The sequence below is a fragment of the Granulicella sp. WH15 genome, from assembly GCF_009914315.1.
In the GTDB taxonomy this organism is placed as follows: Bacteria; Acidobacteriota; Terriglobia; order Terriglobales; family Acidobacteriaceae; genus Edaphobacter.
Genome location: NZ_CP042596.1, coordinates 402,306 through 459,818, shown reverse-complemented (window position 1 = coordinate 459,818; position 57,513 = coordinate 402,306). Strand labels below are relative to the sequence as shown.

At 61.6% G+C, this 57,513-nt stretch carries 49 protein-coding genes, 1 tRNA gene and 1 pseudogene (2 of these 51 running past the window's edge); 26 read left to right on the top strand and 25 right to left on the bottom strand.

The window, feature by feature from the left end; translation table 11 throughout:
* On the bottom strand, positions 1-214 hold the 5' portion of the coding sequence (locus tag FTO74_RS02010) for an IPT/TIG domain-containing protein (protein ID WP_162536644.1). The gene continues 5,231 nt to the left of window position 1, outside the view; only the first 214 of its 5,445 coding nucleotides appear in the window; it begins with the start codon at positions 212-214; its stop codon lies beyond the left edge, outside the window.
* Entirely contained in the window at positions 201-983 is a 783-nt protein-coding gene (locus FTO74_RS02005; RefSeq protein ID WP_162536643.1) for a hypothetical protein, read from the bottom strand. The genes FTO74_RS02010 and FTO74_RS02005 overlap by 14 nt, the downstream gene beginning before the upstream one ends.
* A 270-nt stretch (positions 984-1,253) precedes the next feature.
* Here FTO74_RS02005 and FTO74_RS02000 point away from each other — a divergent pair, with 270 nt between their 5' ends.
* The 5 genes from FTO74_RS02000 to FTO74_RS01980 all read left to right on the top strand — a co-directional run bounded on the left by FTO74_RS02000 (position 1,254) and on the right by FTO74_RS01980 (position 7,658).
* The gene (locus FTO74_RS02000) at positions 1,254-3,074 is read left to right on the top strand and encodes a hypothetical protein (protein ID WP_181955719.1); all 1,821 of its coding nucleotides are present in this window, start codon (positions 1,254-1,256) and stop codon (positions 3,072-3,074) included.
* A gap of 136 nt (positions 3,075-3,210) precedes the next feature.
* Positions 3,211-4,050: a ribonuclease III gene (gene rnc / locus FTO74_RS01995; RefSeq protein ID WP_162536642.1), complete on the top strand. Its 840-nt coding sequence runs from the start codon at positions 3,211-3,213 to the stop codon at positions 4,048-4,050.
* Positions 4,047-4,790 (top strand): signal peptidase I, encoded by a 744-nt coding sequence (gene lepB / locus FTO74_RS01990; protein ID WP_162536641.1) that lies wholly within the window; start codon positions 4,047-4,049, stop codon positions 4,788-4,790. Before rnc ends, lepB (FTO74_RS01990) begins: the two co-directional genes overlap by 4 nt.
* Before the next feature lie 426 nt (positions 4,791-5,216).
* Positions 5,217-6,008 carry a signal peptidase I gene (gene lepB / locus FTO74_RS01985; protein WP_255462605.1) on the top strand — a complete coding sequence of 264 codons (792 nt, stop codon included), beginning with the start codon at positions 5,217-5,219 and terminating at the stop codon, positions 6,006-6,008.
* A 21-nt stretch (positions 6,009-6,029) separates the two neighbouring features.
* On the top strand, positions 6,030-7,658 hold the full coding sequence (locus FTO74_RS01980; RefSeq protein WP_162536639.1) for an AsmA family protein: 1,629 nt from the start codon (positions 6,030-6,032) through the stop codon (positions 7,656-7,658).
* A 52-nt stretch (positions 7,659-7,710) separates the two neighbouring features.
* On the opposite strand, the gene FTO74_RS01975 is transcribed toward FTO74_RS01980, so the two are convergent.
* Positions 7,711-9,669 (bottom strand): M1 family aminopeptidase, encoded by a 1,959-nt coding sequence (locus FTO74_RS01975; RefSeq protein ID WP_162536638.1) that lies wholly within the window; start codon positions 9,667-9,669, stop codon positions 7,711-7,713.
* Positions 9,666-10,466, bottom strand: coding sequence for a 23S rRNA (guanosine(2251)-2'-O)-methyltransferase RlmB (gene rlmB / locus FTO74_RS01970; RefSeq protein ID WP_162536637.1), 801 nt, complete (start codon positions 10,464-10,466; stop codon positions 9,666-9,668). The genes FTO74_RS01975 and rlmB overlap by 4 nt, the downstream gene beginning before the upstream one ends.
* A 143-nt stretch (positions 10,467-10,609) precedes the next feature.
* On the opposite strand from rlmB, the gene FTO74_RS01965 reads away from it, so the two are divergent.
* Genes FTO74_RS01965 through FTO74_RS01955 form a run of 3 tightly spaced genes read left to right on the top strand, consistent with a single transcriptional unit; the run spans position 10,610 to position 12,251 of the window.
* Positions 10,610-11,245 carry an RNA polymerase sigma factor gene (locus tag FTO74_RS01965; RefSeq protein WP_162539644.1) on the top strand — a complete coding sequence of 212 codons (636 nt, stop codon included), beginning with the start codon at positions 10,610-10,612 and terminating at the stop codon, positions 11,243-11,245.
* A complete protein-coding gene (locus FTO74_RS01960) occupies positions 11,242-11,691 on the top strand; it encodes a hypothetical protein (protein WP_162536636.1) in 450 nt (149 codons plus the stop codon). Before FTO74_RS01965 ends, FTO74_RS01960 begins: the two co-directional genes overlap by 4 nt.
* Complete coding sequence (locus FTO74_RS01955) at positions 11,688-12,251, top strand: zinc ribbon domain-containing protein (RefSeq protein ID WP_162536635.1); 564 nt, start codon at positions 11,688-11,690, stop codon at positions 12,249-12,251. The genes FTO74_RS01960 and FTO74_RS01955 overlap by 4 nt, the downstream gene beginning before the upstream one ends.
* Positions 12,252-12,370: 119 nt before the next feature.
* On the opposite strand, the gene FTO74_RS01950 is transcribed toward FTO74_RS01955, so the two are convergent.
* Positions 12,371-13,213: a LytTR family DNA-binding domain-containing protein gene (locus tag FTO74_RS01950; RefSeq protein WP_162536634.1), complete on the bottom strand. Its 843-nt coding sequence runs from the start codon at positions 13,211-13,213 to the stop codon at positions 12,371-12,373.
* Between the two features lie 151 nt (positions 13,214-13,364).
* Positions 13,365-14,459, bottom strand: coding sequence for a DUF481 domain-containing protein (locus FTO74_RS01945; RefSeq protein WP_162536633.1), 1,095 nt, complete (start codon positions 14,457-14,459; stop codon positions 13,365-13,367).
* A gap of 286 nt (positions 14,460-14,745) precedes the next feature.
* Here FTO74_RS01945 and FTO74_RS01940 point away from each other — a divergent pair, with 286 nt between their 5' ends.
* Positions 14,746-15,030, top strand: a complete 285-nt coding sequence (locus FTO74_RS01940; RefSeq protein ID WP_255462448.1) for a hypothetical protein — start codon at positions 14,746-14,748, stop codon at positions 15,028-15,030.
* Between the two features lie 37 nt (positions 15,031-15,067).
* Here FTO74_RS01940 and FTO74_RS01935 read toward each other — a convergent pair whose 3' ends face one another.
* Positions 15,068-15,334 carry a hypothetical protein gene (locus FTO74_RS01935; RefSeq protein WP_181955718.1) on the bottom strand — a complete coding sequence of 89 codons (267 nt, stop codon included), beginning with the start codon at positions 15,332-15,334 and terminating at the stop codon, positions 15,068-15,070.
* Positions 15,335-15,538: 204 nt separating this feature from the next.
* Complete coding sequence (locus FTO74_RS01930) at positions 15,539-16,426, bottom strand: Type 1 glutamine amidotransferase-like domain-containing protein (protein WP_162536632.1); 888 nt, start codon at positions 16,424-16,426, stop codon at positions 15,539-15,541.
* Positions 16,427-16,653: 227 nt separating this feature from the next.
* On the opposite strand from FTO74_RS01930, the gene FTO74_RS01925 reads away from it, so the two are divergent.
* Complete coding sequence (locus FTO74_RS01925) at positions 16,654-18,174, top strand: hypothetical protein (protein ID WP_162536631.1); 1,521 nt, start codon at positions 16,654-16,656, stop codon at positions 18,172-18,174.
* A 5-nt stretch (positions 18,175-18,179) separates the two neighbouring features.
* Here FTO74_RS01925 and glmS read toward each other — a convergent pair whose 3' ends face one another.
* The 4 genes from glmS to FTO74_RS01905 all read right to left on the bottom strand — a co-directional run bounded on the left by glmS (position 18,180) and on the right by FTO74_RS01905 (position 22,954).
* Positions 18,180-20,138, bottom strand: a complete 1,959-nt coding sequence (gene glmS / locus FTO74_RS01920) for a glutamine--fructose-6-phosphate transaminase (isomerizing) (RefSeq protein WP_162536630.1) — start codon at positions 20,136-20,138, stop codon at positions 18,180-18,182.
* A gap of 136 nt (positions 20,139-20,274) precedes the next feature.
* On the bottom strand, positions 20,275-21,111 hold the full coding sequence (locus FTO74_RS01915) for a glycosyltransferase family 2 protein (RefSeq protein WP_162536629.1): 837 nt from the start codon (positions 21,109-21,111) through the stop codon (positions 20,275-20,277).
* A 227-nt stretch (positions 21,112-21,338) separates the two neighbouring features.
* On the bottom strand, positions 21,339-22,601 hold the full coding sequence (locus FTO74_RS01910) for a beta-ketoacyl-[acyl-carrier-protein] synthase family protein (RefSeq protein ID WP_162536628.1): 1,263 nt from the start codon (positions 22,599-22,601) through the stop codon (positions 21,339-21,341).
* A 98-nt stretch (positions 22,602-22,699) separates the two neighbouring features.
* Positions 22,700-22,954: an acyl carrier protein gene (locus FTO74_RS01905; protein ID WP_162536627.1), complete on the bottom strand. Its 255-nt coding sequence runs from the start codon at positions 22,952-22,954 to the stop codon at positions 22,700-22,702.
* Positions 22,955-23,075: 121 nt separating this feature from the next.
* Between FTO74_RS01905 and FTO74_RS01900 the strand changes: the two genes are divergently transcribed.
* Positions 23,076-23,936, top strand: a complete 861-nt coding sequence (locus FTO74_RS01900) for an alpha/beta fold hydrolase (RefSeq protein WP_162536626.1) — start codon at positions 23,076-23,078, stop codon at positions 23,934-23,936.
* Positions 23,937-24,260: 324 nt separating this feature from the next.
* Here FTO74_RS01900 and FTO74_RS01895 read toward each other — a convergent pair whose 3' ends face one another.
* On the bottom strand, positions 24,261-25,331 hold the full coding sequence (locus FTO74_RS01895) for a 3-oxoacyl-[acyl-carrier-protein] synthase III C-terminal domain-containing protein (RefSeq protein ID WP_162536625.1): 1,071 nt from the start codon (positions 25,329-25,331) through the stop codon (positions 24,261-24,263).
* Between the two features lie 289 nt (positions 25,332-25,620).
* Here FTO74_RS01895 and FTO74_RS01890 point away from each other — a divergent pair, with 289 nt between their 5' ends.
* The 4 genes from FTO74_RS01890 (at position 25,621) to FTO74_RS01875 (ending at position 31,888) form a co-directional block, all read left to right on the top strand.
* Positions 25,621-25,965 carry an L-rhamnose mutarotase gene (locus FTO74_RS01890; RefSeq protein WP_162536624.1) on the top strand — a complete coding sequence of 115 codons (345 nt, stop codon included), beginning with the start codon at positions 25,621-25,623 and terminating at the stop codon, positions 25,963-25,965.
* 312 nt (positions 25,966-26,277) lie between these two features.
* Entirely contained in the window at positions 26,278-27,417 is a 1,140-nt protein-coding gene (locus tag FTO74_RS01885; protein WP_162536623.1) for an efflux RND transporter periplasmic adaptor subunit, read from the top strand.
* On the top strand, positions 27,417-30,554 hold the full coding sequence (locus FTO74_RS01880) for a CusA/CzcA family heavy metal efflux RND transporter (protein ID WP_162536622.1): 3,138 nt from the start codon (positions 27,417-27,419) through the stop codon (positions 30,552-30,554). The genes FTO74_RS01885 and FTO74_RS01880 overlap by 1 nt, the downstream gene beginning before the upstream one ends.
* Positions 30,554-31,888: a TolC family protein gene (locus FTO74_RS01875; RefSeq protein ID WP_162536621.1), complete on the top strand. Its 1,335-nt coding sequence runs from the start codon at positions 30,554-30,556 to the stop codon at positions 31,886-31,888. The genes FTO74_RS01880 and FTO74_RS01875 overlap by 1 nt, the downstream gene beginning before the upstream one ends.
* Before the next feature lie 258 nt (positions 31,889-32,146).
* On the opposite strand, the gene FTO74_RS01870 is transcribed toward FTO74_RS01875, so the two are convergent.
* From FTO74_RS01870 to FTO74_RS01845, 7 genes are all read right to left on the bottom strand, one after another.
* A complete protein-coding gene (locus tag FTO74_RS01870) occupies positions 32,147-33,469 on the bottom strand; it encodes a DUF4147 domain-containing protein (RefSeq protein WP_162536620.1) in 1,323 nt (440 codons plus the stop codon).
* A gap of 101 nt (positions 33,470-33,570) precedes the next feature.
* Positions 33,571-33,789: a hypothetical protein gene (locus FTO74_RS19460; protein WP_220399060.1), complete on the bottom strand. Its 219-nt coding sequence runs from the start codon at positions 33,787-33,789 to the stop codon at positions 33,571-33,573.
* Positions 33,790-33,994: 205 nt separating this feature from the next.
* Entirely contained in the window at positions 33,995-34,918 is a 924-nt protein-coding gene (locus FTO74_RS01865) for a hypothetical protein (RefSeq protein WP_162536619.1), read from the bottom strand.
* A gap of 493 nt (positions 34,919-35,411) precedes the next feature.
* Complete coding sequence (locus FTO74_RS01860; protein WP_162536618.1) at positions 35,412-36,536, bottom strand: alpha/beta fold hydrolase; 1,125 nt, start codon at positions 36,534-36,536, stop codon at positions 35,412-35,414.
* 226 nt (positions 36,537-36,762) lie between these two features.
* Positions 36,763-36,854: transfer RNA gene (locus FTO74_RS01855), tRNA-Ser, on the bottom strand.
* Between the two features lie 27 nt (positions 36,855-36,881).
* Entirely contained in the window at positions 36,882-37,982 is a 1,101-nt protein-coding gene (locus FTO74_RS01850; RefSeq protein WP_162536617.1) for an LLM class flavin-dependent oxidoreductase, read from the bottom strand.
* Positions 37,982-38,998 (bottom strand): hypothetical protein, encoded by a 1,017-nt coding sequence (locus FTO74_RS01845; RefSeq protein ID WP_162536616.1) that lies wholly within the window; start codon positions 38,996-38,998, stop codon positions 37,982-37,984. The genes FTO74_RS01850 and FTO74_RS01845 overlap by 1 nt, the downstream gene beginning before the upstream one ends.
* 135 nt (positions 38,999-39,133) lie before the next feature.
* Here FTO74_RS01845 and FTO74_RS01840 point away from each other — a divergent pair, with 135 nt between their 5' ends.
* Positions 39,134-40,447 (top strand): APC family permease, encoded by a 1,314-nt coding sequence (locus FTO74_RS01840; protein ID WP_255462447.1) that lies wholly within the window; start codon positions 39,134-39,136, stop codon positions 40,445-40,447.
* Positions 40,448-40,495: 48 nt separating this feature from the next.
* On the opposite strand, the gene FTO74_RS01835 is transcribed toward FTO74_RS01840, so the two are convergent.
* From FTO74_RS01835 to FTO74_RS19620, 3 genes and pseudogenes are all read right to left on the bottom strand, one after another.
* Entirely contained in the window at positions 40,496-41,053 is a 558-nt protein-coding gene (locus FTO74_RS01835; RefSeq protein WP_162539641.1) for an inorganic diphosphatase, read from the bottom strand.
* 260 nt (positions 41,054-41,313) lie between these two features.
* Positions 41,314-42,204: an ATP-binding protein gene (locus tag FTO74_RS19625; RefSeq protein WP_255462604.1), complete on the bottom strand. Its 891-nt coding sequence runs from the start codon at positions 42,202-42,204 to the stop codon at positions 41,314-41,316.
* Positions 42,205-42,411: 207 nt separating this feature from the next.
* Positions 42,412-42,750 (bottom strand): annotated as a pseudogene (locus FTO74_RS19620) (DUF4118 domain-containing protein); the annotation flags it as partial.
* 11 nt (positions 42,751-42,761) lie between these two features.
* Between FTO74_RS19620 and FTO74_RS01825 the strand changes: the two are divergent.
* The 6 genes from FTO74_RS01825 (at position 42,762) to kdpC (ending at position 51,081) form a co-directional block, all read left to right on the top strand.
* A complete protein-coding gene (locus FTO74_RS01825; RefSeq protein ID WP_162536614.1) occupies positions 42,762-43,913 on the top strand; it encodes a histidine kinase in 1,152 nt (383 codons plus the stop codon).
* Positions 43,873-45,573 (top strand): ATP-binding protein, encoded by a 1,701-nt coding sequence (locus tag FTO74_RS01820; RefSeq protein WP_162536613.1) that lies wholly within the window; start codon positions 43,873-43,875, stop codon positions 45,571-45,573. The genes FTO74_RS01825 and FTO74_RS01820 overlap by 41 nt, the downstream gene beginning before the upstream one ends.
* Positions 45,566-46,288, top strand: a complete 723-nt coding sequence (locus FTO74_RS01815; protein ID WP_162536612.1) for a response regulator transcription factor — start codon at positions 45,566-45,568, stop codon at positions 46,286-46,288. Before FTO74_RS01820 ends, FTO74_RS01815 begins: the two co-directional genes overlap by 8 nt.
* Positions 46,289-46,667: 379 nt before the next feature.
* Complete coding sequence (gene kdpA, locus FTO74_RS01805) at positions 46,668-48,455, top strand: potassium-transporting ATPase subunit KdpA (protein WP_162536611.1); 1,788 nt, start codon at positions 46,668-46,670, stop codon at positions 48,453-48,455.
* A gap of 10 nt (positions 48,456-48,465) precedes the next feature.
* On the top strand, positions 48,466-50,505 hold the full coding sequence (kdpB, locus tag FTO74_RS01800) for a potassium-transporting ATPase subunit KdpB (protein WP_162536610.1): 2,040 nt from the start codon (positions 48,466-48,468) through the stop codon (positions 50,503-50,505).
* Positions 50,506-50,514: 9 nt separating this feature from the next.
* The gene (gene kdpC, locus FTO74_RS01795) at positions 50,515-51,081 is read left to right on the top strand and encodes a potassium-transporting ATPase subunit KdpC (RefSeq protein ID WP_162536609.1); all 567 of its coding nucleotides are present in this window, start codon (positions 50,515-50,517) and stop codon (positions 51,079-51,081) included.
* A 5-nt stretch (positions 51,082-51,086) separates the two neighbouring features.
* Here kdpC and FTO74_RS01790 read toward each other — a convergent pair whose 3' ends face one another.
* Both FTO74_RS01790 and aqpZ read right to left on the bottom strand, forming a co-directional pair.
* Entirely contained in the window at positions 51,087-52,529 is a 1,443-nt protein-coding gene (locus FTO74_RS01790) for a M20/M25/M40 family metallo-hydrolase (RefSeq protein ID WP_162536608.1), read from the bottom strand.
* A gap of 218 nt (positions 52,530-52,747) precedes the next feature.
* Positions 52,748-53,512 carry an aquaporin Z gene (gene aqpZ, locus FTO74_RS01785; RefSeq protein WP_162536607.1) on the bottom strand — a complete coding sequence of 255 codons (765 nt, stop codon included), beginning with the start codon at positions 53,510-53,512 and terminating at the stop codon, positions 52,748-52,750.
* Between the two features lie 302 nt (positions 53,513-53,814).
* Between aqpZ and FTO74_RS01780 the strand changes: the two genes are divergently transcribed.
* The 4 genes in view from FTO74_RS01780 to FTO74_RS01765 are tightly spaced (at most 9 nt apart) and all read left to right on the top strand, a layout consistent with a single transcriptional unit that may run on beyond the window.
* The gene (locus tag FTO74_RS01780; protein WP_255462446.1) at positions 53,815-54,435 is read left to right on the top strand and encodes a sigma-70 family RNA polymerase sigma factor; all 621 of its coding nucleotides are present in this window, start codon (positions 53,815-53,817) and stop codon (positions 54,433-54,435) included.
* A 9-nt stretch (positions 54,436-54,444) separates the two neighbouring features.
* A complete protein-coding gene (locus FTO74_RS01775; protein WP_162536605.1) occupies positions 54,445-55,347 on the top strand; it encodes a zf-HC2 domain-containing protein in 903 nt (300 codons plus the stop codon).
* A 2-nt stretch (positions 55,348-55,349) separates the two neighbouring features.
* Entirely contained in the window at positions 55,350-56,600 is a 1,251-nt protein-coding gene (locus tag FTO74_RS01770) for a hypothetical protein (RefSeq protein WP_162536604.1), read from the top strand.
* A protein-coding gene (locus FTO74_RS01765) for a DUF4097 family beta strand repeat-containing protein (protein WP_162536603.1) crosses the window boundary here: on the top strand, positions 56,601-57,513 show its 5' portion. The gene runs 728 nt beyond the window's last position; only the first 913 of its 1,641 coding nucleotides appear in the window; the start codon lies at positions 56,601-56,603; its stop codon lies beyond the right edge, outside the window.

Below are 57,513 nucleotides of genomic sequence, written 5' to 3'. Positions count from 1 at the left end.
CGGGGTCGGTGTAGTAGAGCGGCGTCATGGTGGACCACACGACGGCCACCCCAGCGGCCCCGGTAAAGTACGGCGGGCCGGTGACGTAGCGAGGGCCGCTCGCAGAGGCCAGCGCACTATAGATCAGCAACGCGAGTCCGCAGAGCAGGCGCAGGACCAGCCGCGCCCGGCCAGCGCCTGCGCTCCGTGAGGAACTTTGGCTAACGATTCTCAAGGGGCTTCCCACTGGGGCGCACCGGCGGCTTCAGCACCGGCCCACCGCCCCCTCCGGCGTTCAGCAGACTCATTACGGACGAGTAGCTGACCGCGTCCGGAGCCGCTCCCGTTCCAACTGCCAGCGACGACCTCGCAATGGGCTTGACCGGGCCGACCCACGCTTTATCCACCGCGTTTTCCACAACTGTGGACGACCTCGCCTGCACCGTCTCCGCCGCGCCGATAGGTTCGAAAGGCTGCAAACCTCCGCCGGTATTCACTGTCGCCCGTAGGGTCCTGGCGCTCACCCAGCGCAGATCGACCAGCGGCTCCGGGGTCTGGGTAGCGGTATCGGCCGGAGCCTTGCCGGTGCCGCGCGCCAGCGGAGCGACACCGCCCGGCAGCAGCGCGATAGCCCCGTCAAGACCGTTCACCGGCGAGCTAAGACCGCTGGGACCACGGGCGTGGAGCAGCATCAGCAGGCGCTGGCCGACCTTGTACCGCTCCACGCCGCCGGTCCACAGCCCCGCCCACTCGCGCAGGATGTAGAAGCCCGTCCGGGGGCAGCCGCGCACGGCCTCGTCGATGCGGAACTGCACGTCGACGTACCCTGCCGCGTCGGCCCGGTCGATGGAGATGACGTGTCCCGCGAAGATCACGGCGGCCTGCGCCGCCATCGAGAGCAGCACCTCGTCGGTGGTCGCCGGGGGCAGGGGCTGGAGAGAAGTCTGGGCGCGCGTCGTCAGACAGGCCAGCAGCAGGGCCAATAGCCACCATCCCCCCTTCATCGCTCGATTCGCCTCTGCCATACCCCGTTAACTTCGTCGCGGAGCCGCGTGGAGGCCGCCTGTGCCCGCCCGCAAACACTCTGCCGGGGTTAGCTTCGGCAGCGCCGTTTAATCGGTCGAGACGCGAGAAGCATGAGCAATCGGGCGACAAATCTGCCCGATTCCGAGATTCCCTTGAGCCAAATTGGGAATCGCCAGGTTGCAGGGGGCCAGACGCTCTCTTATGCTGGAGGTTGTGCGTCGAACGAGTGGCGTGGCTCCCATGGGTTGATGATGCAGCGATGGTTCTGGAAGTGGTCCGGTTTTGGCGTATTGGTGCTGGCAGCGGTCTCCGTGGCCGGGGCGCAGAGTTCTTCTTCCTCTTCGGGCAGCGCGCCGGAACAGGCTCCAGCCTCCACCAGCAAGGGCGCGGTTCCCGCCGGTAAGGCTCCGGGCCGAATCGCCCAGCCCGAGGCCTCGGGCGCAGCCGTAACGCTCGAGACCAGCGAGCCGCTCTTCGACGTAGCCGCCACCCTGAACGCCTGCGGCTACGACTCCGACCTGATTGGCTCGAACCCCGTCCGGCAGGCGGTGCGGGAGGAGATTAAGGCAACTATCGCCGCGTCTCCCGAGGCCCAGGCCAGCCGCAAGGCTCTGTGCCTGTACATTCAAGACCATCAACTGAACGACCACTCCCGCGACCTGGCGCAGTACGTCTCGCTGGCGCTCTACCTGAACGCACCCCCGGCGCTCGAGACCACCGCCGACGAGCTGGATATGTCGCCCGACGCCTTGCAGGTCGTCAACATCCTGCCGTTGCTGCGCACCTTTGTAAAGGACGTCGGCCTGATCGGCATCTGGCAGCGGCACCGGCCGGAGTACAACGCGATCGTGGACCAGGTGCACGATCCGGTGACCCGCATGATCCTGGGCACCAATATCTACCTGCGGGTTCCGCCCAGCGGCTACGACGGGCGGCGCTTCATGGTGCTGATCGAGCCGATGCTCTCGCCCAACGCCCCTAACGCCCGCATCTACGCCAGCGACTACGCCATCGTCAGCTCGCCGAACTCGGCGGGCACGCTACGCATGGACGAGATCCGGCACCTGTACCTGCACTACGTGATCGAGCCGCTGGTCTACGCCCGCACCGCCTCCATGGAGCGGCTGGTGCCGCTGCTTAAGCCCGTGCAGCAGGCTCCGCTGGACTTTACCTACAAGTCGGACGTGGTGGCGCTGGTGACCGAGTGCCTCATCAAGGCCATCGAGGCCCGGACGATGGACGTGGGCGAGGCCAAGCCGGTGCGCCCTGCTGGACCGAAGGGGCGCGTGGACGCGGCCTTCGACGAGTCGGTCTCCGCCTACGAGCGCCGGGCCGAACAGACCCGGCAGCGGCAGATCGACCTGGACATGCGGCAGGGTTGGATCCTGGTCGAGTACTTCTACAACAAGCTGGTCGCGATGGAGCACGACTCCGTGGGCCTGAAGGAAGATATCGGCGACATGGTCTACGGCATGGACGTGGGCCGCGAGGCGCACCATGCGTCGCAGATCGCCTTCCTGCCCGAGACCTCGCACGAGGTGGTGCGGCGGGCTCCGCGTGTGCCTACCGGCCTGATGCTGGCCGAGAAGAAGATGCTCGACGGCGACGTGGACGGAGCTAAGGATATCGCCATGAAGGCGCTGGACGACCCCCGCCAGGACCATGCGGAGGCCAAGTATGTGCTGGCTCGGGTGCAGTTGATGCAGGGCGAGCCGGAGGATTCGCTGAAGACCTTCGGGGAGGTGCTGGCCAGCTCGAAGAATCCGCACACGGTCGCCTGGGCGCACATCTATATTGGCCGCCTGTACGATACGCAGCCGGATCGGCCCAAGGCTGTCCGTGAGTATCGCGCGGCCATCGCCGCCGTGGAGGGCCAGCCGGTCGCTCCGGATGCGAAGGAGGCCGCCGAGCACGGGCTGAAGTCGCCCTTTGTGCTGCCCAAGACGGAGCATGTGGAAGAGGAGCCGATCGACCCCAGCGGCAAGGCGGAGAAAGAAGAGTACAGCCGGGAGCATCCGGAGCTGGATAAGCCTGTTCCGGCACTGCCGCCTACAACGCCGAAGCAGTAGCGTTGTTGCTTCTAGGGGTAGGTCGAGGCTTTAGCCCCGACATTAAAACTTGCCACAGATGCGGGCTTTAGCCCGGACCTACCCCAGAAACAACGGCAAAAGCGCCCTGACAAAGTGCATCCGGTAAAGTAAAACGATGACGAAGCGCCGGACGAAATCGTCCACGAAAGTATCTGCTCCTGCGTTGGCCGAGGTGGAATCGGTGCTGGGGCACCATTTCGCACGCCCCGAGCTGCTGGAGCTGGCGCTGACGCACCGATCCTATGTCTATGATTTAGAAGGGCATGATCCACGAAACCCCGAAGCCACCGATCCCGGCACACTGGCCAGCCTGGCCGATCCCGGCCGGGATAACGAGCAGCTCGAGTTCGTCGGCGACGCCGTGCTGGGCCTGCTGGTGGCTGAGTCGCTCTGCCGCCGGTTTCCCGGCTCGCGCGAGGGTGAGCTGACCCGGATGCGAGCCTCGGTCGTCAGCCGCAAGCACCTGGGCGAGGTAGGCAAACGCCTTGAAATTGGCAACTGGCTACGGCTGGGACGGACCCTCGAGGCCAATGACGGACGCAACAATGCAGTGATCTTCTCGAACGCCGTCGAAGCGGTGATCGCGGCTTTGTATCTTGATGGCGGGATTGAGGTTGCGCGGCGCTTCGTGGAAGAGGCCGTCGTCGAGAACGCCGCGCCCCGGCTGGCGGAATCGCTGGTGCGGGGCGACCGTTTCAGCGGCGCGGTGGGCGATCACAAGTCCGCGTTGCAGGAGTATCTGCAGGGTGCGGGGATGGGTCAGCCGCGCTATCGCCTGCTGAAGGAGTCCGGCCCGGCGCACCGGCTGGTCTTCCGGGTAGAGGTGAGGGCGGACGGCATGGACGAGGCGCTGGCCGAGGCCGAGGGGCCCAGCAAAAAAGAGGCGCAGAAGGAAGCCGCGCGGCTGGCGTTTGAGAAGCTGCAAAAGAAAGACGCGGCCGGAGCCGGTCGATGATGGAGGCTCCCATTGCAGGGGAGGGCCAGCCGGTCCAGCATGGGGCGACGCATCACCGTCATCAGCAGCCGGAGGGCGTGCTGCCCGTCGTGCAGTCGCTGCTGTACATCCTCATCGTCGCGCTGTTTGTGATGACGTTCACGGTGCAGCCCTTCCGCATCCCCTCCGAGAGCATGGAGCCGACGCTGCTGGTGGGGGATTTCCTGCTGGTGGACCGCGAGGCCATCGGCGGCTCTGCCGGGTGGCTGCTGCCGCCGAACACCATCTCGCGGCGAGACGTGGTGGTCTTCCACTTCCCGCTGGATGCGAATGTGCATCTGGTGAAGCGGGTGATCGGGATGCCGGGCGACCGGCTGCACCTGCGCGATGGGCAGGTTTACATCAACGGCAAGCCACTCGCAGAGAGCTACGCGGTCTACCGGGAGACCGGGCCGGATGCCTACCGAGATAACTTTCCGAGGCTCCAGAACGCCAACCCGGCGGTCAACTCGGACTGGTGGATACGGATGCGGACGCTGGTGCGGGACGGCGAGCTGACGGTGCCTCCCGATAGCTACTTTGTGATGGGCGACAACCGCAACAACAGCGAGGACAGCCGCTACTGGGGGCTGGTGCCGCGCTCGGCTGTGGTGGGTAAGCCGATCGTTATTTATTTCTCCCTGCGGGAGCGGAGCCGCGACCAGCCGGATAAGAGCCGGGGTGTCGCTCGCTGGGATCGGATGTTTCGGATCGTGCGTTGAGTCTGTTCAGGGCGCGGCTTTAGCCGTGCCTAAATGTTCGGGGTGAAGAGAAGAAAGCATACCTCGGGGGCTAAAGCCCTAATTGCGTCCGGGTTAAAACCCGGACCTATCAGCCCGAACCTACCCCAGAAGCAACGGCAAGAACAACTGCAAAAACAGAAGCAGATTCCTCCGCTTCGCTCCTGAATGACAACCAAAAGAACAGGCAACGGCAACTGCGCCCTCGCGCCGGGCGGGCGGCATTTCGTGCGGTCCTGGACGCTTCGCGTAACAGCAAAAATCTCCAAGCTCCGCTCTTATCCCCTTTTTCCTTTTTATCCTCGTTACGCTTTGTTCTTCGGCCTGGATTTTGCAACATCCCCGGGAAGGGTACACTTGGACGAGCAACAGAGTGGAGACAGGCGCGTGGATGGTTTAGAGACAAAGTTGCCGGTAAACGAGCCGGAGGAGACCGCAGCCGAGCAACCGGCAGAGACCGAAACCCTGCTGGAGTCGATCGCGTCCATCTGCACCATCCTGGCGATGGGCCTCTTCGCCATGTCGTTCGTCTTCCAGAACTTCGAGATCCCCTCCGGGTCGATGATGGATACGCTGCTCATCGGCGACCACGTGCTGGTCGACCGGGTGACCCTGGCCCCCGAGACCAAGTGGGCCAAGTTCATGCACTACCGCGACATCAAGCGCGGCGACATCATCGTCTTTCTGAAGCCGGGTGAGCCGGACCTCTTCCTGGTCAAGCGCGCCATCGGGATTCCCGGCGATCACATCCACCTGCGCCACGGCGTCGTGTACCTGAACGGCGTCGCCCAGAACGAGCCGCAGGCCCGGCAGGTGCAGGACGACTCCGACCCGCAGGACGCCTACACGCCCTTCCGCGACGACTTCCCCTCCATCCCCGCCTCGCCCGACCAGGGCGCGACCGAGAGCTGGTCGGTGGACATGCCGAACTATGTGCAGGGCGACGATATCGTGGTGCCGCCGGGGCGCGTCTTCGCCATGGGCGACAACCGCACCCACAGCCTCGACGGGCGCTACTGGGGCTTCGTGCCGCGTGAAAATATCGTGGGACGGCCGCTCTTCGTGTACTGGTCGTTCGAGACTCCGGCGGACCAGATCGACAAACAGACGGTTGGGGAGCGGGTCGGATTCTTCGGGCACACGATGCTGCATATCTTCGACGAGACGCGGTGGAAGCGAACACTGCATCTGATCCGGTAAGGTGTGTGAGCAATGCAGGAGATGAATCGCCACGAAGTAGCGGCGGAGCCGACCCCGGCTGAACCGTACGCATATGCGGAGCAGCACGAGGCCCAGGTTCCCGAGGACCTGCTGGGCGACGGCACTTGGCTGCGCCGGATCATCGTCGTGCTCTCCATCCTGGTGGCGCTGGGTCTGATGGTGGTGCTGCCCCCGCTGGTGAACGTGAGCCGCTACCGGCGGCAGATCTCGACCAGCATCAGCGCCAGCCTGGGGCGGCCTGTGCACCTCGATTCGGTGACGCTGAACGTGCTGCCGCTGCCCGGCTTTACCCTGAATAATTTTGTAGTGACGGAAGACCCAGCCTTCGGCACCGAGCCGGTCATCCGCGCCAACACCGTGCGGGCGACGCTGCGCATCAGCTCGCTGTGGCGGCGGCATGTGGAGTTCTCGACCATCTCGCTGACCGAGCCGAGCGTCAACCTGGTCCACCTGCCGGATGGCCGCTGGAACCTCGAGAGCATCCTGTTGCAGGCGTCGCGGATGCCCGTGGCCCCCACCGCCCAGAAGGGTGCCGGGCAGACGCAACGGTTTCCGTACATCGAGGCGACTGACGCCCGTGTGAACCTGAAGCAGGGCGACGAGAAGGTGCCCTTTGCCCTGACCGAGGCGGAGTTCGCGCTGTGGCTCTCGGAGCCGGAGCACTGGCAACTGCGGCTGGAGGCTCACCCGGCGCGCACGGATACCAGCGTCTCCGACACCGGCGTGTTGCGGGTGGAGGGCACGCTGGGACGCGCGGCCACCAGGGCGGGCGTGCCGGTAAACCTGACGGCGGAGTGGAGCGCGGTGCCGCTGGGGTCGGTGAGCCTGATCGCGCTGGGACGCGACCTGGGAATGCGTGGCGAGATGACCTTGACGGCCAGCGCTCGCGGAACGGTGGGCGAGCACGTGGCTAGCACCCGGGTGCAGTTGACCGGGCTGCGGCGGTCGGACTTTGTGCCGGACCACTCGCTGGACGTGGATGTGCGCTGCTCGGCGACGGCAACAAAGATGATGCACTCGTTGCAAGGGATACGTTGCAATTGGCCGACCGCGGATAAGACCGGCGGGGTGGTTTTAACCGGCGACCTGCCGGATCTGCGGCAGGTCGCCACTGCCTCCGGGGAGCTGAAGGTGAAGGCTGTACCGGCCTCGACCCTGCTGGCCGGGCTGCATGTGGCAAGCACGCGGGTACCGCGGGATCTGACGCTCAGCGGAGTGCTGGACGGCTCGGCGACCATGCCTCAGGCGGGCGAGCTGGCTGGATCGTTTGTCGTGAAGGACGCCAAACTGGCTTTGGGCAAAACGATCTATGTGAAGAGTGACCTGGTGGCCAAGATCGCGGGCGAGCACGCGGAGCTGCAACCTGTTGCCATCGACCTGGGGGGGCGGGAACCGGCCACGCTGACCGGGGCGGCGGATAGACAGGGGTTTGAGATCGGCCTTCGCGGGACGGCGTCGCCCACTGCCCTGGAGGTGTTTGGAGCGGTGCTTCCGCAGGCGGGCACGCTGCCTGTGGGCGGCACGGCGACGATTGACGACCGGGTGCGCCGGGGTTGGAGGCAGGGTAGCCCCTGGACTCTGGTGACGCCGGTCAAGCCAAAGGCCAAGGGCCATCGGCACCGCCGTTAGACAGAACCTCTACCGCAAATGCTGTCTGGGGCGTTGCCCGTACCGAAGCACCTTATGGCCGCGTGATCTTTACCTGCACTTCGCGGGTGTGGATGCTGTTTCTCAGCTCCGGAACCGTGCCGTCGTTCACCTGCACCTGGTCCGGCGCGCCCTCGAAGACGATGCGGGTGGAGGCCGTGCCGCCGCCGGGAATACGCAGCCGCTCGGTGGCCGTAAAGGTGCCGTTGCGCACCGTCACCGGCACCTCGGCGACGGCGTCACCCTCGTTGTGTACCTCCACCGCGACCAGGTAGCCCGCGTTCTTGCCCGGCCTGTCGGGCAGAGGGCGCGGGGCCACGCTCAGGATGGTGAGGTCGGGCAGGCTGCGGTCGCGGTAGACCCAGTCGTCGAAGAACCAGTTCAGATCGCGCTTGGCTAGGCGCTCGAGCGTGTGCTGAAAGGCTTTGGGATCGGTGTCGAAAGCGGGGTTGAGCTGCTCGCTATGACGATAAGCCTGCAAGGCGCGTTTGAGGGTGTCGTCGCCGACGATATCGCGCAATTGCCAGAAGACGGCGGCGGCCTTGTTGCGGAAGAAGACCTCGGAGCTGCTGTGGACGAGCGGCTGTCCCAACTCCGTGGACTGGGAGCTGGATTCGGTGGCCGAGGCTTTAGGGGTGGTGAGATCCGGCTCGGCGAGCGCGACCAGCGTGGCCTGGTGCTGAAGCTCGGCGACCACCGCCGGGCGTCCGAGTTTGCGCTCGATCCAGAGCAGGTTCATAAATTGGGCGACTCCCTCGTTGATCCACGGCTGCGACGAGCGCAGCCATGAGTGAGCCAGCCCGTGGACCGCCTGCGCGGAGAGATCGTCCGCCGTGGCGTTGGGGTCGAGCGGCGTGACCAGCAGGGCATCGTCCTCGAAGGACTGGCCGGGGTGGTCGAGCACCGTCAGCGGCTGCGTGGGCGTCGGTCCAAGCCAGTCTTGCAGCAGCGGCTGCACCTCTGCGGCGGCAGCGGCCAGCGGTTCGATGGACTCGGAGATTGGCGTAACCACTGCCAGCAGCTCGCCGCCGGTGACGACCGCAGGCTGCGGCGGCACGAAGAGGCTGGGGCTGCGGAAGCCGGTGGGATGCGTGCCAAAGTCGGCGGTGGCGACGCCGTGGGTCTCGGCGACCGGGGCGTCCTGGGTATCGTCGAGCTTGTCGAGCGGCTGCGTACGGCCGTTGAAGATGGCTACGCTGGGGGCTTCGCCCGCGTACTCTACCGTGAGCCGGAGGTGGAAGGTCGCGGACTCCTGCTGGAGGCGCTGCTGGCCGACGACCTCGAAGAGCCGGTTGGCATCGCCGAGCAGCGCCGTGGGTGCCGCGACCGGATACCAAAGGACGTTGCCGAAGCCGCGCAGGCCGATCCAATCCGCTGCGGCCTGGTCCCAGTCGGCGAAGGCGGCGCGGTCTGCGGGGGAGCCGAGAAGCTCCAGCCGAGCGGCTGACTGGCGCAGGTCGCCAGCGTAAAAGATGGTGAGGGTGAGGGTTGCGTCGGGCGCGAGCGGCTCGACGGGGGTGAGCACCGCCTCCTGCGCGTAGCCGGTGTGGTCGGTGTCCGTCGCGATGGGCGACTGCGTGAACGGCACGGGGCGCAGGCCGCTCGCGGAGCCAGCAGCGATGCTCTGCCAGCGCAACGCGCTCGAGAGCTGCAACGGAATCCGGACCAGCGGCGCGGAGCCGATGTTGCGGATCGTCAGCGTGGCCTGGGCCTCGGCGTGCGGAGCCGCCAGATGCAGGTCGAGGTCGGTCGCGGTGATCGCAACGGAGCTGCGCTCGGCGTCGGTGACAGGCGTGTCGGGAGCTTTGTCCGGCGCGGTCGTGGAGGCTGGTGCTGCCTTGACGGCGTCGGTCGAGAAAAGCACCTGACCGGGAGGCGGCGCCGGCTCGGCCGGTACGGCCTCCGGAGACTGAGCACGCAGCCCGGTGCTTGCAAGAGCGGCGAAAAGAGCAACGGGAAAGGCGTGCTGCCGGAGGGTTTTGTTTCGGATCACGAGCCGAGGCCTTTGCGGGGTTTTACGGGTTTGGCCACGACAGCGGGCGGAGCGAGTGGAGATCGGCGCTGGCGCAGCGCCTCGTACATCACGACCGCGCCCGCCACCGAGACGTTCAGCGAGGAGACGCTGCCCGCCATCGGAATTCGCAGCAGGTGGTCGCAGGTCTTCTTGACGAGGTCGTGCAGGCCCGTGCCCTCGGAACCCAATACCAGCACGCAGTCGGTGTTGAAGTCGAAGTCGGTGTAGTCGGGCGTGCCGCGCTCATCGAGCCCCAGCACCCAGGTGTTGGCCTTCTTGAGCTGCTCGAGCGAACGCACCAGGTTGGTGACGCGGGCGATGGGCACATGTTCGGACGCACCGGCCGAGGTCTTGGCCACCACGCCGCTGATAGGCGCGGATCGCCGATCCGGCAACAGGACGCCGTCCACGCCCGCGCCATCGGCCGAGCGCAGCAACGCGCCCAGGTTGTGCGGGTCTTCCACGCCGTCGAGCGCCAGGTAGAACTTGCGATTGAAGCGCGGCGGCGCGGCGATCAGGTCTTCAATGGCCAGAAACTGGCGCTCACGCACCGCGGCCACCGCGCCCTGGTGGGCGTCGGTGCGGGCGATGCGGGTAAGCTGATCCTTCGATTCGACCGAGCAGCGCACACCGGCTGCCTTGCACAGATCGATGATGCGCTGGAGCCGGTCGTCGCCCTTGTCGCGGCGGTCGCGAGAGACGAGCACGTAGTCGAGACGGCGGCTGCCTGAGCGGATAGCCTCCTCGACAGGGTGGAGGCCGTAGAGAACTTCCATAAACTCTAGTTTACCCCTTTATATCCGCCGTTTTTCTTCCGTCCGTTCCGCCATATGGGCTTAGAATTGCGGTGACGCCAGCTTTAAATGCGAAAATACCCCCAATTAGAGACTTTCCGGAGAAACATCTCGTCTTGAAGAACATGATCACGGCACGGCAGATTCTGACTGCGGAGATGGTCGCGACGACTGAGCGCGAAAATCTTGCCATCGCCCGTGGACTGAAGCGCAACGATCCGGAGCTGCTCGATCAACTGATCGAGCTGTACCAGCACCGGCTGCTGCGCTATCTGCTCTTCCTGACCGGCAAGCGCGAGGTGGCCGAAGACCTCTTCCAGGAGACCTGGATGCGGGTGCTGCTGCGCGGCGCGCAGTACAACGGCAAGGCCCGCTTCGACACCTGGCTGTTCACCATCGCGCGCAATTTGGTTATCGACCTCTCGCGCAAGCGTACGATGGTCAGCCTGGACGAGATGAGCGAGGCCGGGGACGACGAGCGGCCGTTCGAAGTCGCGCTCGACGCGCCCTCTCCGCTTGAGCAGTTTGCCACGCGCGAGAGCCGGGCCGAGGTGGCAGAGGTGCTGTTGCGGCTGGAGCCGAACTATCGCGAAGTGTTGGTGCTGCGGTTTCACGAAGAGATGTCGCTCGAAGAGATCGCGGGCGTGACCCAGGCTCCTCTATCGACGGTGAAGTCCAGGCTGTACCGTGGCCTGGCGGCGCTGAAACCGGAGATGGAGCAGATGCGGCGTGTGCGCGCAACCGGAAGCGGGGGGCTATGAGCATCGAATACGACTCTTTCGAATCGGCCTCGCGTATCGGGAACCCGATCGAAGGCCAGGCAGAAGGACGGGACGACAGCAACACCATTCGCAGCGCCATCAACGCCAGCCGAATGATGAACGGAGCAGCCATCTCGGCCACCGTGGCCAACCGGACGCACCGCATTGTGCGCGAGCGGGCCAACATCCTGCGGGCTCGGCGCAGCAAGGTGCGCAGCCTGTGGATTCCCTCTCTGGTGTGCGCCAGCCTGCTGATGGCTGTGTGCGTTGCGGTATGGACGGTGCTCGATGAGTATGAGATCGCGCCCAGCGGCATTCCCGACGCCAGCCAGCAGTTGCTGGTGCAAATGATGTGGTCGCTGCCGCTCTCGGCAGCCCTGCTGGCCTGGGTGTGGTTCCGGCGCAGCAACGGACAGGCCGGTGATGAGGGCAGGAACCCGCGATGACGACGCCTTGGAGTAGTGGGAAGCGAGAATCCGGCAGCGGAGACGAGAAGGCCGAGTGGAACAACGCCGGCGACGATCTGGGCATGATTCCCCGGTGGTCGATCGTGCTGGCCGTTATCGGCTTCGGCTTGATGCAGTACCTGTTCCACTACATCATGCCGCACCATAAGCACGAGCTGCTGCCGATGCGTCTGCTGATGGGCTACTCGTGGGGAACGCTGGTCGCGAGCTATGTGCTGCTGGTGGGCTATGTGAGCCGCGACGTGAAGCTGCGCAAGATGCCCGCCGGGCTGTGGCTGCTGATCGTGATCGTGATGCCGGGCGGAATCGGCGCGGTGGTCTACTTCCTGCTGCGTCAGCCTCTGCTGACGCGCTGCCCGCACTGCTCCACCGAGATATCGTCCAACTGCCACTTCTGTCCTCAGTGCCAGTTTCAGGTGTCGGCGGTTTGCGGGCGATGCTATCGCGGAGTTCAGATTACGGATATCTACTGCGAGCTGTGTGGGCACGACCTGGCCGAAGATCACACACCAGCAAGGTTACGCGCCTTCCACGACTGACGAGAATCTCTCTTCCCGACCAGCGGGAGGACCACGCGAAGCCAAGTACAGCACGAAGTGCCGCCCGCCGCTCAAGAGGCCCGTCCGGCGGGACAGCTTTCAATCTGTAACTCTATAAGTTACAGATTGAAAAGCTCTCGCAGCCTCTTTGTCTGGGACCGGCTTACCGGAATTTCGGTGCGTTTGGCGTCGTCCATGCGTAGCTGGTAGCTGGACTTGAACCACGGCACCACCTCGCGTATGTGCTGGATGTTGACCACATACGAGCGGTGCGCTCGCCAGAACATCGCTGGGTCGAGCTGCTCCATCAGCTCCTCGAGAGTGCGGCAGTTCGACTGGCCATCCACCGAGGTCGTCATGACCGAGATCGCGCCCTCTTCGATAGAGGCGAAGCAGATCTCGCGCTGATCCACCAATAGCAGCCGGTTCTGCGCCCGGACGACGATCTTGCCGGGGTTGGTACGGGGAGTCTGAGTGGCCTCCTCCACCAGGCGCAACAGCGCGTCCAGTTTGGCGTCCAGGTTCGCATCCAGTGGAGAATCCGGCGTCGGGTCGTTGGGCTGGTCGGGTTCGACCGCCTCCGCGACGGTCGCTGCCAGTCTGGCCCGGGCCTTGGTGATGGTCTGGCGCACGCGGTCGCCGTCGAAGGGCTTGAGCAGGTAATCGACCGCGTTCACCTCGAACGCGCGCACGGCGTAGCGGTCATAGGCGGTGGCGAAGACCACCTGCGGCAACGGCATCTTCTTGTCAATCAGCTTCTTCAGCACGCCGAAGCCGTCCAGACCGGGCATCTGGACGTCGAGAAAGATCAGGTCGGGCCGGTGCGCGCGGACCAGATCCACGGCCTCGATGCCGTTGGTTCCGATGGCGACGACCTCCACGCCATCGACTGCCTCTACGAGATACTGAAGCTCCTGCCGTGCCAGTGGTTCGTCATCGACGATCAACGCCTTCAAGATCATAAATACCAGTGAATCACAGAGGGATCGAGGGGAGTCAATTCAGCCCTGCCCGCAAGTGAGGATCAGACAACAACAAAGGCCCTCCCGCCGACCGAAAGCTGCTCGCTTCCGACCGACGGGAGGGCCTCAGAGGACGATCCCGCCCAAGTACTTACCGGGGTTTGATGGTGTAGGTGACGCCCACGTTGAACTGGGTGGAGTTCTGGTTGGTGCCGACGGGCGCGTTGTTCAGGTAGTCGTCGATAGCCGTCACGTTGAAGCCCAACCCCTTGTACACCGGGAAGACCAGGCTCGCGTTGACGTGCGCCGAGTAGGCGTTGCTGTTGTTCCACGCCGGCGAGACGCTGCCGAACTCGTTGAGGAGGATGCCCTTCTGCAGATGACGGACATAAGTCTCGGCAAAGGTCGATCCGACCAGGTTCTCGTTCTGGCCCACCGTGGTATCGAAGAACTCCTGCTTCTCATAGTGCACGTCGGCCCGAAGATCCAACTGCTGCACGGGAGACTTGATGAGCGTGATACCGATACCGCCGCCGTATGCCTGCTGCAGGTCCAGGGACTGCGAGAAGTTGTGGTCGAAGGCGACGTTGCCGAAGGCGAACAGGCGCGGGCTGAAGTACTCGTCCCGCTCCGCATCGGCGTGGAAGATGTTGGTCTTGATCTCGTCAACTCCCGGCTGCGTGACCGTACCGTAGGACTGGTTGTAGTCGAGCGACGTGCGCGAGCGGGGCGGCAGCCAGGTGGCGCTCGGCTCGGCGCGTACCAGGCCGATGGCTCCATTGAAGGTCGTGGAGTTCTGAGTGGCGCGCACCAGGCTTACACCGCCCGTGGCCAGTCCGGCCCAGCCGTGCAGGATGCCCGGGTTGCTGTGGACGGCCTTGAGGAAGTCGGGCGTGGGCATGAGCAGGTTGGTGTCGGCCACCGGAACGTTCTTGGAGCCAGCCGGAGCTGTGACAACGATATCCTTGCCGGTTGCCGCGACCGCGCCCTGGGGAACATCAGCTACCGCGTCCCGGCGGGTAAGCTTCACGTTCTTGGGGATGACGGCAAATGACTTGGAAGTGTCGAGGGACTTGATATTGGCCCAGACGACGGTGATCTCCCCAACCATGGGGCTTTTGAACTTGATGCCGGAGCTGTCGGCGCTTTCGAGGTCGCCCGTGATCTGTTCACCGTTGGTGAAGACCAAGGTGTCGGGGGCCTTGGCGGCTGCCTGTGCCTTAGCGACCTGAGTATTCGCGACCAAAGGGAGAAGTGCGAGGAGGGATAGGATCTTAGTGGCTCTGATGGGAGGGCTCCTGAATTTGAAGTCTGGCCTTAGCACGTTCAGCATACCTCGATTCTCCCGCGGGAAAACACGGTTTTACTCCGGTGAGCCAGGGGCGAGGGAAGTAATGCAGATATGGGGAAGGGCACGTCTTTGCTGTTGATTTCCTATTTTTTCTGATGCAGGTCTCCCCAAAAGGTTGGCTGAACGTGCACTTTGAGAGGTCACCAGAGGGTGCCTTCTCTGGTTCTGATACTCTGCGCTGATGAGCCTGAGACGCATGGTGACCAACGGGGTGGTGGGGCTGCTGGTAGCGGCGGCGGTAGTGTGGTTCGGCGACTGGGCGGTGTGGCGGGTGCGGGTGGCGCGCGGCGGCGGCGTAGCGACGGTGCAGGTGAACCGGGTGATCGTCGCGCCGCTGAAGGGAAATAAAGAGGAATACTACGCGGACGGGACGACCGTGGTCGATTGCAGCCTGTCGCTGCTGCCGCAGACGGGCGCGGGCGCGTGCTGGTGGGTGCGCGGGCACCGGACCGTCTACGAGCGGTAATTATTCAATATGGGTGGGGTCGTGCTCGCGGGCGACGCTAGGGATGAGCTTTCATCCAACGATGGGCACCGAAGTCCGTGGCGATGCTGGCGGCCAGCAGACCGAGCGAGATGCTGAGTGCTCCGACGATCCATGCGGCGTCGATGCGGCCCTTGAGCATGAAGAAGTCGAGGATGCCGAAGACGAGGACGAGCACGGCCGCCTCGGCGAAGAAGCTGGAGCAGCGCCGGGCAGTGATGACAACCAGGTCGAGGAGCGGGGAGTGCGGCTGGGGGGTGGTCTCGCCTCGTGCCGGGGATGGCATCAGGCGAAGTCCCGTGGAGTTTGGAGTGGGGAGGCTTGAATCGGAGAATACGCTTGGCTGGAGCCCCACGCGGGAGCTTAGTACATTTTTGTGAAACATAAAGAACCCTTGTGATACTGCCCTAAGGGTGCTCCCGCGCGGGGTTAAAGTCCAGTCAATTTCAGGTGAAAACTCCGGTTATTTGGGGAAAATAGCTGAAATCAGCTACTTGGCGGCAGGCTCGTCCGGGTGCGGGACGAAGGTCGGAACCCGGTTCACCAGGTTCAGCTTGTCGCCGGTGCGGAGGTAGTAGTAGCCCTTGCCGTCGTGGTCCTTGCCGTCCCAGACCGCGACGCGCTTGGGGCCGTTGACCAGAACGGTGTCGCCGTGGACGGTGATCGAGGTGGCCTGATCGAGGCCGAAGCAGAGGAGGTCCGGGTGGGCCTTGATGACGACGGCCATGTCGTTCTCACGGTGGCGGACGTCGACGTGCTGGTCGAAGGTGGCGTTGGTGACGAAGCCGAGGCCGATCTCATGGCCGGGGGCCATCATGATCGTGTTGTCGTCGGGCACGGCCGAGCCGCGCACCATGTAGGAGCCCTGGATGGTGGCTCCGGCGGAGCCGCCGCCGATGACGCCGCCGCGGTCGAGCATGGCGAAGAGCTCCTTCTGGGTGAGGGTGTCGAGGTAGGCGTCGGCGATGCGCCAGTGGCGGCCGCCGACGAACCAGACGCCGGTCGCCTTCTTGAGCGGCGCGACGAAGGCGGGAGTATTGGCGACCTTGGGATCATTGGTGTAGATGACGGTGCAGGGGACGCCGGGGAAGGCGGCAAAGGGGCTTTTAGCTCCGCAGTACTGCTCCTGGAGGGCGGCCTGCTCGGTGGGCTTGGTGACGGAGCCGTTGGGGATGACAACGATGTTGGCCTTGTCGCCTCCAGCCATCTTGACCAGACGCTCGTAGTCGCGGGGCTCGGTGGCTCCGCCGGTGATGAGGAGGTAGCCCTTGGCCGGACCGTGCGAGGGCGGGTAGGCGTGGGCAACGCCGGTGAGGGCGGCGGCCATGCACGCGATGCTGAGGAGGCGCGTTAAAATAGTCCTGTTGCCGAAGGTCATCTCTTCTCCTGAACCCTGATATCTGAAAGCGTAGGGGAAGAATAATTCATAGGCGAGCCATCTACCAGCTATCCTGTGAAGTCGCAGTGTCTTCTTCCGCTAAGTCTTCGGCGAAAAAGGACAGTAAGCCCGTCTTATTTTATTTTCATCACTGGACTGCACTGGAGAGGCCGGCTCCTGCGGCGATGTAGTTTACTGGCGAGTCATTCGTCCTACGCAGGAGCAAAGTGGATCTAGCTACAAAGTTGGAACGTATTGCGTCGGCCGCCTTGTTGTTTTGCGTCGCGTTATTTGCCGTACAAACAATACACTGGCCGGTTACGGGCGACGAAGCCCTCATGCACTATGTTGCGTCCGAGATGCAGTCAGGGGTAGTCCCCTATAAAGACATCTTCGACATCAACTTGCCCGGCTCTTATGTGGCCGACTGGGTGACGATCAGGCTCTTCGGGGATTCCGACCTGGCATGGCGCTTCTATGACTTCGGGCTCTTATTGCTGATCGGCGGGGCGATGTGGCTTTTGCTTCCAGCCCGAAGGCGATTTCCGGCAGTGTGGGCCGCGTGCATCTTTGCCCTTATTCACGCCAGGGATGGAGTCGAACAGGCCGGTCAACGCGACCTGACGGCGGCGGCGCTGGCGATCGCAGCTACGGCGCTTCTCGTTCGTGGCAATCGCAGCGAACGATGGGACCTGCGAGGGGGCTTTGGCGTATGCGTCGGGATGGCCACACTGATTAAGCCGACGCTGATCCTTCTCTTGCTGCTCCCCTTGGTGGGGGTGTTCCGGAGAGAGAAGAAAGCCCTCACTTCCCTGCTGGTAGCGATTGCAGGTTTTCTAGTTCCCTGTATTGTCTGCGTGGCATGGCTTTCTCACAAGGAGGCGCTCCAGCCTTTCATCTTCTGCATGTTCAAGCTGGCGCGCTTTCATTCAGCCACCGGCCATGCCCGCATCTCCAAGCTGCTTTACAGCGGCATCTCTCCTTTATTACCTTTTGCAAGTCTCTGGCTTATCTCTTTGCTTGTCCGAACCAGAACTTCGGGCCACATCGACCTATCCGCGCTCCCATCCGAGAAGATCGTCCTCTGGGCTGCCATGGGCATCGGCCTGCTCTCTTATTTCCTGCAGGGCAAGGGATTTTTATATCAGCGTTATCCGCTCCTCGTATTTCTCCTCATACTGGCCTGCGAAGACCTGTCGGAGATGCTGCGCGGCAATCGATTCCAGCAACTTGCCGCACTCTCGCTTTTGATCTGGACAAGCTTTGTCCTCGGCCCTTCTTCGGTATGGAAGGCGAGTCACTACGACTGGCAACATCGGCAGTTTGTGGAGATGTTGCGCAGCGATCTCGGGGCGACGAGCGGTCCCGATGTCGCAGCTCTTTCGGGCCGGATTCAGTGCGTCGATTCGATCTCGGGCTGCGTAGAGACGCTCTATAAGCTGCATCTTCGACAGAGTTCCAGGGCCCTATACGACGAGTTCTTATTCCACAACGGAGGAGACGCCGTCTCTCTGTCACGCGCGGCCTTCTTACGCGACGTTCAAAACCCGCCGCAGATTTTAGTCATCAGTGAGTCGTTATTTCCGTCCGGCCCCTCCAATTACCAGAAGATCGCTTTATGGCCACAGTTCGATCTCTGGTTGAGCCGGAACTATAGCCTGGTAACTGAAAGAAGACTGTTGCCGGTGCAAAGTGTAGGTCGCCCCTTTACACCGGCGGGCTATCGCCTTTATGTACTTCGGAGATAAAACGTCTACTCCACTGTTACGCTCTTCGCCAGATTCCTGGGCTGATCCACATCGCAGCCTCTTCTTACGGCGATGTGGTAGGCGAGGAGTTGCAGGGGGACTACTTCGAGGATGGGCAGTAGCAGCTCCGGGGCGGCGGGGATGTAGATGACGTGCTCGACTAGCTGTTGGATCTCATGGTCGCCCTCGATGGCGATGGCGATGACGCGGCCCGAGCGGGCTGTGACCTCCTGGATGTTCGAGAGGGTCTTCTCGTACTTCAGCACGCTCGACGGGTCCGCAGGGTCCTTGGTGGCGATGCAGACCACCGGTAGCGTCTCGTCGATGAGGGCGTTGGGGCCGTGCTTCATCTCGCCCGCAGGGTAGCCCTCGGCGTGGATGTAGCTGATCTCCTTCAGCTTCAAAGCGCCCTCGAGCGCGATGGGGTAGTGGATGCCGCGGCCCAGGAAGAGGAAGTCGCGGGCCGTCGAGAACGACTTGGCGAGCTGGTGGCACTGATCGTCTACCGACCGCAGGATCTCTTCGATCTTGCCGGGGATGCGGGCCAGCTCGGTGACCAGGTGGAGCGACTCCGCAGATGAGACCGTGCCGCGCTGCTGCGCCAGGTACAGCGCGAAGACGAAGAGCGCCGTGAGCTGGCCCGTGAAGGCCTTGGTGCTGGCTACGCCGATCTCAGGGCCGGCGTTGGTGGTGATGGTGCCCGCCGCCGCGCGCGTGATCGCCGAGCCGACGACGTTGCAGATGGCCAGCGTCTTCGAGCCTTTGCGGATCAGCTCCTGCTGGGCGGCGATGGTGTCGGCCGTCTCGCCCGACTGGGTGATGAGCAGGCCCAGCATGGTGGCGTCCGGGATGGGGTCGCGGTAGCGGTACTCGCTGGCATAGTCGACATCGACCGGCAGGCGGGCCAGGCGCTCGATCATGAACTTGGCCGCGAGGCCGCTGTGCCACGAGGTGCCGCAGGCCGCGATGGTGATGCCGGTGGTGGTGCGGAACTCCTCGGCGGTGATCTGCATGTCGGGCAGGAAGACCTCGCCGGTGTCGAGCGAGACGCGGCCCAGCGTGGTGTCGCGGACGGCGCGGGGCTGCTCGTTGATCTCCTTGAGCATGAAGTGCTTGTAGCCCGCTTTTTCGGCCTGGATGGGGTCCCAGGTGATGCGCTGCACCCGCAGCGGCAGGGGCGCGCCGTGGAAGTCGGTGAGGGTGATGCCGTCGAGGGTGAGGGTGGCGACCTCGCCGTCTTGCAGGAAGTGGATGTTGCGGGTGTGGTGGAGGATGCCGGGGACGTCGGAGGCGAGGAAGAACTCGCCTTCGCCGATGCCGAGGACGGCGGGCGGGCCCATGCGGGCGGCTACGAGCTTGTTGGGCGAGTGCGCCGAGAGGACGCCGATGGCGAAGGCTCCGGTGAGGCGCTTGACGGCGCGGCGGACGGCCTCTTCGAGCGGCAGGATCTCGAAGGCCGAGGAGGTAAGGGCTGCCGTGGACTCGTTGGTCTCGGCGGCCTCGGCGGTGTGCCCAGCCGCGTGTTGAGCCGCGTGCAGTTCCAGCTCGTCCTGGATCAGGTGCGCGATGATCTCGGTGTCGGTCTCAGACTGGAAGCGGTGGCCCTTGGCGATGAGGCCCTGCTTGAGCGAGAGGTAGTTCTCGACGATGCCGTTGTGGACGACGACGAGGGTGCCGGTGCCGTCGCGGTGAGGGTGGGCGTTCTCCTCGGTGGGGCGGCCGTGCGTGGCCCAGCGGGTGTGGCCGATGCCGAAGGTGCCGTGCAGCGGCGACTGTGCGATGACGGCTTCGAGGTTCTTGAGCTTGCCGGGGGCACGGCGGAGGGCCAGTTCTCCGGGGGCTTCGGGTGCGCCGCCGACGGCGATGCCTGCGGAGTCGTAGCCACGGTACTCGAGGCGGCGAAGACCTTCAATGATGACGGGGACGACTGACTTGGGACCGATGTAACCGACGATTCCGCACATGCGTCTAGTGTACTTCGGCACTTCGTGCTGTTCTCGGGGCGGTATGGGGGCTTCCCACTGGTCGGCAGCGAGAATCTTTATTTCCGACCAACGGGAGGACCACGCGAAGCCAAGTACAGCACGAAGTGCCCCGGCGTTAGGGCGTCTTTGTTGGTTCTGACTCGGCCTGTTGCAGCTCTTCGGTCTTCAGGACGATGAAGTACTCGTAGATGGATTGCAGGATGGAGTAGCGGAGGCCGGGGATGCCGTCGAGGAAGCCGCGCTTGGCTACGTAGAGGAGCAGGAACTTAATTAACGGACGCGCGGGCAGACGGTAGAAAAGTTCTTTCTGGTGGTAGCGGCGCTTGTGGAAGTCCTTCTCGGTGAAGGCCGAAACGAGACTGAAGGGCTCGCGGCCACGGCGGTTGGTAACGATCTGCGAGGCCTCGAAGGCGCTGTACTTGTTGTGGCGGTCGACCCAGTGGCCGATGCCCTTGCTGAAGGGAAAGTGGTCGAGGTAGCCGGAGAGCTGGCCGACCGGGCCGTCGGGGATGGAGATGGGATTGACGAGGCGCTCGTAACGCATCTTCTCGGGCCGGAAGAGGCGCATGTAGAAGGGCGAGGTCTGGACGTGGCGGAGCCAGGTTCCGGAGAAGAAATCGCGGCGCTGAATGCGGAAGGCGACGTGGTCGCCGGGGTTCTCGGAGGCGGCGAGGACGCTGTCGCGGAGGGCGAGGGTGACGATCTCGTCGGCGTCGATGTAGAGAACCCAGGGGTGGCGGAAGGGGATGTTCTGGAGCGCCCAGTTCTGGTGGGCGGCCCAGTTGTCGAAGGGGCGCTCGGTGACGCGGGCTCCGGCCTCGCGGGCGATGGCTACGGTCGCGTCGGTGCTGAGGGAGTCGTAGACGTGGACGTCGTCGGACCAGGCGACGGAGGCCAGGCAGGCGGGGAGATCCTGTTGCTCGTTTTTGGTGAGGATTAGGATGGAGACCATTTGTGGCTATGGTATCGAATGGTTGTGAGTTGTGTGTTGTAAACACGAGAACCGCACGAAGTGCCGGTCTTTCGAGTACGGCACGAAGTACTCCGATGTGAGGACGCTTTTGCCTCTGCTTTTGAGGTATCCAGAAGCAAAAAAGACAAAAGCAGAAGCAGATTCCTCCGCTTCGCTCCTGAATGACAACCAAGAAAACAGACAACGGCCACGGCCTTTAGTTCGGATCAGGCGAAGGTGCGCAGGGCGATGACGGCGTTGAGGCCGCCGAAGGCCAGCGAGTTGGAGATCGCGACTGTGGGGCCGGTAGGGCGAGGGGCGTTGAGGATCAGGTCGAGGTTCAGGGTGGGGTCGACGGTCTGGGTGGTGGCCGTGGCCGGGAGCTGACCGCGGTGGAGGGCCAGGGCCGTGGCGACGGCTTCGATAGCTCCGCTGGCACCGATGGAGTGGCCGTGGAGGCTCTTAGTGGAAGAAACCGGAATGTGCGGCGCGCGCGCACCGAAGACCGCGTGGATAGCGGCGGACTCGACCTGATCGTTGACGACGGTGCCGGTGCCGTGAGCGTTGATGTAGCCGACCTCTTCCATCAGGGACTGGGCGTTGCCGGGCTGGTCGGTCTCTTGCAGGGTGCGGGCGGCGTCGCGGAAGCAGGCGTGGATGGCGGCGGTAGCTCCCTCGGGCTTGGGCTGAGTGATATGGTGGGCGTCCGAGGACATGCCGAAGCCGAGGATCTCGGCGTAGATGGTGGCGTTGCGGGCTTTTGCCGAGGCGAGGCTCTCGAGGATCAGGATGGCTGCGCCTTCTCCGAGGGTCATGCCGTCGCGGTCGGCCGAGAAGGGGCGGCAGCCGGTGGGGGAGACGACGCGCATCGAGTCCCAGGCGCGGAGGAAGCCGAAGGTCAGCGGGGCTTCGTGGCCGCCGGTGAGGGCCGCAGTGACCAGGCCGCTGCGGACCATCTGGAAGGCCAGGCCGATGGCGTGGGTGGAGCTGGCGCAGGCTGTGGAGATATTCAGCGTGGGGCCGGTGATGCCGAGGTCGATGGCGATCTGGCTGGCTCCGGAGGAGGCCATAGAGCGCGGGACCGTGAGCGGGTGGACACGGCCGTTGGTGGTGTAGAGCTTCTTGGTCTCCGGCTCTTCGGCGTGGCGGCCGCCGGTGGAGCAGCCGAGGACGATGGCCGTGTTCTCGGGCGCGTGGTGGTCGCGCAGGGCGGCTTCGAGAGCGGCCTGACGGGCGGCGACGACACCTAGCTGGGCGGAGCGCTCGGTGGCCACGACGGCCCCGGAGGTCATGTGGGCGTAGGGGTCGAAGCCCTTGACCTCGGCCATGTGCTTGAAGCGCAGGCCGGGATCGCCCGTGGGCGGCTCGGGGAAGAGCGTGGTGAAGGGAGCGATGCCGGAGGTGCCGGCGAAGAGGCTGGTGGTGAACTCGGCGACGGTGTTGCCGATGGGGGTGATGCAGCCGAGGCCGGTGATGACTACGCGGTTCATGGGGTTCCTGATTTCGTGCTGGGATGATTCCCGGATTGGAGTAGAACGGTCGGTCGAGATGGTGCAGGTGCTCTCCGGGGTGTATCCGGCTCGCCGGGTTAGTGTTGAGGCTGGGTCTTGGCGGCCAGGAGAGAGTTGACACCGTCGACTACATCGGCAACGGTGCGGAGCGAGTTGAGCGAATCGTCGGGGATCTCGATGGAGAAGATGTCTTCCACCTCGAAGGTCAGGTTGATCTTATCGAGAGAATCGATCTGAAGCTCATCGAAGGTGCTCTCCGGGGTGATGCTGTCTACCGGGATGGACTTCGATTTGGCGATCAGCTCGATGATGCGGGTGGTTACGTCGTCCATGCGTGCGGTCTCCCAATCGTCGTGTCCTGTAACGTTTTCGATGCCGAATCCAACTCCAGTGTACGGAATGAGTTTAGATGGTAGTCGTGAATCGGCAACGATGCCATGCTAATCTCGCCGGATGAAGTCTCTTTCCGTTTTGGGAGTCAGAGCGTTGGCGCTGGGGCTGGTGATGAGCGCAATGGGGTTGCAGGCGCAACAGCAGGGGATGGAAGTCTCGGCGGATATGGTGCTGCCGCAGCCCCCGCCTACGGCTCCGCTGGGCGACTGGACCGTCGCAGCCGGGCGCGAGAAGGTGACGCTGGAGCGGGGCGGCGGCGTGGTGCTGCGGGGATGGAGCTTTGCCTCTGCGAAGGCCGGTGCGCCGACGGTGCTGTTCTTTAATGACAACGATATGACGGTGGACCACTCGGAGTCGCTCTATCGGTCGATTGCCGCCGCCGGGGCGCAGGTGGTGGTCTTCGACTATCGTGGGTACGGGTTCAGCATGGGTGAGGCTGGGGTGGCCGCGTTTCGGGCCGATGCCGCTGCCGAGTACGACTTTGCGGTGAAGCGGGCGGGCGGGCCGGTCGTGGTGTATGGGTTTGCGATGGGGACCGCGATTGCCACCAGTGTGGCGGTGCAGAGGCCGGTGAAGGGGATGATTCTGGCAGGGACGATTGCTTCGGCTGCCGAGGAGATTCCGGTGTATGCGAAGACGCAGGGGCTTACCGATGAGGATCTGAAGGGGATCAAGCTGGACGCGGGGGTGGTGGAGGCTTTCGACCTGGTGGGGCGGGTGAAGAAGTCGAAGGCTCCGTTGCTGATGCTGCATGGGGGCGCGGATAAGATGGTGCCGATGGCGCAGGGGCGGAAGGTGTTTGCGGCGAGTGCGGCGGGGGAGAAGAAGTTTGTGGTGTTGCCGGGGGTGGGGCATCAGCAGACGGCGGGGAGTGCGGTGGGGTTGAAGGCGGTGGGGATGTTTTTGAGTGGGTTGAAGTAGAGCTTTTACGCGAAGCGTCCAAGACCGCACGAAGTGCCGCCCGCCCGGCGTTAGGGCGCTTTTGTTGTTGTTTTCAAATAGAAAAGTGCCCCATATCTCAAAGTCGAGAGATGGGGCACGATCATTTGCGGCGAGGTTGAAGGAAGCATACCTCGGGGGCTAAAGCCCGCGTCAGTGGCGGGTTTTAATGTCCGGGCTAAAGCCCGGACCTACCCCAGAAGCAACGACAAAGACAACAGCAGAAGCAGATTCCTCCACTTCGCTCCTGAATGACAACCAAGAAAACAAGCAACGGCAACGACAAGAACAACGGCTACGGCTGGATTACCACTGGAGGAGGACCAGCTCCAGGCAGAAGGCTGGCCCCATCGCGGCCAGGATCGAGTAGGTGCCGGGCTTGCCGGGGTGGTTCTTGAGAGTGTCTTCCAAGACACACAGGACCGACGCTGCTGAGAGGTTGCCGACCTCGGAGAGGGACTTCCAGCTCAGGGCCAGCGCTCCTTCCGCTCCTTCGGGCAGGCCGAGGGCCTTTTCGGTAGCCTCCAAGACCTTGGGGCCGCCGGAGTGGAAGATGTAGGAGCTGATATCCGATAGCTTCAGTCCCTGATCGGCCAGGAAGCTCTCCGCGTCGCCGCGCAGGTTGGCCTCGACCACCTTGGGGACGTCGGGCGAGAGGACGATGCGGAAGCCGCTGTCGCGGATATCCCAGCCCATGACGTGCTCGGTGTGGCGATAGAAGGTGCTGCGGGTGGCGAGAATCTTGGGGCCGGTGGAGGGATTGGGCAGCTTGACGTCGTCGCCGATGACGATGACGGCGGCGGCTCCATCGCCGAAGAGGCCGGTGGAGATGAGGTTCGCGATGGACTGGTCATCGTCCTGCCAGGTGAGCGAGCACAGCTCGATCGAGAGGACCAGCGCTATCTGGTCGGGGAAGGCGCGGACGTAATCCGAGGCGCGGGCGATGCCGGCGGCTCCGGCGACGCAGCCCAGGCCGAAGATGGGGGTGCGCTTGACGCTGGTCGGGAACGGCATCCGGTTGATGAGGCGGGCGTCGATGGTGGGCGACGCGACGCCGGTGACGGTGGCCGAGAAGATGGCGGAGATGTCGGCGGCGGTGAGGCCGAGCGGAGCCAGGGCGCGCTCGATGGCGAGCTGGCCCAGCTCGACGGCGGCGGCGATCCAGGCGTCGTTGGTCTGCTTGAAGCCTACGAGCGTGGTGTAGTGCTCGATGGGAAAGACCAGATAGCGGGTGGCTACGCCGCAGTTGGCATGAAGACGGGTGAGGAGCCGGGGCTCTTCGAGCTTACCTTCCCAGCGGGTAAGAAGGGCCTGCGATATCTCGGACTGAGTGTAGCGGTGCTTGGGGAAGGCTGAACCAACGGAGGCGATTTGCATTGTCGTTGAAGGCTCTCTCTTGGTGCGAGGGTGAGATGCAACAGTAGGTGAAGTTTAGTACGGACGAGTGAAGGTCTGTTGAAGTGGATGCATTTCAATGAATTACGGTTAGTTGCGCGGTTCCGAAAGCGGACAGGAACGAGGGAATAACGATACTTGGTTCCAGATAGCCCGCAGGGGAATGGGGGTAACTCGAGGGCTGCCGGGGAGCGATTCCAGCGGCCTTTTCCCGGCCGGGAGCATTTAGAGTTGAGGGCGACGCAACCTTTGATGGGGAGATGGGTTCACGATGAGACGTTACTGTCTAACACTGGATTTGCAGCGCGATGCGGAGAAGATTGCGGCCTATCGGCGCTATCACGAGGATGTATGGCCGGAGGTCAAGGCCAGCCTGGTGGGGTCAGGGGTTACCGAGATGGAGATCTACCTGTTGGGCACACGGATGTTCATGATTATGGAGGTCGCGGATACGTTCTCGTTTGAGGCCAAGGCGGAGGCCGACAAGGCCAACCCCAAGGTAATGGAGTGGGAGGCGCTGATGGGGCAGTTTCAGGATGCTCCGGCGGACGCCTCGCCCGTGGCGCGCTGGCAGTTGATGGAGAAAGTGTTCACCCTGAGCGAGCAGCTCGGGTAAAACGGACGCATGGCTCGCCAAATGCGGCTAGACGAGTCTAAGCAGTTACAACCATTGAGGTACGTCTGTTTCTCCTTTAAGAATGTTCGAGGTCTGGCGCGTCTTCTTCCCCGCAAGGAACGTCTTTCGCAAATGAAGCCACGATTGCGATTGGATTGTGACATATAGCCCCCATAATGGGGCTATGCGGCCCGGTACGGACGCAGCTTGATTGAAAACGGCCGCCGCGAAGACAGGCAGGCGGCCAGGAAAGAGTTATTTGTGATCGGACGGTTCGGAGGTCTTGTGTTAGGAAAGAGTTCATTCCGAGCCATGCGCGCGGCTGGGTACGGTGGTGTGGTTTGCCTGGTGCTGGCCGGATGCCATAAGCAGGAAGAGACAGGCCGCGAGGCCAAGGAGGCTCCGCCGAGCGCGCCGGTCGTGGTCGCGGCGGCAAACGCAGGCATCGTCAAGGTGGACCAGCCGGAGCGGTTTCCGCTGACGACGGCGGTGGCGCAGCAGACGTTCAGCACGCTGAACGCGACGGGCAGCGTGAACCCGGATGTCTCGCGCGAACTGCCGGTGCTGTCGCTGGCCAATGGCCGCGTGACCTCGCTGTACGTGCGCCTGGGCGACACGGTGAAGAAGGGCCAGCCCATCATGGAGGTACAGAGCCCGGACGTATCGACCGCGTTCGGCAACTACCTGAAGGCTGTGAACGACGAGCACCTGACGAAGATTACGCTGGACCGCGACAAGCTGCTGTATGACAAGGGCGCGATTCCGCAGACGCAGCTCGAGACCGCGCAGAACGGCGAGGACGACTCGCTGGCGCTGCTGACGGCAAGCGAACAGCAGTTGCGGATCCTGGGCCTCGATAAGAACAAGCCGGGCGATACGGTAACGATCCATGCGCCGACCTCGGGCGTGATCGTGGCGCAGAACGCCACGGCGGCGGGCGCGGCAGGTGTGACCTACGCCGGTTCGACGGGTTCGCTGACCATCGCGGACCTCTCGCATGTATGGATCATCTGCGACGTGTATGAGAACGACCTGGCACAGGTGCGGCTGGGCGATGAGGCCGAGATTCGGCTGTCGGCGTATCCGGGCAAGGTGCTGAAGGGGACCGTCAACGATATCGGCGCGGTGCTCGATCCCACCATTCGCACGGCGAAGGTGAGGATCCAGGTGCAGAACCCGCAGGGGCTTCTGCGGCTGGGGATGTTTGCCACCGCTACGTTCGCGGGCAAGAAGCCGATCGAGGGCGTGGCAGTGCCGGGCGATGCGATTCTGCATCTGCATGACCGCGCGTTTGTCTTCGAGCCGGGCGATACGACGGGCACGTTCAAGACGGTCGAGATCAAGACCGGCAAGACGCTCAGCGGCAATCTGGTGGAGGTGGTTTCGGGCCTGCAGGCTGGGCAGCAGGTCGTGGCCAACGCGCTGGAGCTGCAGAACACGGCGGCTCAGTAATGATCAGGAAGATCGTCGATTTCGCGCTCAACAACCGGTTCATCATCCTGGTGATCGCCATCCTCCTCTTCGTCTGGGGTGGGATCTCGTTCCACAACCTTCCGGTCGAGGCTTATCCGGACGTCGCCAACAACTATGTGACCGTGATTACGCAGTGGCCGGGCCGCGCCGCCGAAGAGGTGGAACAGCAGGTGACGGTGCCGCTCGAGATCGCCATGGCCGGTATCCCGCACATGACGCACCTGCGGTCGACGTCGCTGGCCGGGCTTTCGAGCCTGACGATGGTCTTCGACGACGACAGCATCAACGACTGGAACCGCGCCAAGGTGCTGGAGCGGCTCTCGCAGGTGACGCTGCCGAACGGGTTGCAGCCGCAGATCGGGACGGACTGGAGCCCGGTCGGGCAGATCTACTGGTATCAGCTCGAAAGCACGAACCCACAGTACGACACGATGGCTCTGAAGAGCCTCGAGGACTGGACTCTGGAGCGGCAGTTCCGCAGCGTGCCGGGCGTGGTGGACGTCTCGAGCTTCGGCGGCGTGACGCGCGAGTACCAGGTGATCCTGAACCCGGACAAGCTGGTGCAGTACGGGCTGAGTGTGAGCCAGGTGACGCAGCAGCTCGCCGCGAATAACGTGAACGCGGGCGGCAGCTTTATCGAGGTCGGCCAGCAGCAGATCAACGTGCGCGAGGTCGGGCTCTTCCACACCGTCAAGGACATTCAGCAGACGGTGCTGAAGACGCAGAACGGCACGGCGCTGCGGGTCTCCGACATCGCCACCGTGCAGCAGGGACCAAAGATCCGTCTGGGGCAGATCGGCAAGGCGATCCGGCGGCAGGATGGCAAGCTCGTCGATAACCAGGACGCCGTGGAAGGCGTGGTGCTGCTGCAGAAGGGCGATAACTCCGACGAGACGCTGGTCGCCATCCACGCGAAGGTGAAGGAGCTGAACGAGCATGTGCTGCCGCCTGGGGTGAAGATCGTTCCCTTCCTCGACCGCAGCGACCTGCTGGGGCTGACGACGAAGACGGTGCTGCACAACCTGACCGAAGGCATCATCCTGGTCGTCATCATCCTGTTCCTGTTCCTGGGCAATCTGCGCGGCGCGCTGATCGTGGCGCTGACGATTCCCTTCTCGCTGCTGTTCGCCTCGATCTGCCTGGACCTGAAGCATATTCCGGCGAACCTGCTGAGCCTGGGTGCGCTGGACTTCGGCATGGTGGTCGATGGCGCGGTAGTGATGGTCGAGAACATCGTCCGCCACCTGAGCCACGGCAAGCGCGAAGACATGACGCCGATGGAGCAGATTCGCGAGGCCGCCTATGAAGTACAGCGGCCCGTGTTCTATGCGATCGGCATCATCATCACGGCGTATCTGCCTATCTTTACGCTGCAATCGGTGGAAGGCCGCCTGTTCAAGCCGATGAGCTGGACGGTGGCGTTCGCGCTCCTGGGCGCGCTCATCTTCTCGATTATTCTGGCTCCGGTGCTGGCAAGCTTCCTCTTCCGCAAGGGCACCACCGAGTGGGAGAACCCGGTACTGAAGTGGATCACGAACGGCTACCGCCATGCGGCGCAGTTCGCCATCGAGCATCGGCCGATCACCTTCGGCGTGGCGCTGGCGGCGTTTGGGGCCACGGTGTTCCTGGGCATGTCAGGCGTGGTGGGCTCAGAGTTTCTGCCGCACCTCGATGAGGGCGCGATCTGGGTTCGCGGTACGCTGGCTCCCAGCACGGGACCGACCGAGAGCCGTCGCGTGGCCGACCTGGCGCGCATCAAGCTGGCTTCGTTCCCCGAGGTGAAGCAGGTAGTGAGCCAGATCGGGCGGCCCGATGACGGCACCGATACGACCGGCTTCTTCAACACCGAGTACTACGTGGACCTGAAGCCGAAGAAAGAGTGGCGGCCGGTCTTCAAGGAGAACAAGGAAGAGCTGATCGGGGCGATGGACCGCGAGCTGGAGAAGATGCCCGGCGTGGTCTGGGGCTTCTCGCAGCCGATCTCGGACAACGTGGAAGAGGCCGTGAGCGGCGTGAAGGGCGAGCTGGCGGTGAAGTTGTACGGCACCGACCTAAAGACGCTCGAGGCCAAGGGCGATGAGATCGTCGGCGTGATGTCGGGGATCAAGGGCGTGGCCGACCTCGGGTTGTTCCGGGTGATCGGACAGCCGAACCTGAACTTCGAGGTAGATCGTGAGGCGGCGGCGCGGTACGGCATCAATGTGTCGGACGTGCAGGAGGCAATTGAGAGCGCGGTGGGCGGCAACGCCGTGACCCAGGTGCTCGAAGGCGATGCGCGCTACGACGTGACGGCGAGGTATAGCCCGATGTATCGAGCTACTCCCGAGGCCATTGCGAATATTCGGCTGGTGTCTCCGACGGGCGAGCGGGTCTCGCTCTCGCAGGTGACCAAGCAGAAGATCGAAGACGGAGCCGAGGAGATCTACCGCGAGGGCGGGCTGCGCTACGTCGCCATCAAGTACAGTGTGCGCAACCGCGACCTGGGCAGCACCGTGGAAGAGGCGATCGCGAAGGTGAGCTCGCAGGTGAAGCTGCCGCCGGGATACAAGATCGACTGGGCCGGTGAGTACGAGAGCCAGAAGCGCAGCTCTCGCAGGCTGATGATCGTGCTGCCGCTGACGATCATGCTGATCTTCATCATCCTGTACGGCATGTTTGGATCGTTCAAGTGGGCGACGCTGATCCTGGCGAACGTGGCGATGGCTCCGTTCGGCGGAATGTTGGCGCTGTTGTTGACGAAGACGCACTTCAGCGTTTCGTCGGGCGTGGGCTTCCTCGCTCTGTTCGGCGTGTCGGTGCAGACCGGCATCATCATGCTGGAGTACATCAACCAGATGCGCGTGGCCGGGCATAGCGTGGAGTCTTCGGCCATCGAAGGCGCGGTGCTGCGGTTGCGGCCGATCATGATGACGATGCTGGTAGCCACGCTGGGCCTGCTGCCCGCGGCGACCTCGCACGAGATCGGCTCCGACTCGCAGAGGCCGTTTGCGATTGTGATTGTAGGCGGGTTGGTGGGAGCGCTGCTCATCAGCGTCTTCCTGCTGCCGACGCTGTATGTGTGGATTGCGCGCGACACGGATATTCTGCCGAAGCGCGAGATGGAGTTCGATCAGTGATGAGTCCGCTTGATGTAAGAAAAGCCGTTTGGGTGCTGGGCACGTTGGCCGCGCTGTCGGCGCCGGTGCTGGCCCAGGCTGGTCAAAGCCCTGCGGCGGCGGCCTATGCTGCTGAGACCGGCGTTGGAGTCGATCCGCGCAAGCCGCCTGCCGCGAAGGCGGGAGCCTATACGCTGCAACAGATCGTCGCGATGGCCGAGGCGAAAAACCCTCTGCTGCTCGCCGCGCAGGCGAATCTGCGGGCGGTTCGGGCGCAGGAGCTACAGGCTGGAGTGCGCCAGAACCCGAACCTGACGGTGGACGGCACCAGCGTCAACCTGCCCGGCAACGGCACCCAGGGCAATCCCTACGAGTACGACGTGCTGGTCTCCCGCCTCTTCGAGCGCGGCGACAAGCGGCGCTGGCGTCTGGATGCGGCGCGGGCCACGACCGGCCAGACCCAGGCGCAGCTCGAAGATACTGTCCGGCAGACGGTGCTGACGATCAAGCAGGCCTTTACCAGAATGCTGATCGCGAAGGCCGCGCTTGAGATCGCGAACCAGAACCTTAAGGACTATCGGCACGAGGTGGAGATCAGCCGCGACCGCTACAAGGCGGGCGACCTGGGCAAGCTCGACTACGAACGGCTCGACCTGCAACTGGGCGACTTCGAGAGCGATGCCGCGAATGATGAGATCAACCTGCTTCAGGCCAGCGACCAGCTCCAGACCCTCATCGGGGTGGAGACCCCGACCGAGGCGTTCGACATCACCGGAGACATCGTTCCTCCCGTGGTGACCAATGCGAAGCAGGATCTGATTCAGGCCGCACTGGCCAAACGCCCCGACTACGCCGCGGCCAACGCTGCGGTGACGGCGGCCACGGCGAACACGCGTCTGGCCTTCGCTAACGGAACCACCGATCCTACTCTCCAGGGCGAGTACAGCCGTGTCGGCACCTACAACGCGGCAGGCTTCGCGGTCAGCGTTCCGCTGCGGTTCTTTGACCGGAACCAGGGCAACAAGCAGACGGCGCAGTTGCAGCAGGATGCGACCGTGTTGACGGCGACGGCGGCGCGGAACCAGGTGGTCTCGGATGTGGACCAGGCCTGGGTGGGATATACGCGGGCCAAGGCGCTGTCGGATCGGTTCAGCGAGCACTATCTGGATGAGTCGCGGGAGATTCTTTCGATCTCGCAGTTCTCGTTTGAGCATGGTGGGCTGGCGTTGATCGACTATCTCGATGCGTTGCGGGATGCCCGGTCTTCGACCAACGATGCGTTGAATGCGTTTGCGACGACGTGGAATGCGATTCATCAGTTGAGTGCGGCGAGTGCTACGGAGTTGATTCCGTAGCACGCGCGTCTCTCACGCGAAGCGTCCAAGACCGCACGAAGTACCGCCCGCCCGGCGTTAGGGCGCTTTTGCGGTTGTTCCTCTATAGAAAGAGATGCCTCAGATGCCCCCATGTCTCAACTTTGAGACATGGGGGCATCTGGATTTGTGGCAAGGATGAGAAAGCATACCTCGGGGCTAAAGCCGCGTCCGTGGTGGGTTTTAATGTCCGGGCTAAAGCCCGGACCTACCCCCGAAGCAACAGCAACAGCCCAAAGCTCAATCGCTGAGAAGAATCCTCAGGTCGCGGAGGTTGTTGCCGGTAGGGCCGGTGATGATGGCGTCGCCGAGGGACTCGAAGAGGGGAAAGCTGTTGAAGTTCTCCAGCGCCTCGGAGGGGTTGATCCCGAGAGCTATTGCCCTGGCCCATGTGGTCTCGTCCGCTACTGCTCCCGCGGCTGGGCTGTGGCCGTCGATGCCGTCCGAACCTGCGCTGAGTACGGTGATCGACAGCTTCTCTTCCGCAATGATCCGCGCACACTCCAGAACAAACTGCTGGTTTCTGCCGCCGCTGCCGTGGCTTGTGCCCAGTTGGACTGAAAGCTCTCCGGCGGAGATTAAACAGACTTTAGGGTGCTCGGCACGCAGGGCGATCAAGCGGTCGATCAGGTAGCGGGCCGCGATGCGGTAGTCGAGATCGTCGCAACTGTTGTCGATAGCGACGGTGAAGCCTGAGTCGGTGGCCAGACTGGAGGCGTTGCTGCAAAGGTCCTCGCTCGAGAGCAGGGCGACCCAGGCGGCGTTGAGGAAGGCCGGGTGGTCGGGCTTAGGGGTCTCTTCGAGGTGAGGGGTTTGAAAGAAGGCGAGCACGCTGGGCGGCAGGCCGAGACCGTCCGGGCGAGAGGCGATCAGCTCGCGGCACTCCGCCACCGTAGAGAGATCGGGCAGCGACGGCCCGGAGCTGATGACGTCCAGCGCGTCGGCGGGGACGTCGGAGATGAGCAGGGTGCACTGTGTGGCGGGCGCAGCGGCGAGAGCCAAGCGGCCTCCCTTGACCCGGGAGAAGTGCTTGCGCAGGGCGTTCATCTGCGTGATGGGCAGGCCGGAGCGGACGAGCGCCGCGTGGAACTGCGCGGTCTCTTCGAGCGAGACCTCCGGGGCGAGAGGCTTTTCCAGCATGGCCGAGCCGCCGCCGCTGATGAGGAAGAGGACCAGGGTCGCCTCGTCCGCGGAGGCGAGCAGTTGGAGGATGGCGTCGGCGGCCTGGCGTGAGGCCGCGTCCGGATGAGGATGACCGCCGCGAAAGAACTGGATGCGCGGGTCCGGGGTGGGGAGCGGAACGGTTCCGACGACTACTCCGGCAAGAGTCTGGCCGGGCTCGAAAGCACCATCGAGGATGGGCAGGACCGTCTCGCACATGGGCACAGCAGCCTTGCCGATGACGATGAGTATGACCCGGCGGAAGCTCCGCATGGGGTACGCGAGGTCGCCGAGGTGCAGCACTCCGTCCCGATAGAGCACGCGGCGAGGCAGCACATCGGGGATACGCACGCGTTCGAGCGTGCCTGAGAGGATCGACCGCGCTACCAAGGGTAAACTCATAGATTCAACCGGAGATACGAGAATACATTCGAGGATACAAGCCCAAAAGCACCGTCAGACTATCAGACCAAAAACCTTTTGTCTGCACCCGAGAGACGGGGTCAACCTTGGCGAAGATACCTGCTTCGACTCCGAATAAATCGGTTCATCGGTTCTGCATAGAGAACGGCAATGCCCCAACCGATAACGCCCGCAGCCAGAATCAGCCTCATATTCACGTGGTTCATCAGGACGAAGAGGATCGACAGACCGCGCAGGAGGTCTATCCCGTCGATACGGCTCCAGGTTCGCACTGCGCCGTCAGGCCGAAGCTCGGGCATCCACCAATACTAAGTCACCTCTTTTCAGGGATTCGTGAAGCCACCGGCGCCGCGCTGATCGTGGGTTTGTTGCTGCCCTATAGAGAACGAGGCTGCAGACCGATCCAGACGGTCGAGACAGGAAGGGCAGCCTCCTTCTTCGGAGGCTGCCTTCGTTGCAGACCAGGGAGAGGTCTATTTGAGAACAAGGGAGGGCTGTCGACTACTAGAGGACCGGGCCGGGGCCGACGTAGTAGTAGCCGGATGGTCCAACGGAACTGCCGCTATTCTGGATAACACTCTGATTGCCCCAGGTTTCGGCCCCGGTGCCGTTATTGGTGGCGTAATACAAGTTGTTGTCTCCGGGAATACCCTTCCAAGCCATGACGAGACAGCTATCGGCGGCGATGAGGCAGGGGCCATCGGAGGTGCCGTGGGATCCACACGTAGTGGTATTGGTCCATTTATTCGAGTTAGGAGAGGACGAGACCCACGTGGAGCTGTAGATGGTATCGTCGTTTTCGCTGCCCTTGAAGACGAGGACAAAGTATCCATCGAAGTATGCGAGAGCGGGAGCCACCGTGGAGGCTCCGCCCGGAATCTGTGCACTGGCAGTGGTCCAGTCTATGCCGTTTGTAGAGGTGGCGTAGTAGAGGCTGTCGTTGCTGCCGGCGCCTCGCCACACCATCATAAGATTGCCATCGGGGTCGGAACAGATGGCAGGAGTGATGGCAGTTGTGATGATCCCCGTTGGGCAGAGGGCGGGAGTCGGGTTGCTCCAGGGCTGAGCAGAGTTGCCGTTGAACCCGTAGGTGCTCACCCAGATGCGGGGGTCGCCGACTACGCCGGGCCAGACCGCGATGGCTCCGCCGTTCCAGGGGGTGACGCAGGCGGCCCAGGAGGTACCGGCTCCGGGGATGAAAGCTTGATTGGAAAAATCGGGATCAACGCTCCAGACGAGGCTATCGCTGCTGCCATCCGGCCAGACCATGAGGGCCTGGTGCTGATTGGGGAGAAAGGCGAAACTGGGCCGCGTTGAGGTTTGCGCCTGGGGGAGAGGAATGCCATATCCAAAGGCGAAACTCCTGTAGATCGCAATGTCATCGATACCTCTCCATAGGAGGACGAGGTCTCCGGCTTGGAAGCTCATAAGTGTATCTCCTTGATTTTATGACCGTTGGGGTGATGTTGGCGCGTGAGTCGGGGGACTCGGCGTGGGAACAAAAGATCTGCCGAACGGACCGCACCCGGTCGTCGTTCGGCTCTCAATCTAGTCAAAGCTCCACAAGCTGTCCTCAAGCGGCTCTCAAGCGGTCCTCAAGAAAAGATGAAACGTTCTCAATTCTTCTCAATCGAGCAGGTAGACACCCATTACCCCGCAATGCGCGTCTGCCCGCCACGCGAGTGATGGCACGGCTCCAGTATGCTGTATCGTTTTCCCTGCTTTATCTCAGAATGTGCAAGACCGGCCTTCCCACCAAGGTCGCATTTCCGGCGCATCAGAAGAGGAGCTCCGTTTCCGCTTTTTGCCCGAGTCGTGCCGTGAGAGGGCTTTGCGCAACAGAAAGATATGTTGAGCCAGGGGCTCTCTACGACAAACCAATCTGGCCAGAGCGATGCAGGAATTTCATCCTTGCTGGCCGTCAATTTGTTGCCGGCACAACCTTCTCTGCAGCAACCGGCTCGCCTGCAAGAAACTTCGCGATGTTCTCATTCAGAAACTTCCCATCCGCCGGATCGATAGCACGCCCGGCCGAGTGCCCCCACAGCGTAGGAATCGGCAACAGTGTCACGGTATGCATATACTGCGCCTCGTACCGGGCATCGCCCACCGGAAAATATTGATCCGACATCGATGGCATATACAACACCGGAACCTTGATCGATCTTAGCGCCTTCTTCGTATCGCCTCCGAAGCCCGGAGACGTTCCGATGTCATGCTTCTGCCACGTCCGCATCTGCAGAATCTGATCATTGGCGTCGTTGCGATTGTTCCCATTCGCCATGCGATGGATGACATCTTCCTGGGTTTCCCCCGGCTTCGAAGTCGTACGCCAGAGCTCCTCTCGCCACCACTGCGGCGAATACAGCCACGCGGCCCACACAGCCTGTGTTGCTTGGAGACCCTTCTTCGGCTCCTCGACATAGTCTCCGCCCTTGAAGGTCTCGTCCGCGGCAATCGCGGAGATCTGGCTCTCCAGCCGCATAATCCCGTGCCCATAGGCCCTCGCAGTTCCCGACGTGGCCACAATCTTATCCGCCATCTCCGGATAGGTCACCGCCCACTGAAACGCCTGCTCCGCCCCCATCGAAAATCCGATGATCGCCTTCAAATGCGTCACCTGCAGATCCTCGAGCAGCAACTGATGCACCGCCTGCACGTTATCCCGAATGGTCATCAGAGGAAAGCGCGGCCCATGAAACGGCTCCGGCGTGTTGCTGGGCGAAGACGAACTCCCATTGCCGAACAACTCAGTCGATACCAGAAAATACTTATCAGGATCCAGGCACTTATCCGGCCCCATCAGCCACTCGTACCCCTCCAGCTTCGCCATATAGTGCGAAGGCAGCAGGATCACATTGTCGTGCGCTGCGTTCAAATGCCCATAGGTCCCATACACCACATGAGCCTCCGGCAGCGTCACGCCACTCTCCGTCTTGAAGTTCTTGATCACAAAATCATGCCGCACAGGCTTCTCTAAGCCAAAGGCACACGAAAAACTCGCGAACAAAGCCACCAGAAGGAGGAGATAGACAAGTTTTTTCATTTGCGAGGATTATACCTTCGCCTCATTTGGGGTCACTACACGAAACGTCAGAGATCGACGTTAGCGTTCATGGCAGCCATTCGACCGGAGTCTTTCCCTCGAACTTGCCGAAAACCGGCCTTTCGAGGCGCAATGGAGCGGTAGCTCCCAATGCCAGGAATCTTGTAAAGGGCGAAATCTATTTGCCACCAACCGCCGGCAAAACTTTCTAAATTATTGAAAGGGATGGCGGAGAGTGGGGGATTCGAACCCCCGATAGAGCTTTCGCCCTATAACGGTTTAGCAAACCGGCGCCTTCAGCCACTCGGCCAACTCTCCAGCAGTCATGCTGTATGCTCTGGCTGATTATACCGTGCCAGCCGCAACCCGTGTCGAGCCCGCGCGATCCGGAACGATCACTTGAGCCGAAAATCGCTCCATCTCCTCCGCCTGCGGGCTCGATTGCAGCAGAACCAGATCGACGCCGACCGCCGCGAACTCCTCCAGCCGCTCCCGAACCATCTTCGGCGTCCCGATAAATCCCGAGCGCAAACCGCGGTTCGAGACCGAGTAGTCCCGGAGCGAAATCTCCTGCTCCAGCTTCGAGCCGGTGATCCACTGCTGGTAGCTGGCATAGCCGCGATCCGAAGCGCTAACGTCGGTAATACGCTCGACCTCGCGGGCCGCCTCACTCTCCGAGTCGCGGACGATCGCGTAGCCCGAGACCCCGAAGGACATGGGAGGCAGCCCGGCGGCCTCGCGACGCTGGCGCATGTCGGCTATCTTCTTGCCGACCGTCTCCGGCGGATCGCCGTGCATCAGGTAGGCGTCGCACTTGGCGGCGATAAGGTTCTTGGCCGTCTCCGACTCGCCCCCGGCGTACAGCGTGGGTCGCCCTCCCTTCGGCTGCGGCGCGACCGGCGTGCCGGTAAAGTTACGGCTCGGCACAGGCTTGGGTGAGAGCACGTTATCGTCGATGCTGTAGAGCTTGCCCTGGTGCGAAAAGTGCTGCCCGCTCCAGCATCCATCGAGTACGTCGAGCCACTCGGAGGTGCGGGCGTAGCGGTCGTCGTGCGCGTCGAAGGGAATGCCGTACTTGGTCGCCTCATCCTTCCACCAACTCGAGACGACGTTGAGGCTGAGCCGCCCGTTGGCGATGTGGTCGATATTGGCCGCCTGTTTGGCCAGCAGCGCGGGGTTATGGAAGGTGGGGCGCACGGCCACCATGATCTCCAGCCGCTCAGTCACAGCCGCCAGCGCGGCTGCGGTCGTCCAGGCATCGAGCGACGGAGCCTCGACGCCCTTGATGTCGTTCAGGTTCAGCTCCGCGATCAGGGTCAGGTCGAACCCTAGCTCCTCAGCCCGCCGGGCGAGACGGCTGGCATACTGCCAGCTCGTCTCCATGTTCTCGTCATCCAGATTGCGCAGCCATCCGCCGAAGACAGGCAGCCAGAATCCGTAGCGCATCAGCCCGCCGCTCCTACCAGCTCCGCCTTGAGCTGAGACGCCTTGGCAGCCTCGTCTTCGAGCCAGTCCACCAGCTTCTCGAAGGGATCGAAGCCGATAACGTTCTTGCCATCGGCGACGAAGTTCGAGAGCGCGTTGGTGTCGTAGTAGTAGCGCTGGCCGTCGCGGTCGTCGGTGATGTACTCGATGCCGCCGATATCGATCTTCGAAGCGGCCATGATGCGCTCCACGTCGGCGATGACCTCCGCAGGTGGGGTGTAAGCCTCGACCGTGATGCCGGACTTGGGCGCGTCGATGGCGCACGCGGCCCGGTTCAGATCGACGCCGGTAGAGGTGCGGCAGATATCCGCAGGGCAGAGGTCGAAGGTCTCGCCGGTGATGTGGACCTTGATGGCGTAGAGGTAACGGCCGTTGAGTACCTCGACCCGTACGATATGGGCGTCGCGTGCGGGAATGAACTCCTGCACCAGCGCCACCGAGTCGAGCCCGAAGGCCAGCGCGTCCGGATCGCCGGATGGAGCGGCAGCGGCAGCGGTCAACTGCGAGATATGGTCGAAGCGCTTGACGCCCGCGCCGCTGCCGCCGATGTTCGGCTTCACGACGACGGGCCAGCGCAGGCCTTCAGTAGCCGCCGCCGCCTGGCTGGGCCGGTGGATGACGCGAGCCTTGGGATAGGGCAGCTTAAGCTCGTCGAGCAATGAGAGCTGACCCGCCTTCGAAAGCTCGGAGCGGAAGGCCGCGAGGCCATTGATGACGCGCACGCCGCGCGACTCCAGGTGCTCGAGGAAGCCGAGCGTGTAGAAGATCTGATCTCCGTGGTCGCGGTTCCAGGCCGAGGGGCTCATGCGGTTGAAGACCAGCGAGTAGAGCTCCTCGGGGTGGTCGGCGGGCGAGTAGGTGTGCTCGACCGCATTCAGTGCAACGTAGGGGATGCCGCGACGGTCCAGCTCGGCGAAGAGCGGCTTGAACCAGTTAGGCTGCTCATAATAGATGGCGATGGGAAGCGGCGTCGGCATGATTCGCAAAAACCTCTTATTACAGAATAACCGCTATCAAGCAGTGTATGTAGAGGCACTTCATGCCGTTCTCGGGGCGGTCCAGGCAGGACAGAGTCTTTATAGTATGTGGATACACCTCAGGGGAGACCCGGATTGACGAAGAAGATGCGGCTGCTGCCGCTGATCGGCGCCACCTACTTCATGGTCGCGGGCGGCCCCTATGGGCTCGAAGACATCATCGGCAAGGCGGGGTACGGCCGGGCTCTGCTGCTGCTGCTGGTCATCCCCTTCGTCTGGAGCCTGCCGACGAGCCTGATGGTGGGCGAGTTGGCCAGCGCACTGCCCGAGGAGGGCGGCTACTACACCTGGGTGCGGCGGGCGCTCGGCCAGTTCTGGGGGTTCCAGGAGGCGTGGCTCTCGCTGGCGGCGAGCATCTTCGACATGGCCATCTACCCGGTCACGTTCGTGCTCTACCTGAGCCGCATCGCTCCGGCCCTCACCGCCGGAAGCCGGGGAACGCTGTGGGCGCTGGCCGTCGTGGTGGGGTGCGCGGCGTGGAATATGCGCGGTGCGCGGGCGGTGGGAAGGGGGTCGATCCTGCTCTTCGTCGCACTGCTGACGCCTTTTCTGGTGCTCATTGGGATTGGGTTCTACCGCGCCGCTGGTCTGGGACATATTTGGGGACTGTTGCGCGCCCCCAGTGCGACGCCCGATATGGCCGGGGCCGTCTCCGTGGCGCTGTGGAACTACATGGGCTGGGATAACGCCTCCACCGTCGCCCAGGAGGTGGAGCGTCCCCAGCGCAACTACCCGCGCGCGATGCTGATCGCCGCCGCTCTGGTCGCGCTCACCTATATTCTGCCTCTGGCTGCGGTGGGGCTCGCCGGGGTTCCGGCCGAGCAGTTTTCGACGGGTGCATGGGTCGATGCGGCGGCCAGTCTGGCGGGGCCGTGGCTGGCGCTGGCGGTGGTCGTGGGCGGCACCATCAGCGGCATCGGCATGTTTAACGCGCTGATGATGAGCTATACCCGCCTGCCTTACGCGATGGCTCAGGAGAAGCTGCTGCCCGCGATCTTCACCCGCGTAACCCAGGCCGGAGTGCCGTGGGCGAGCGTCGCCCTGTGCGGCGTGGCCTGGGCGCTGGCGCTGCGGCTCTCGTTCGAGCGGCTCATCTCGATCGACCTGGTGCTCTATGGAGTGGCCCTGCTGCTGGAGTTCGTCGCGCTGGTGGTGTTGCGGGTGCGTGAGCCGCACCTGAAGCGGCCGTTCCGCGTGCCCGGAGGGACGCTGGCGGCGGTTCTGCTGGGAGTGTGTCCGGCGGGGTTGATCGGCTTCGCACTGTGGGCAGCTCGGGGTGAGAGAGTCGCCGGGATTCCCTCCCTGCTCTTCGCCGGAATCGTGGCACTGGCCGGTCCGGCGGTCTACCTCACCATGCGTGGCATTACCAGGTTGCAACGCTCCCGTTAAAACAAAAAGACCGCCCAAAGGACGGTCTTTTGCTGCAAAATGCCCCAACTACTCCACCGGAACCGGCTTGGGCTGGGGGTTCTTCTGGTTCTCGGTAAACCGCGCCTGGGCCTCCACGACCTTGTTGCGAGCATACGCCGCATCGCGCCAGCCCTTTACCTCGACGCGCTTGCCCTCAAGATCCTTGTAGATCGAGAAGAAGTGCGTGATCTCCTTCAGCATGTGCGGATAGATCTCCGAGAAGTTCCACACATCCTTATACCGGGGATTGCCCATGCCCACGCACAGAACCTTCTCATCACCCAGCCCCTGGTCCATCATCTCCAGCAGGCCGATGGGGCGAACCTCCATCACGCAGCCCACAAAGCTTGGCGAATCAACAAGAACCAGCACATCCAGCGGATCGCCATCGTCGCCCAGCGTGGAAGGAATGAATCCATAATCGCCCGGATAGTGAACAGGCGAATAGAGATTCCGGTCCAGCCGGAAGACATGAAGCTCCTTGTCGTACTCGTACTTATTAACACCCTCTCCCGGAATCTCGATGACTACGTTGATGACTTCGGGCGACTTGGCCCCGACCGGCAACTCCATGTAATTTGGCATAAACTCTGGCATCTCTTCTCGTGGAATTCAGGAATAGTCCGAGCCTATTGCCCCACCCTGAGGCCAGCAGGCCAGGAACAGTTTGGGGAAGATCGTGGCACAAGGCGGCCCGTACTCCTAATCCTGCAAACAGAGTACTAGAGTACTACGGGCAGGGGCCCAGTTTTATCATGCGTTTAGGATGCGGCCCGGCAACGCTCCATAACAACGCTCGAAGCAGCGGTTTATAAGGGTCGCGTGGCCTCTCGTCAATCTGTAAATTAATCTGGAATCGGCAGCAGGAAGGTGAAGACCGAGCCTTCGCCAAGCTGACTGGTCACCGCGATGCTGCCTCCGTGCGCCTCGACGATAGCACGGGAGATGGCCAGCCCCATGCCGCTACCCAGGCTCTCCGCCGCACGATTGCGGGCCCGGTATAGCTTGTTGAAGACCAGCACCTGCTCCGAGGGGTCGATGCCGATGCCGCGGTCGGCGACGCTGCAGGCTACGAACCGTCCACTAAGCTCGGCGCTGATGAAGATCGGCTTGCCGGCGTCGGAGTACTTCGCGGCATTCTCCAGAAGATGGCTCACGACCTTTTCGATACGTACGCGATCGAGGATAAGAGTCGGCAGCGAGGGAGCCGTGCGAACGACGATCTCGCGGCCGGAGAGCCTCTCGCGCGTGGAGGCCACGGCGGAGGAGATGATGGCCTCGATCCTGCTCGGTGCGAGTGTCATGTTGGTTTGTTGGGAGTCGAGCTGAGCGATCTCAATCGCCTCCGTGATCAAACGATTCAGGCGATCGCTCTCCTGGTCGATCACGGTCAGGAGCGTATGCTCCTCGGCCCTCGGGGTCGCAGAGGCCAATAGCGTTACGACAGAGCATTTGATCGAGGTCAGCGGCGTGCGCAGCTCGTGCGTGATCGAATCCAGAATCGCTGAGCGGAACCGCTCGCTCTCCTGTGTTGCCGCGGAGTGAGCCACCTCATCAACGGCACTCGCTCGATCCAGCGAAACGGAGATCAAACTGCCGATGGCCTCGAGCGTCTGCAAGGAAAGAGTAACTCCACGCAGGATAAGTACTCCCGTGGGTCTTACTCCGGTTCTAAGTGGGACGATACCCTCACCCGAGTTAGTCGAGACGCCCGGCGCATTGGATAGCTCCTGCAACTCCATTATGTTGGAAGACGCAGGCCAGTCTAAGCTCGAGTGATAGATACGGTCGCCATCAAGTAGAAAGAAAAGAACCGACTTCGCCCCTGTCGCTCGAGTTACAGCTTGAGGAATCGTGTTGGTCAAGAGAGTTACTTCATCTGTCTGCAAAAGAGCCCGACTCAAGCTGTATAGCATCTCAAGCTCGGTCTGACGATGACGGGCCTGCTCCGACTCCGACCTGATTCGATCTGACAGACGACTGGCAAATACCGATGCAACGAGAAATACGACAAGAGTAAGCAGGTTCTGCGGATCGGAGACTACAAAGGTACCTATAGGCGGGAGAAAGAAGAAGTTATAACATCCGGTAGCTGCCACAGAAGTAATAATTGCGAAGCGCAGGCCCCAGGTCGCCGCGATAAAAAAGATCAACATCAGCAGAGTAAGTGCAACTGTCGTCTGATTGGCATGTATTACCAGGCGATAGAAGGCTACAATTCCCGCAAGAGAAGCTGAGAGGCCTAACCAGCGGACGATGGAGATAAACCGTTTTGAGTTCACGGACAGATCCTTTGAATAACCGAGCAGGAGAAGAGCGGCGAAAGAGGCCGGAGGAGTGGCTCGCGTCCGCGGAGGCCGATCAGAAAAGGCGCGGCAGGTTCAAGATATTCCTCGGCTATGCTCCCGGAGTAGGCAAGACCTTCAGCATGTTGAGCGAAGGCATACGGCGCGCGGGGCGTGGTGAAGATGTCGTCATCGGGATCGTCGAAACTCATGGTCGTAGCGGCACCTCCGAGGTTGCGGCCAAGCTCGAGCACGTGCCGCGTAGACAGCTCGACTACAAAGGAACCCTCTTCTCGGAGATGGACGTCGATGCGATTCTCGCTCGACAGCCAGAGGTCGCGCTGATCGATGAACTGGCCCACACCAACGTCGAAGGAAGCCGTTTTCAGAAGCGCTACGAGGATATCTTCGCGCTGCTCGAAAGTAAGATCGACGTGCTGACCACCGTCAATATTCAACATATCGAGAGCCTTACGCCCCGCGTCCAGGCGCTTACCGGCATCACGGTAAGAGAGGCTGTTCCCGATTGGGTTCTGGACCGTGCCGACGAGATCGTCATCAGCGACCTGACCCCCGAAGCCCTTGCGACCCGTATGCGGCGCGGCGATATCTATCCTATGGAGCGCGTCGAACGAGCCCTCTCCAACTTCTTCCGCAGAGGCAACCTGATCGCCCTGCGTGAGATGGCGCTGCAACGAGTCACGCGCGCCGTCGACCGCACCCTGGACGATTACGTGAAGCAAAAGCACCTCGGCTCCCACTGGACGGTCGCGGAAAAAGTTGCGGTGTGCATCAGCGCCAGCCCGTCCGCACGCGATCTGATCGCGCGTGGTGCGCGACTTTCGAAAGGCATGGATGCTGAGTTCTTTGTCTTGCATCTGGATACGGACCGGGACCGCGAAGCCGATGCGGCACGCAACCTCGAGGACAACTTTCAGTTCGCAAGAAATCTTGGAGCCAGGGTGGTGCAGTTGCAGGGCTCGAGCGTAGCGGCGGCAACCGCGGAGTTTGCGCTGACCAATCGCATTACGCAGGCGATCTTCGGACGGTCGGCGCTCACGGGAATGAAGAAATATCTCTACTTCAATGCGATCCTGCAGTTTGCCACAGCAGCCCCTCATGTCGACCTGCACATTATCACTCAAGAAGCTCCGCAGTAAGAGCCAGCCGACTTATCGCTTCATCCATATTTTCCCAGATAAAGACCTTGGCAGCTTTCATCAAACATCCATCAAAACCCATAAGGAAGACATAAAGATGTCACTATTTTCTATCTTTTATGTAAGTGGGTTTTATCTTGACCGAAAGATTATTAAGTGGCCTGAAAGCTCTATGAGCATCGAGGAAAGCGGAATAAAATCGAACACGATGCTATCGATCAAACGCACTCGTGCGATGCGTACTGTCCTGCTCGCCATGAGTGTCACGGCTGCCTCTGCTATCGCGGCGGCAGCATTTTTTCTGCACTTCAATCTATCGACGGCCGGATCGTTAGAGCTACTTCTGGTAGTTCTGATCTCGCTGCGATATGGATTCCTTGAAGCGACCGTTGCCTCCTTAGTCTCGGCCGTTTGTCTGAACTATCTATTTACAGCACCACTCTTTAAGTTATCTGTCTCAGACCCGGAAAACTGGATATCGCTGGCAGTCTTTGAAGCCACCTCCATCCTGGTAAGCCGCCTGTCCTCACAGGCTCGCATGCATGCGGCCGAGGTTGAAGTAGAGCGCAGCCGCAACGCAAAGCTCTACGAGCTCAGCCGCGCAATCCTTCTTATCGACAGCAAGAACCCCACTGGACCACAGCTCTCAGAGTTGATCCGTGAGTTGATCGAGGTAGATGAAGTCGACCTCTGGGCTGTATACGATAGTCATCCGACATTGGCTACAGAATCGACGCCCGCAAAGAGCGGCTCTGCCCATCAGGCATACCTGTTCGGAGAAGATCGTGACGAAGCATCCCTCGGAACCTCGACACGGATCTTGCGAACGGGAACAACACCAATCGGAGCCATGATCCTGCGCGGCTGGAGAGATGAACCCGAACTGGCCGATGCAGTTGCATCCTTGATCGCCGTCGCACTCGAGAGAGCACGAGCCATGCAGAAAGAGAGCCGCGCCGAAGCGGAGCGCAACACCGAACAGCTTCGCACCGCCGTTCTGGATGGGCTTGCGCACGGATTCAAAACGCCGTTGACGGCCATTCAAACAGCAAGCTCCGGCCTGCTTGCCATGCAGCAGATGACAGAGACACAGACCGAATTGATCTCTATCATCGACGATCAGGCGACGGTCCTCAACCATCTCACCACGCGTCTGCTACAGACCGCCGCCCTTGAAGCAAAAGAGGTACGGCTTCGACGCACAACTGTCTCAGTCAATGCTCTGCTGCACGAGCTAGTGGAAGATCAGGATGAGATAACAAGAGGTCGAGTAAGGGTCTCCGTAAGAGAGAGCCTCGAGCCTATCAGCGTTGATGCACAACTCTTGAAACTCGCACTGATGCAGCTTGTCGACAACGCCGCGAAGTATGCCACCGTTGGCCCGATGATTGATATCGACGCAATACAAACAGGCGAAGAGACACTGATTACCGTGTCTAACGAAGGCTTACCCATTCTTCCAGACGAGCGCGAGCGCATCTTCCAACGCTTTTACCGGGGACTCGACTCAGCACACAGACCAACGGGGACAGGGTTGGGATTATCAATCGTGCGAAAGATTGCGGAGGCGCACGGCGGCCGCGCGTGGGTAGATTCCGAAGGTGGAACAACGCATTTTTCCTTGGCAATCCCGAGGTTGAAAGGAACAAGAAATGGATAGCACACACGGAACCGTCCTTCTCGTTGAGGATGATGCATCGATTCGTCGCGGATTACGCGCAACACTATCGGCGCTTGGCTTCAAGATCGGCGAGGCCACTACTGGCGAAGAGGCGCTGACCCTGCTGCGCGTGGTCAACTACGACGCAGTACTGATGGACCTGAACATGCCCGGGATGGGCGGCGTAGAGGCCTGCCGGAGAGTTAGAAGAGAGTTTCCCCAGATGTCCATCATCGTAGTTACTGTGCGGGATAGCGAGGAGGATAAGATCGAGGCGCTCGACGCGGGAGCCGACGACTATGTTACGAAACCCTTTCGCATTGGAGAGCTTGCGGCTCGTATCCGAGCCGCCGTTCGCCGCCGTCATACGCCGCATCACTCTTCCGAGGAGGAGATTCACATTGGCATCTTCGAGCTTTATCCTGCGAGACGAGTTGTAAAAAAGCGCGGACAAGAAGTTCGACTTACGCCGACTGAGTTCGACTTATTGGCATATCTCATGAGCCATGCCGGACATCCCATTTTGCACTCCAAGCTACTCAGCTCCGTCTGGGGTGCTGAATACGGCGACGAAAGAGAGTATCTACGCACCTTCATCTTGCAGCTTCGCAGAAAACTCGAAGATGACCCCTCTCATCCGCAGTACTTAAAGACGGTCAACTATCTCGGATATGTCTTCTTCGATCCTTCGCAAGACGCACCAGTCGTGCTCTAAACTGTAGCGATGCGCGAATAGAGTTTTATCCAGAAACTCTTGGTCCAGGGCAGCGATGCTGCCCTTTAGCGGCATTGTGTCTCCACTCCTTATGCCTTCCTGATGCCTCACGTCACACCATTGCAGAGGCTCTTGAACTGCTCTTAACAGAGACACGAGACCGGGAGCAATCGTTATGTGGGATCTCGGATGTATTGCCGCCAGCGCGGCCTTCTTTGCCCTAACAATCGCTTATACAACTGGCTGCGAACGGCTTACGACGAAAGTGGGTAAGTAGATGATCGAATCGATTCTTCTTGGCCTGGTAACGTCCGGACTTCTTGCCTATCTCGTCTATGCACTCCTGCAGCCAGAAAAGTTTTAATAGGACACCCCTGACATGACCGCGAACGGCTGGTTACAAGTTTTTCTTTTCTTCGGGCTGGTGCTCATCAGCGCAAAGCCTATGGGACTTTATATGGTCCGGGTATTTGAGCGTCGACGCACTTACGTCGATATCGTCTTCAGACCGATCGAGCAACTTATCTATAAGCTGACTGGCATCGATGAGAACCACGAGATGCGCTGGACGGAATACTCCATCGCGATGCTTCTCTTCAGCCTGGTCAGCCTGCTTGTCACCTATGGAATCGAGCGTCTGCAGCATCTTTTGCCGCTCAATCCACAGCATCTTCCGGGTGTGGCTGCCGATCTTGCATGGAATACAGCCGTTTCGTTTACAACAAATACGAATTGGCAATCCTATGTACCAGAAGCGACGATGAGTTATCTCACCCAGATGCTCACGCTTGCATATCATAACTTCTTCTCCGCAGCCGTTGGCATGGCACTGGCGGTCGCACTCCTGCGCGGCATCTCGCGTCGCGAGTCAAAGACGCTCGGCAACTTCTGGGTCGATACCACCCGTGCATCCCTGTGGATACTGTTGCCTGGATGCCTCATCTATTCCCTTCTTCTCGTCTCTCAGGGGGTCGTGCAGAACTTCCGTCCCTACGAGCAAGCTACGCTGCTTCAGCCTTTGTCCGTAGCTACAACATCTGCCGACGGCAAGATAACCACGCAAACAGTTACGACGCAAACTATCGCACAAGGTCCCGTCGCCTCGCAGGAAGCAATCAAGATGTTGGGGACCAATGGCGGCGGGTTTTTTAATGCCAACAGTGCGCACCCATTTGAAAACCCGACATCCTTCTCCAACCTCTTGCAGATCTTCTCAATCTTTCTCATTCCTGCCGGCTTCACAGTGACTCTTGGGCAGATGACAAAGTCCCCCGCACATGGTTGGGCTGTCTTTTCGGCAATGGCCGTGCTCTTTTTTATCGGCATCTTTGTCGCATACTACGCCGAGGCGCAACCGAACCCATTGCTCCATACTGCAGCCATGCATGTTGATCAGCGCACATCCGCTCTTCAACCCGGCGGCAATATGGAAGGGAAAGAAGTACGCTTTGGCATAGCCAACTCGGCGCTCTTCGCAACCGTAACGACAGATGCGAGCTGCGGTGCGGTAAACGCGATGCACGACTCCTTCATGCCGCTTGGCGGCCTGGTTCCGCTCGTCAATATTATGCTGGGCGAGGTAATTTTCGGAGGCGTGGGAGCGGGCCTATATGGCATGTTGATCTTCGTTATACTTGCGGTCTTTATTGCTGGGTTGATGGTGGGCCGTACTCCTGAATATCTCGGGAAGAAGATCGAATCGTACGACGTCAAGATGGCAATGCTGTATACGCTTATATTTCCACTATCTATTTTGGGATTCTCTGCTGCCGCACTTATGATGCCCAAACTTGGGCTTAGTGCGCTTGCAAATGCTGGTCCGCATGGTCTTTCTGAGATCCTCTACGCCTACACCTCGGCGACAGGGAATAATGGCTCAGCCTTTGCCGGACTTAGTGCGAATACTCATTGGTATAACTTGTCGCTTGCTACCGCGATGCTGATTGGGCGCTTTCTAATGGTTATTCCAGTGCTGGCAATCGCTGGCAATCTTGCGCAGAAGAAGCTGATTCCTCCATCTCCTGGGACATTTCCGGTCAACACTCCCCTCTTTACAGTGCTATTGATCGGCACCATTGTGATTGTGGGCGCACTTACTTTCTTTCCGGCCGTTTCGCTTGGCCCCATTCTTGAGCATCTGCTCCTTCACGCCGGGAAGACTTACTAAAGGAGCCATCATGGCAAACACACGCAAGCGTTCTCTCTGGGATACAAAGATCGTCAGTCATGCACTCAGCGATGCCTTCGCCAAGCTGCATCCTCGCGTGATGATGAAAAATCCAGTTATGTTTGTCGTCGAAATAGGCAGTGTCATTACGACGATTTATATGATTCAAGATGTAATTCTCAGACATCACACGCTGCGCTTCGATCTTCAGATTACGTTATGGCTTTGGTTCACCGTGCTTTTTGCCAACTTCGCGGAGGCTATGGCCGAAGGACGCGGCAAAGCCCAGGCTGATGCGTTGCGAAAGGCAAAGTCGGACACGATTGCCATTCGCTTGAAAGCTGATGGCGGCACAGAAGAAGTTCCCAGTCTCAACCTTAGGTCTGGAGATATTTGCCTTATCGTTGCCGGATCTATGATTCCCGGCGATGGTGAGATCATAGAAGGCGTCGCGTCGGTCGATGAGTCTGCGATTACCGGCGAGTCGGCTCCTGTGATTCGTGAAGCTGGTGGAGATCGCTCCGCAGTTACGGGAGGCACACGTGTACTCTCCGATCAGATCAAGGTTCGGATTACTTCTAATCCGGGAGAAACATTCCTTGATCGAATGATCGCTCTTGTGGAAGGTGCGGAACGTCAGAAGACCCCGAATGAGATTGCACTTAATATTCTTCTCGCTGGTCTCACAATTATCTTTCTTCTGGCTGTAGTTACTTTGCAACCTATCGCGATTTATTCCACTGCGCCACAATCTATCTTCGTTTTGATCTCACTGCTGGTATGCCTTATCCCTACGACGATCGGCGGTCTTCTCTCAGCGATTGGCATTGCAGGCATGGATCGGCTGGTGCAGTACAACGTTCTCGCGATGTCAGGCCGTGCCGTTGAAGCAGCGGGGGATGTCAATACTCTCCTGCTGGATAAGACCGGCACCATCACTCTGGGCAATCGTCAGGCATCGGAGTTTATTCCCGCTCCGGGAGTAAGCAAGGACCAGTTAGCCGATGCGGCCCAGCTCTCTTCTCTGCCCGATGAAACCCCCGAGGGACGCAGTATTGTCGTTCTCGCTAAGGAGCTTTATGGCCTACGTGGGCGTGACCTCAAAGACTTGCAGGCGGAGTTCGTTCCCTTCTCTGCCACCACTCGCATGTCTGGGGTGGATATGGAAGGTCGTATTATTCGTAAAGGTTCAACCGATGCCATCGCTCGATTTATCCAGGAGAAGGGCGGGTCTTTTCCGGATCAGGTACGCATTGACGTGGAGACCATTGCACGCTCTGGTGGCACTCCCCTGGTCGTCGCAGAGAACGGCAAGGCGCTCGGGGTTATCCACCTTAAAGATGTGGTCAAAGGTGGCATGAAGGAGAGGTTCGCCCAGCTACGTACCATGGGCATTCGAACCATCATGATTACCGGCGATAATCCGTTGACCGCGGCGGCTATTGCGCGTGAGGCTGGCGTGGATGACTTTCTCGCCGAGGCCAAGCCGAAGGACAAGATGGATCTGATTCGTCGCGAGCAGGCCGAAGGCAAGCTTGTCGCGATGACGGGCGATGGAACCAACGACGCGCCTGCGCTGGCTCAAGCAGACGTAGGCGTGGCGATGAACACGGGAACACAAGCTGCCAAGGAAGCCGGCAACATGGTGGACCTGGACTCGAACCCTACCAAGTTGATTGAGATTGTGGAGATCGGCAAGCAGTTATTGATGACGCGCGGAGCACTCACAACCTTCTCTATCTCGAACGACGTTGCGAAGTACTTCGCCATCATTCCTGCGATGTTTGCTGTTGCGTTTCCCGTTCTTGGGACGCTCAACATCATGCACCTCAAGACGCCAGAATCGGCTATCTTATCCGCGGTCATCTTTAATGCACTGATAATCGTTGGCCTTATTCCGCTTGCGCTACGTGGCGTTGGTTATAAGGCAATGTCCGCGGAGGCGCTTCTGCGGCGTAACTTACTTATCTATGGAGTCGGCGGCTTAGTCGCTCCTTTTCTTGGCATTAAGCTCATTGACATGCTCATCACCGCCATTCATCTGGCATAAGGGTCTTCCATGCGTCGCACTCTCATTACCGCTGTTCTCTTTACATTAGTCACAACCGTTATCTTTGGCCTCGCCTATCCTCTGCTTGTTACCGGCCTGGCGCAGTTGTTCTTCAAAGATAAGGCGAATGGGCAACTTATAAAAAAAGATGGAGTGCTAGTAGGATCACGATTGATCGGCCAGCCATTCTCATCACCCAAGTACTTCCACTCACGTCCGTCAGCAGCGGGCAGCGGCTATGATGCTGCTAACTCGGGTGGCTCGAATCTTGGGCCTACTAATCAGAAGCTGATCGATCGCATGAAGCAGGATGCAGCTGTAGCCGAGATGGATCATCCGGGCAGCGATGTTCCTATCGATCTCGTCACCACGTCTGCATCGGGACTCGATCCGGATATTACACCGGCTGGTGCGGAGTACCAGGTGGCTCGCATTGCGCGGGAGCGTGGGCTTACTCCGGATGCGGTACATCGCCTGGTGCTCAAACATACGGAGCCCCGCCAGTTTGGAGTTCTTGGCGAGGCTCACGTAAATGTACTCGAATTAAATCTGGAATTAGATCAACTCACGAAGTAACTGAGTTACTCGCCTGCACCCTTCTGCCCGGTAAGATGGCCCGGCATATCGGCTAGCACGTAAGTCATTACGGCAAGCGAGGCGATGTTCTTGCGGAAGTCCTCCGGATTGACCTTGTCGAGAGTATCGGCTTCGGTGTGGTGCCAGTCGAAGTAGTGAGCGCCGGTGGTGGACTCACCCAGCCCCGGAACCCCCTCGCCCATCAGCGGCGAGATATCCGATCCGCCTCCTCCCACGCGGATTTTATCCGCACCGATAGGCTGCAGAAGAGACGCGATCTGCTGGAGCATCGCCATCGAGGCCTGCTGGTCGGCATTCAACACCGGCGCTGCCGGGGCGGTGCCGCCGGGAACAGCGCGGCGTGGACCGTTGGCCACTCCATAGCCATAGCCGATGGGAGCCTCCGCGCCGCCGTCCATCTCGATAGCGGCCACTTGGTGGGCAAGGTCACTCTCCACCAGCTTCAGGTAGGCCTTGCCGCCCGCGCCGCCGTTCTCTTCGTTCACCCAGAAGACCACGCGGATAGTGCGCTTCGGCTTCAGCCCACTGCGCTTGATGATGTTGACGGCCTCAAGCGTGGCCATAATGCCGGAGCCGTCGTCCTGCGCGCCCTGGCCCACGTCCCATGAGTCGATATGACCCCCGATGACGACAACCTCCTCGGGATGCTCGGAGCCGACGATATCTCCCATCACGTTGCCAGCCTGCACCTCAGGTTCAAGGTGCCCCTGCATCTCCAGATGAACCGTCGGCACAGTGCCTTCGGACTGCAAACGTGCGAGCAGCAGGGCGTCCTCGAGAGAGATGGCTGCGGCGGGAATCTTGGGCTGTTTCTCATCGTAGGAGGTGGTTCCGGTGTGGGGAAGCTGCACAGCGAGCGGCGTGATTGCGCGCACGAGCACAGCCACCGCTCCCAGAGCCGCCGCGCGCGAAGGCCCGGCGGTACGGTACATCACGGTCTGGCCGTAGCCGACGTAGGGCGCGTTGAAGACGACGATCTTGCCCTCTACCCCAGCGCGGCCGAGTTTATCGAGCGCGGCAAAGTCCGGCACGACGACAACCGGAGCGGTGATGCCGCCGGGAGGCGTGGCGACCGACATCCCCAGGCCCAACATGTGCAGGGGCTTGGTCACCGGGGTGAAGATGGCTCCCGACTCCTGCCCGCGCACCCAGTGCGGCACCATGACGGGCTGAACCCGAACGTTGGCGAGGCCGTCTTTGCGCATGGTCTCGGCAGCCCAGTTGATGGCACGGGTGAGCGGCTCAGAGCCGGAGATGCGTTTACCGATGTGGTCGCAGAGATAGGCTAGGTTCGCATAGCCCTCGGTGTCGGCGAGCGAGTCGGAGATGAGTTTGGTGGCGGCGGGCTGGTAGGTAGCGGTCAGGTTGGGCGTCTGTGCGGCGGCGGCCACTGAGACAAGCAGTAGCGATGCGGCAAGATGGGGCATACGGATCAAAGGGTAGTCTCCTAGCTGGCACTTCGTGCAGTTCTCGGGGCAGTATGGGGTAAATAATCAGCATGGGGCCTTCCGCTGGTCGGCAGCAAGCATATTTTTATTCCCGGCCAATGGAAGAACCACGCGAAGCAGTAAAAAGACATGCAAATAAAACGCGGCCTCCCTAATCAATAGAGAGACCGCGTTTCATCGAGGCGATCGTGTTCCGATCAGTTGCCAGCCGAGGTGCCAGGCAGCGAGTCGAACTCCGGCTTGGCGATGACGACGTTCTTCGTCACATCCTCGGGCTCGGCGAAGAATATCTGGTAGATGACCCCAGCGATGATGGCTCCGAGGATCGGAGCAACCCAGAAGAGCCACAACTGGCTAAGCGCGCCGGTCTGAGCAAAAAACGCGACGCCGGTGCTGCGGGCCGGGTTGACCGACGTATTGGTGACCGGGATGCTGATGAGGTGGATCAGCGTCAGGCCCAGGCCGATGGCGATGGGAGCAAAACCCTTGGGGGCGCGCACGTCGGTCGAGCCCAAAATGATGAGCAGGAAGAACATCGTCAACACCACCTCTGCGATGAAGCAGGCCACCAGCGAGTAGCCGCCCGGCGAGTTGACCCCGTATCCATTCGAGGCAAAGCCACCCACCACGAAGCCCGGCTTTCCCGTGGCGATCAGGTAGAGAACACCGCTGCCCGCAATAGCGCCGATGACCTGCGCGACGATGTACGGGATCAGCTCGGAGGCGGGAAACCGCTTACCCACAACCAGTCCGACCGAGACCGCCGGATTCAGATGGCAGCCCGAGATGTGGCCGATGGCGAAGGCCATGGTCAGCACAGTCAGTCCGAAGGCAAGAGCCACGCCGGCGAACCCAATGCCGAGTGCGGGAAACGCAGCAGCAAGCACCGCACTGCCGCAGCCACCGAAGACGAGCCAGAATGTGCCGAAGAATTCGGCGGCGAGACGTTTGCTAAGGACCATTGTGTTCCTCCTGAACTCCTATGATGCCTATAACTTCCATTGCGAAATGGATCGTTGCGGCACTAAGTTCCGTGGGCAACAAAACATCTCCCCGACGGGCAATTTTAGCGCGTATTGGGAGCAGGACCGCATGAAATTCGCAGGTAAAAAGGCCACGGAACCGTGACGCACGTACCTGCGTATAGAGGTCCATGGGCGTTTTCAGCTTGGCAGTTCCATTTCGGGAGGCAACTGGCGGCAGAAAGGCGCGAAGCGAAGGAGATAGTACACTTCTGCCATCCGGTAGATCCCCCGAGGCCAGGTTGCAGCGGACACCCGAACAACAAGCCGAGCAGGATGCTTATGGGTTGCTGGTTCGCCAGTGCATCGCAGGAGACCAGCGCGCATGGCACCAGATGGTCACCGGACAGCACCGCCGCATCTATGCCATCTGCTACCGGTTCACTGGCTCGGCCGACGACGCCGAAGACCTGACTCAGGATATATTTCTGAAGGTCTACCGCAACCTGCGCAGCTTCGACCAGGCCAAGGGCAGCTTTCAGACGTGGATCACCACGCTGGCCCGGAACATGCTGGTCGATCACTTTCGCCGCAGCAAGCTGGAGCGGGCGACCGACTCCATGGACATCAGCCTGAGCGGCGAGGACGACGGCCCGACGCTGGCCGAGCGGCTGCCCGACACCGGGCCCGGCCAGGAGCAACATGTCGCCGGGTTGCAGTTGAAGGCGACCATCCAGCAGGCGCTGGCGCAGCTCTCGCCCGAGCTGCGCGAGGCGGTGATTCTAAGGGATTTAGAGGATATGGATTATAAAGAGATCGCCCTCATTCTCAAGATCCCCGAAGGCACCGTCAAAAGCCGAATAAGTAGAGGGCGTGCGGAACTAGGAAGAATGTTGCAACGTATAGAAGGGAAGGTGATGTAGATGGCGAAGATGATCCAATTCGAGGGCAATGAACGGCAAGACCCGAAGGCCCCGGGATGCATCGAGTGCGAGGCCAGCCTGACCGATGCGCTGGACGGCGTTCTGAGCCCGGCCGAGCAGGCCCGGTTCGACGCGCACATCGCCAGCTGCGCGACCTGCAGCCAGATGTTGAGCGAAGCCCAGCGCGGCGCGGCGTGGCTGGAGATGCTGCGCACGCCGCGGCCGGAGCCCTCCGCGGCCTTATTGGAAAAAATCCTGGCCCAGACCAGCGGCGCTCCTTTAGGCCAAACCGACGACAGCGCGGAGTGGGTCGCCCCCGTGTGGACCGAGTACAACCTCCCCCTTATGCAGCCGGTTCCGGTGCTGGCAAGCGGAGGCAACGTCCTTCCCTTCCGCCAGCGGATCACCGGCAACAGCCGCTGGCAAAGTCTGCGCTTCCACCTGTTGCAGCCGCGCCTGGCCATGACCGCCGCGATGGCGTTCTTCTCAGTTGCCCTGACCCTGAGCCTCACCGGCGTCAAGCTGAACCAGTTGAGCGCCAGCAATCTAAGCCCATCCGGGCTGCGGCGCGGTTTCTACGATGCCCGCGCCAGTGCCGCCCGCTACTACGGCAACCTGAAGGTCGTCTACGTGCTGGAGTCGCGGCTTGAGGATATCCGCCGCAGCCGCGAGGATGACGAATCGGCTCGTCCGTACCAAGGAGAGGGCCAAAGCACGCCAGAAGAACATCGCCAGACGGCGCCCGAGAAACAGCCCGAGAAACGGTCAGCCCCCGACCACGGCACCAGCCGCCGCGAGCCCCTCCGGGGGGTCGAACCGCCTGCCCGTTTTATGCCCATTTCGGGAGATGTTCCTGACTCCTCCCCCTCTCTCTCCACAGCCGAGTACCACCTCAACACGGAAGGAGAGTAGCCATGATCGACGAGACCCAAGCAGCCAATCAGGATCGGGTCGGCTTCTGCCAGAACTGCGGCAAGCCCCTGAATAAAGAGACGATCCGCGTCGTCGGGACGGCCGTGTACTGCGAGCCTTGCCTGGCAGCCAAGCTGGGTGCGCCCCCCCCCTACGCCGCCGGATCAGGCCAGAACTACGGTTACAATCCAGTGGACCCCGGAGTGCCGCCAGGAGCCACGACCCCGCTGATCTCCGGCACGCCCAATCCCGCCCTGGCCGCGCTGCTGGGGCTTATCCCCGGCGTCGGCGCCATGTACAACGAGCAGTATGCCAAGGGAATCGTTCACCTGGTAATCTTCGCCGTGCTGGTTAGCCTCTCGCACACCGCCGACATCCTCGGCCTTCTGGTGGCGGGCTGGATCTTCTATATGGCCATCGAAGCCCATCACACGGCTCGGGCTCGCCGGGACGGCACTCCCTTGCCGAACCCATTCGGCTTCAATGACATAGGCGAGAGACTTGGCTTTGGAAAAAGCTGGCCCCAGCCCCCCGCTCCACAGCAGCCCGGACAAACTCCTCCTGCCGCCGCCCCGACGAACGAGCCTACCCGCGCCAGTTGGGGAGCACCGACGGAGAACTACCCTCCGCCCTCCGTTCCTCCGACCCAGCCCTACGGAGCGGCTCAACCCGGCCAGACAGGGCCCTATGGCCAGTCCACCGGCTATGTGCCGAACTACAGCGCCAGCTATGTAACCGGCTACCCGCCCTTCTCCACCCCTATCAACGCGCCGCTCGATATCCCCCCTCCGCGCAGCCGCTTTCCCGTTGGGGCCATATGGCTGATCGCTCTGGGAACCTTCTTCCTGATCGGCAACTCCGGACTCTTTCATGGCCTTCCCCCCACCGCGGTGGTCGGCGTCGGCATGATTGGGCTGAGCATCTGGATCTTCATCCGTAAGATGACTGCGGCCGGAGCAGGCATCGAGGACGACGGCTCGCCCATGTACCGAGTCCGGGTACTACGGGCGCTGCGCGGATCGGTCTGGGTACTGCTGGTCGGCGTGCTGCTGCTGCTTAACTCCCTGCACTGGATCGAGTGGGAGCGGAGCTGGCCATACTTCATCATCCTGGCGGGCGTTATGGCCGTCCTCGAGAGAACCGCCTACAACGCCGCGGCCGCCGAAGCCTACAGGTATCCTCCGGCCGGATACCCTCCATCCGCTCCCCCGTCGCCCAATCCCCCCGCTCCCCAGCCGGAAGAGAGGCCGTAAATGGCGAGCTATCCCCCACCGTATCCCCCTCCTCCTCCGTATGGGTTCGACCCGCGCCAACAGCGCCGGATGATGAAGGAGCAGGCCCGGGCCCAACGGGATGCCTTCAAGGCACAACGTCAGGCAGTGCGGGATCAGCGTGCGCTCTATCGTCAACAAATACGAGGGTTTAGACGCCGCTCCCTGCTGGGCCCTCTGCTCTTGATCGCCATCGGCGTGGCCCTGCTGCTGGTGCGCAACGGCAGGCTCACCGCCACACAGGCGATGAACTACTACAGCCGCTGGTGGCCAATGCTCTTCGTCGTCGCCGGGGCAGTGCTGCTCCTGGAGTGGGGGTTCGACCAGTTCATGGCCAGCCTGCATCCGGATACTCCACCGGTCGGACGACGCTGTCTCGGCGGCGGAGCTATTTTTTTGTTGGTGGTGCTCTCCATCGGAGGCGTCGTCGGCATGGGCTTGCAAGACCATAAGCAGGATCTGCTCTCCGCATTCGGCGGCGATAGCGACAGCCTGGCGCAGTTTCTTGGAGAAAAGCACGAGTCCGACCAAGCGCTCGACCAGACCATCTCCCCCGGCACCAGCCTCTTGATCGACAATCCGCACGGCGATGTAACCGTGAACGGCGGCAGTCAGGACGGGCTGGTCCACATCTCGGCACACAAGGAGATTTACACCAGCTCCGACACCGAGGCCGACCGTAGGAACCAGCAACTTACCCCCCAGATCACCAATGGCGGTGGACAGATGACGGTGATCGTCCCCAGCTTCGACGGCGCGACCGCCGACCTGACCATTACCCTGCCCGATGCGACCGCGACCACCATCACCGCCAACCACGGCGACATCCGCGTCACCGGCTTGAAAGCCCCGGTCAACGTAACGGCCAACCACGGCGATATTGAGCTCTCCACCA

Excerpts from the sequence above, each read along its gene's own strand:
- FTO74_RS02005 (WP_162536643.1), bottom strand. The coding sequence starts at position 983 with ATGAAGGGGGGATGGTGGCTATTGGCCCTGCTGCTGGCCTGTCTGACG.
- FTO74_RS02000 (WP_181955719.1), top strand. The coding sequence starts at position 1,254 with ATGATGCAGCGATGGTTCTGGAAGTGGTCCGGTTTTGGCGTATTGGTG.
- rnc (WP_162536642.1), top strand. The coding sequence starts at position 3,211 with ATGACGAAGCGCCGGACGAAATCGTCCACGAAAGTATCTGCTCCTGCG.
- lepB (WP_162536641.1), top strand. The coding sequence starts at position 4,047 with ATGATGGAGGCTCCCATTGCAGGGGAGGGCCAGCCGGTCCAGCATGGG.
- FTO74_RS01980 (WP_162536639.1), top strand. The coding sequence starts at position 6,030 with ATGAATCGCCACGAAGTAGCGGCGGAGCCGACCCCGGCTGAACCGTAC.
- rlmB (WP_162536637.1), bottom strand. The coding sequence starts at position 10,466 with ATGGAAGTTCTCTACGGCCTCCACCCTGTCGAGGAGGCTATCCGCTCA.
- FTO74_RS01965 (WP_162539644.1), top strand. The coding sequence starts at position 10,610 with ATGATCACGGCACGGCAGATTCTGACTGCGGAGATGGTCGCGACGACT.
- FTO74_RS01960 (WP_162536636.1), top strand. The coding sequence starts at position 11,242 with ATGAGCATCGAATACGACTCTTTCGAATCGGCCTCGCGTATCGGGAAC.
- FTO74_RS01955 (WP_162536635.1), top strand. The coding sequence starts at position 11,688 with ATGACGACGCCTTGGAGTAGTGGGAAGCGAGAATCCGGCAGCGGAGAC.
- FTO74_RS01950 (WP_162536634.1), bottom strand. The coding sequence starts at position 13,213 with ATGATCTTGAAGGCGTTGATCGTCGATGACGAACCACTGGCACGGCAG.
- FTO74_RS01940 (WP_255462448.1), top strand. The coding sequence starts at position 14,746 with ATGAGCCTGAGACGCATGGTGACCAACGGGGTGGTGGGGCTGCTGGTA.
- FTO74_RS01935 (WP_181955718.1), bottom strand. The coding sequence starts at position 15,334 with ATGCCATCCCCGGCACGAGGCGAGACCACCCCCCAGCCGCACTCCCCG.
- FTO74_RS01930 (WP_162536632.1), bottom strand. The coding sequence starts at position 16,426 with ATGACCTTCGGCAACAGGACTATTTTAACGCGCCTCCTCAGCATCGCG.
- glmS (WP_162536630.1), bottom strand. The coding sequence starts at position 20,138 with ATGTGCGGAATCGTCGGTTACATCGGTCCCAAGTCAGTCGTCCCCGTC.
- FTO74_RS01915 (WP_162536629.1), bottom strand. The coding sequence starts at position 21,111 with ATGGTCTCCATCCTAATCCTCACCAAAAACGAGCAACAGGATCTCCCC.
- FTO74_RS01910 (WP_162536628.1), bottom strand. The coding sequence starts at position 22,601 with ATGAACCGCGTAGTCATCACCGGCCTCGGCTGCATCACCCCCATCGGC.
- FTO74_RS01905 (WP_162536627.1), bottom strand. The coding sequence starts at position 22,954 with ATGGACGACGTAACCACCCGCATCATCGAGCTGATCGCCAAATCGAAG.
- FTO74_RS01900 (WP_162536626.1), top strand. The coding sequence starts at position 23,076 with ATGAAGTCTCTTTCCGTTTTGGGAGTCAGAGCGTTGGCGCTGGGGCTG.
- FTO74_RS01895 (WP_162536625.1), bottom strand. The coding sequence starts at position 25,331 with ATGCAAATCGCCTCCGTTGGTTCAGCCTTCCCCAAGCACCGCTACACT.
- FTO74_RS01890 (WP_162536624.1), top strand. The coding sequence starts at position 25,621 with ATGAGACGTTACTGTCTAACACTGGATTTGCAGCGCGATGCGGAGAAG.
- FTO74_RS01885 (WP_162536623.1), top strand. The coding sequence starts at position 26,278 with ATGCGCGCGGCTGGGTACGGTGGTGTGGTTTGCCTGGTGCTGGCCGGA.
- FTO74_RS01880 (WP_162536622.1), top strand. The coding sequence starts at position 27,417 with ATGATCAGGAAGATCGTCGATTTCGCGCTCAACAACCGGTTCATCATC.
- FTO74_RS01875 (WP_162536621.1), top strand. The coding sequence starts at position 30,554 with ATGAGTCCGCTTGATGTAAGAAAAGCCGTTTGGGTGCTGGGCACGTTG.
- FTO74_RS01870 (WP_162536620.1), bottom strand. The coding sequence starts at position 33,469 with ATGAGTTTACCCTTGGTAGCGCGGTCGATCCTCTCAGGCACGCTCGAA.
- FTO74_RS19460 (WP_220399060.1), bottom strand. The coding sequence starts at position 33,789 with ATGCCCGAGCTTCGGCCTGACGGCGCAGTGCGAACCTGGAGCCGTATC.
- FTO74_RS01865 (WP_162536619.1), bottom strand. The coding sequence starts at position 34,918 with ATGAGCTTCCAAGCCGGAGACCTCGTCCTCCTATGGAGAGGTATCGAT.
- FTO74_RS01860 (WP_162536618.1), bottom strand. The coding sequence starts at position 36,536 with ATGAAAAAACTTGTCTATCTCCTCCTTCTGGTGGCTTTGTTCGCGAGT.
- FTO74_RS01850 (WP_162536617.1), bottom strand. The coding sequence starts at position 37,982 with ATGCGCTACGGATTCTGGCTGCCTGTCTTCGGCGGATGGCTGCGCAAT.
- FTO74_RS01845 (WP_162536616.1), bottom strand. The coding sequence starts at position 38,998 with ATGCCGACGCCGCTTCCCATCGCCATCTATTATGAGCAGCCTAACTGG.
- FTO74_RS01835 (WP_162539641.1), bottom strand. The coding sequence starts at position 41,053 with ATGCCAAATTACATGGAGTTGCCGGTCGGGGCCAAGTCGCCCGAAGTC.
- FTO74_RS01820 (WP_162536613.1), top strand. The coding sequence starts at position 43,873 with ATGTCGACCTGCACATTATCACTCAAGAAGCTCCGCAGTAAGAGCCAG.
- FTO74_RS01815 (WP_162536612.1), top strand. The coding sequence starts at position 45,566 with ATGGATAGCACACACGGAACCGTCCTTCTCGTTGAGGATGATGCATCG.
- kdpA (WP_162536611.1), top strand. The coding sequence starts at position 46,668 with ATGACCGCGAACGGCTGGTTACAAGTTTTTCTTTTCTTCGGGCTGGTG.
- kdpB (WP_162536610.1), top strand. The coding sequence starts at position 48,466 with ATGGCAAACACACGCAAGCGTTCTCTCTGGGATACAAAGATCGTCAGT.
- kdpC (WP_162536609.1), top strand. The coding sequence starts at position 50,515 with ATGCGTCGCACTCTCATTACCGCTGTTCTCTTTACATTAGTCACAACC.
- FTO74_RS01790 (WP_162536608.1), bottom strand. The coding sequence starts at position 52,529 with ATGCCCCATCTTGCCGCATCGCTACTGCTTGTCTCAGTGGCCGCCGCC.
- aqpZ (WP_162536607.1), bottom strand. The coding sequence starts at position 53,512 with ATGGTCCTTAGCAAACGTCTCGCCGCCGAATTCTTCGGCACATTCTGG.
- FTO74_RS01775 (WP_162536605.1), top strand. The coding sequence starts at position 54,445 with ATGATCCAATTCGAGGGCAATGAACGGCAAGACCCGAAGGCCCCGGGA.
- FTO74_RS01770 (WP_162536604.1), top strand. The coding sequence starts at position 55,350 with ATGATCGACGAGACCCAAGCAGCCAATCAGGATCGGGTCGGCTTCTGC.